The following is a 57671-nucleotide window of genomic DNA, read 5'->3' as shown; positions in this document are numbered from 1 at the left end:
CTGCCTTAGTCAGCAGTTGCTCAAAGCGGTCTGGCACTTCAGAAGACCCGACGACGCGCCAATGAATCGCGTCGTGCTCGGTTGAGAACGCGGTTGTATAGAGGTGAGGTTCCACCATCTCGTATTCATATATTTCGAAAGCGAGTTCTTCGACGTCGATAGGTTTTGCCAGATTAGCCGGATCGTAAACAATTCCTAATGCCCGGCGGGCATCCCACATCAGATTCGATCGGAAGACAACAAAGATCAGCCCTTGCTCAACCCAGCAAGCCAGCAACGAGATGTCGTCGGAGAACGCGGACCCGGCGTCGGACGCTATACGTGTCAGATGTCCTGCCAGCCCATGGGTTTCGACTGTCACCACAACATCCTTCTGTTTCACATTTTCGTACCCAGCTTGGCCGCCAGCCTGATCACGGCGGACCCTGCTGCAGGATGCGGTTATTGCGCAATGCCGGCGTCGTGGTCTCGTAGATCAGCCATTCGCCGTCGACCCTATTCAGAGTGAACTCGATGTCTTGGCCGGTGAGTGTCCTCGGCGTGTCCGTCGGCGACCCGTCGCTGCGTGTTTCGACGTAGTCGGTGGTCAGCGTGGCGGTATCACCGGTGATCGTGAGATCCCTTCTGTTGGTGTACTTCTCGCTGTACTGGGCGGCGTCTAGTTGCTTTCGCCGTTCAGCGAACGCCTCGTCCGATCCGCTCAGGAATTCGCGCTCGGGGGAGTCCGCGGTGAGCGTCGCCAGGATGTCGCGCCGCGACCCGTGAGAGTTCGCGTGCTCGTAGCGATCCACTGCGGCGTGTACCTGCGACTCTTGCGCGGACGTAGGCATCGGCATCGAAGTCTCCTCATGAGTGCCGCAAGCTGCAATCAGAAGCAGACTCATCGTGGTGGCAACAACGACGACAGCGCGCGCCCTCATCAGAGGACTCGGCTGAGATCGAATGTGCATCATCCAGTGCTTTCGTCGCGCTATGGCAATAGACCCGGTGGCGCGATCGTACGGGGGATGCTCATCACTCTTTCCCGCGGCGGGCTCACTGCGCCACCCGATCCCCAGCCCGACCTCCCTCCACAGCCGACGCGCCAACCCGACATACGCGACACCGCGCTGCACTAATCTCAACCCATGCCAGGGGGAACCAGCGACACACGCAGCGACGAGCACCTGCTCTCCGCCCATATCAACGGCGACCTCCACGCCTTCTCCACCCTCATCCACCGCCACCAAGAACGCCTCTGGGCCGTCGCCTACCGCACCCTCAACAACCCCGACGACGCCGCCGACGCACTTCAAGACGCACTCTTCAACGCACACCGAATGGCACACTCGTACCGGGCTGACGCGCGAGTTTCGACCTGGCTGCATCGCATCGTCGTCAATGCTTGTCTCGATCGGATACGACGAGATAAGTTGCGGCCCACAGTTTCTCTTCCTGACTTCGAGATTCCAGCAATGGCTGCGCGCGAAGACCGCTATGCGGCGGTCGATCTGTCGATGACCATTGGCGACGCTCTCGCGCAACTCCCGGAAGAGCAGCGAGCCGTCGTCGTCGCGCTCGACGTCGAAGGTCTCAGCATCGCCGAAACGGCGCAGCGATTAGGAGTCGCTGAGGGAACGGTGAAGAGTCGTTCGTCGCGGGCGCGTCTCCGGTTGGCGAAGTTGCTCGGTCACCTCAAGGAAGACTCATGAAAACGAGATTCGAGGGAACCAATCCGCTCCGGTCAACGTCGAATGTGGCAGTGGACGAGCCAGGCCGCGATCACGGCCACAACAGTCGGGGGAGCAGGACAGCGCAACGATGAACACGCCGTATCCCGAACCGCCCTATTCGGAGGATCTGCTCGCCGACCTCCACGCCGGCGCGCTACCCGACGATACCGCCGCCCATATGCGCGCGCGGATCGCCAACGACCCAGCAGCCCAGCGTGTACTGACTGCCCTTGACCGCACCACCGACTCGCTGCGTTACCTCTCCGAGGAATCGAAACCCATTCCGCCAGAAGTCGATTCGCGGATCGCTGCGACACTGTCGGCCATTCAGAACGACTCTTGGGCGCGCCACGACGCGCAGCAGCCGTCGACGGCCCCGGTCGATCTCTCCGAACGTCGACGACGTTCGGCGACCCGCGCCCCGCGTGCACGGTTCGCAGCCCTGCTGGTGGGCGCCGCGGCTGCGATCGCGGTCCTCGTGGTGGGAGTCGTCGCAGTCGTCGCCACCAGGACCACGGACGAACCGGACGCCGGCCTGCAGGCCCAACCATCAACCTCGGCCAACACGACGCAGCTCGATACAGCGGAGCTCGACGGCGTCGAGAGGGCCTCGGCGTTGTCCGTGCTCGGAAAGACCGCCCACGCGCCGTTCGAATCCGACGAAGCGCTGCGGCGGTGCACCGCGGCCAACGGTGTAGCGGCGTCGACTCCGGTCCTCGGTTCCGGCGAGATCACGGTGGGAGGGTCGGAGCGCGTGGTGATTCTGCTCGGCACCGGCGTTGCCGGGCGGTTCGACGCGCTCGTCGTCGAGCAGGGCTGCGATACCGACAACCCGGCGACGGTGTCGCGCACCAGACTGGGTGGGTGAGCGCCACGGCATCAGCAGCGGGAACATCTGCCCTTAGGCTTGTGTTGAACGAGCCGACAACGCGCACCGGAGAACCAGCGGTACCGCGCGTCGCCACAAGCACGGAGGACGGATGAGCCAGACAGACAACCAGCAGATCCACGACCTGATCATCATCGGGTCCGGACCGGCCGGATACACCGCTGCCGTATACGCAGCCCGCGCCGAATTGGCACCGGTCGTCTTCGAGGGAACGCAGTTCGGCGGTGCGCTCATGACCACGACCGAGGTCGAGAACTACCCCGGATTCCAGAACGGTATCCAGGGTCCCGCGCTCATGGACGAGATGCGTGAGCAGGCCATCAGGTTCGGCGCCGATCTCCGCATGGAAGACGTCGAGGCAGTTCGCCTGACCGGCACGATCAAAGAGGTCGACGCCGGCGGCGAGACGCATCGCGCCTATGCGGTCATCCTCGCGATGGGCGCCGCTGCCCGCTACCTCGAGATCACCGGCGAGCAGGAACTCCTGGGCAGGGGAGTCTCGGCGTGTGCCACGTGCGACGGCTTCTTCTTCAAGGACCAAGACATCGCGGTCATCGGTGGCGGCGATTCGGCGATGGAGGAGGCCACCTTCCTCACCAAGTTCGCCCGCAGCGTGAAGCTGATCCACCGCCGTGATGAGTTCCGGGCGTCGAAGATCATGCTCGAGCGCGCTCGCGCCAACGACAAGATCGAGTTCGTCACCAACTCCGCCGTCACAGGCGTGCTGGGCAGCAACTCGGTGACGGGTCTCGAATTGACCGACACGCGGACCGGCGACAAGCAGAACATCGACGTCACCGGCATGTTCGTCGCCATCGGCCACGACCCACGCAGTCAACTCGTCCGCGGTCAGATCGACCTCGACGACGAGGGCTACGTCAAGGTCTCCGGTCGCACCACCTACACGTCGGTGCCCGGCGTGTTCGCCGCGGGCGACCTCGTCGATCACACCTACCGGCAGGCCATCACCGCCGCAGGCAGTGGCTGTGCGGCCGCGATCGACGCCGAGCGGTGGCTCGCCGACCAGGGCGACATCGAGCCGATGCCGATCGAGGGCGACGTCGTCGCAACGGTCGCACCGACCGTCTGACCTGCTGTTTCATCCCCAACCGATACCTTGCACCACGTCCAGAGGAGGACACATCATGGGAGCAAACACCTTGGCCGTCACTGACGCCACCTTCAAAGATCAGGTACTTGAGTCCAGCGGACCGGTCCTCGTCGACTTCTGGGCGACCTGGTGCGGCCCGTGCCGCATGATCGCACCGGTCCTCGAGGAGATCGCCCGTGACTACGGCGACAAGCTGACCGTCGCCAAGGTCGACGTCGACGAGAACCCCGGCGTTGCCCGTGACTACAAGATCATGTCGATACCGACCATGATCCTGTTCCAGGACGGCAAGCCGACCAAGACGATCGTCGGCGTCAAGGGCAAGGCCGCGCTCCTGCGCGACCTCGACTCCGTCGTCGGGTCCAACGCCTAACCGACACCTCAGCAGTGACGTCGCTCACGTACCTTCGTGAGCCGACCAGGCCATCGTCGAACACCTCACCTGGCGTTCGACGGTGGCCTGTACTGCTAGTTTGGCATCACGAACTATCTGCTGCGTGTCGTCGGCGGCGAACGGTAGCCTCGGGGACGCGGCACAGAGTGGATCGGTTCAACCGCGTGGATGAGTTTTGCTCACATGCCACGACCTGAGACAATTCACTTTGGTTCAATGTCGTCCGTGTCCCCTCACGGCGACATGTCCAATTGAGGAGATGAGATGCCAACGTTCCGACTGGGAGATCGTGGGTCGGCCGTAGCCGAGATTCGATCTATCCTCTCCGGACAGGGACTGCTCAGCTCCACTCCGGGCCGTCACGCGGCACCCGAGAGCGCAGGAACACCTGCGCCGAACGGCCCTTCCAACGGGGAAGCGGCCCAGAACGGTGCGGTCATCCACAGCACCGAGGACGCCCTCTTCGACATCGATGTCGACCATGCCGTGCGCGCGTTCCAGCAGCAGCGCGGCCTGATCGTCGACGGCATTGTCGGCCAGGCGACGTATCGGTCGCTGCGCGAGGCGTCGTATCAACTCGGCGCGCGCGTGCTCCTCTACCGCCTGTCGGCTCCCATGGTCGGCGACGACGTCGCCACGCTCCAGAGCAGACTGCAAAACCTTGGCTACTACACCGGACTCGTCGACGGCGTCTTCGGGGAGAGCACCCACAACGCGGTGTGCCTCTACCAGAGCGAGTACGGACTCTCCGCCGACGGCATTTGCGGTCCGTCGACGCTGCGCGCACTCGACCGGCTCGGTACCCGTGTGACCGGCGGGTCGCCGTATGCGATCCGTCAAGAAGAGCATGTTCGACGCTCCGGCCCTCAGCTGTCCGGTAAGCGGATCGTCATCGATCCGGGAACCGCTGGGATGCACGCACTTTCGACAGGAGCCGTCGCCGAGTTGGAATCCCGCGTTCTGTGGGATCTCGCCGCTCGCCTTGAAGGCAGGATGGCCGCTGCAGGAATGGAGACCTTCCTGTCGCACGACGGTCGCGGCCACGCATCCGACGATGAGCGTGCTCGGGTGGCCAATCTCGTCGACGCCGACATGATGATTTCACTGCGCTGTGGACACCACGAGACACCCGCCGCGAATGGCGTCGCGTCGTTCTACTTCGGTAACAACCGCGGGTCGTATTCGACCATCGGGCGCAACCTCGCCGATTTCATCCAGCGTGAGATCGCCGCGCGCACACCGCTGACCGACTGCCGCGTCCACGAACGCACCTGGGACATCCTTAGGCTCACCAGGATGCCGGTTGTCCTCATCGACGTCGGCTACATCACCAACCCCGACGACGCCAAGGTGCTCGACGACCCGCACTATCGCAACGTGATCACCGAGGCCATCCTCGTCGCGGTCAAGCGCCTGTACCTGCTCGGCGAGAACGACCGTCCGACAGGCACCTACACGTTCGCAGATCTCCTTGCGGCCGAACGTATTTCCGGATTCTGACCGGTAGGTACCCAGCTCTTCCCGCGAGCTCCGTCGCGGCTAGCTTTCGCGTGCCCGCTTAAACCGGTTTCGCGCGCCACTACGACTACCCGCCGGAACGGAGAGCCGCTCTCGGCCGACAAGATCGATCGCGGCCATCACGACGAGCTTCTCCAAGGCGCTCTCGACCCCGACCTTCCATCCGAGTCCTTCGTCAAGCTCCAGTCGAAAGCGGGGGAACCGCACATGCGACGCGACGACGTCGAACGCCGAATCCTTCAGGACCTCGGCGTCGATCATGCATTGCCCGCACAGATCCTGACCCGGACCGTCGAGGATCTCACGCGCAATCTCGACGACGGCTTCATCCGACCACGTACTCAGGTCGCCGAAATCTGTTGTGCCGGAGCTCTTTCTGTCATCTGCTGATTCGTCGTCACCGAGATACGCTGCGGGAGAATCATACTCGCGCTCGAGTGCGTCACGCGACGAACCGTGTCGAGAGCCCCCGTAGCCAGACCCACCGTGTCGAACGAAACCGAACGCTTCGACTGCGCGGACACCGCGTCGAATCAGATCAGTGACCACGGCATCGACGAGTAGGTCGGCTGCTTCCTCGAAACCTGGCTCGGTGCGCACCGATGTCAGCAGCACCGCGTCGGCGCTCACCGGCGACGTCGGAAAGCTTCGCGAGCGGGGGACGCGTCCGGGCGGAGCGTAGAGGGCGGCGCCGACGACGACGCCGGTCGACGAGTCGATCGCGATCTGGCCGCAGGTGCCCCATTCGAGGAGGACCGACGAGATCCACGCCTCCTTGTCGAACTCGCTCTCGAAGTTGGTGAGGCTCGCCGGTCCCGCCGGCACCTCGGTGGACGACGCGGGGCCGCGCAAGGGGGAGGGGTCGTCGTCGGGAGGGGTAGGCGCCGCGTTGGTGAACGTCGGATCGACTTCCCAGAACACGCAGCGACGGGTGTGCGGGGGCAGTGACTCGAATGCTTCGAGATCGAGGCTGGAAATCGTGAAGTTCATTGTGAATCCTCGTCCCGACGCATCGGTCGACCGTCCACGAACGTGAAATCTGATGTCCTGCAGGGTGTTTCACTGTTCATGTGCTCGGTGTGCTGCTCGACTGTCACTGTGACGAAACTTTCGGATGCGGTGGGTCACGAATTTTCGCGGGTGTCGGCGCCTCCGGTCGTTGTTATCTCCCCGAGGCGCCGATCGCTGCTACGTCTTCGGTTGGATCAACCCCACAATACGTTCGAGGTCGTCGACCGAGCCGAACTCGACGACGATCTTGCCCTTGCGCTTGCCGAGACTGACGGTCACGCGGGTGTCGAGGCCGTCGGAGAGCCGCTCGGCGAGATCCTGCAGACCCGGCATCTGCATCTGCCGACGCTTCGGGGATGGGGTGGGGGTCGACGGTCCGTCGCCACGATTGGCGAGAGTCACCGCTTCCTCGGTGGCCCGGACCGACAGTCCTTCGGCAACTATCCGCGCGGCGAGCGCTTCTTGCTGATCGCTTCCGGTCTCCAGTGACAGCAGTGCGCGTGCGTGGCCGGCCGAGAGGACGCCCGCGGCAACTCGACGCTGCACTGGGATCGGGAGCTTCAGCAAACGGATCATGTTGGTGATCACCGGGCGCGAGCGTCCGAGGCGGCTGGCCAGTTCCTCGTGGGTGACGTCGAACTCCTCGAGAAGCTGCTGATATGCGGCCGCCTCTTCCAGAGGGTTGAGCTGTGCGCGGTGGATGTTTTCCAGCAGGGCGTCGCGCAGCATGTCGCCGTCTGGTGTCTCGCGCACGATCGAGGGGATCGCCTCGAGGCCTGCTTCCTGGCTCGCTCGCCAGCGTCGCTCGCCCATGACGATCTGATAGAGCACGCCGTCGGGTGTCGGAGTCGCGAGCTTGCGCACGACGATCGGCTGCATGAGCCCGAACTCTTTGATCGAGTGCACGAGTTCGGCCATCGCCTCTTCGTCGAAGACGCTGCGTGGCTGGTGCGGGTTCGGCTGGATGAGTGTGGGAGTCAGCTCACGATAGACCGCTCCGGCCTCGTCGACAGTGACCACGGCAGACGCGTTTCCGTTAGTGCTCGATTGCGCTGCATCGGTCGGCGCCGTCGTGGTGCTCTGCGGACTTCCGTTGGCAGGGGAGGTGGGAGCGTCACTACCGCCTGCACTGCCCCCGGAGTTTCCCTTTCCGATCACGACATCGGCAGCAGCCGAGCCGAGTCGGGGAGCGCTCGACTCGTTCTCCGAGGGGCCGGTCGGAATGAGGGCTGCCAGACCGCGGCCGAGTCCTCCGCGTCGTTGGGCGTCTCGTTGACTCACTGCTGTCCTCTCGAGAGGTCCGTGGTGGAGGGGAATTCGTCCTTGGCACGCATCGCGATTTCGCGCGCAGCGTCGAGGTAACTCATTGCTCCACGTGAACCCGGGTCGTACTCGATGATCGTCATGCCGTAGCCGGGCGCCTCAGACACCTTCACGCTGCGGGGGATCACGGTGCCGAGCACCTTGTCGCTAAAGTGGCGTCGCACCTCGTCGGCGACCTGATCCGCGAGTTTGGTTCGGCCGTCGTACATCGTCAACAGAATCGTCGAGACGTGGAGATTCGGGTTCAGGTGCGCTTGGACCAGTTCAATGTTCCGTAGGAGCTGGCCGACACCCTCGAGGGCGTAGTACTCGCACTGGATGGGAATGAGCACCTCTCGAGCCGCGACCATCGCGTTGACGGTCAGCAGACCCAACGACGGTGGGCAGTCGATGAAGATGTAGTCGAAGCCGAACTCCGCGACCGACGGATCGTTGAGCGCATTGCGGAGTCGGTTCTCCCGAGCGACCAGCGAGACCAGTTCGATCTCAGCGCCGGCCAGATCGAGGGTCGCGGGTACGCAGTAGAGGTTCTCGTGACTCGGGCTCTGCTTGACGGCCTCCTTGAGCGTGACCTCGCCGAGGAGCAGCTCGTAGACCGATGCGATATCCGGCGCGCGATGGTCGATGCCCAGAGCTGTACTCGCATTGCCCTGCGGGTCGAGGTCGACGACCAGGACGCGCAGCCCGTGCAGCGCGAGCCCCGAGGCCAGGTTCACGGCCGTGGTCGTCTTCCCGACGCCGCCCTTCTGGTTCGCCACCGTCATCACGCGCGTGTGCGGGGGGCGGGGTAACTGGCCCGCGCCTCCAGGGGTCAGTACTTGACTGGCTCGGGCTGCGGCGGCGGCGATGGGGGTGTCGTCGAATTGCTCGGGCGTCGGCGTGGCCGTCGGAATCGTTTCACGTGAAACATCCGGCTGTTGGTCGGTCACGCTGTGGCTCCTCTGCGATATTTCGTAAGCATCGTCGGCGTCCAAGATTGTTCCGCCCCTCTATCGTGCAGCACGCACGATCCCTCGCCCACACTCCGATGTCTTGTCCATTTTGCTCCCTCAAGCCGTCGCAAACCAACTGCAGACGTCAGCAACTCAAGTCGTCGCATTCTCACCTCGTTCGACGACGTTTCGGTGCACCGCGCTTGTCTCCGATCACCAGTGTCGTCGGCTGTTCGACAACAGACTTCCCGACTAGTTCGACGCGGAGCCCACCGATTCCGTTCCGTTCCGCGACCTTCCGATCCCGTTCGATCTCGTCGGGCGCCGACGATCCCTTCAGCGCAACGAGACGACCTCCGTCACGAATCAGGGGAGCGGACCATCTGCTGAGTCGGTCCAGGGGCGCGAGCGCGCGGGACGTGACTACATCCGCGGGCTCCACCTCCGCGCGGACCGCCTTCTCTTCTGCACGCCCGCGGACCACACGGACCGGAAGTCCAAGCGCTTCGACCGTCCGCTGCAGGAACTCGCTTCGCCGCAAGAGTGGTTCGATCAACGTGATCGTGAGGTCGGGGCGTGCGATCGCGAGCGGTATTCCCGGCAGGCCCGCGCCGCTACCGATATCGATGATCGACTGTCCGTCATCGATGACCTCTTGAACCACCGCACAGTTGAGGATGTGCCGATCCCAGAGACGAGGGACTTCCCGTGGACCCATGAGTCCGTGGTCGATCCCGTCGGTCGCAAGGATCCTGCAGTACTGCTGTGCGAGTTCGAGACGGTCCCCGAAGATCGCCGTTGCGGCTGGGGGAGGGGAGTCCGCGACAGCGGCGCGGTCCGCTAGGTAACTGTCGTCGGCCGTCGAGTGATCGCCATTGTCTCCGTCGGACCCGTCGTGTTTCACGTGAAACAGTGCCTTTCCTCTGGCGCGGCTCGCGTTCATGTTTCACGTGAAACACCGAACTACACGCATGTGATTCCTACCGGCGAAACAACGAAGTCCCGGCCGGAACCGGGACTTCGTAGCTTGCGATCTCCCGCCACATCGGCGGCCGATCCTGTTCAGTTCTTGATGACGACGACGCGACGCTTCGGTTCCGCGCCTTCACTCTCGCTCATGACCCCGTCGACCGCGGCGACAGCGTCGTGCACGATCTTCCGCTCGAACGGTGTCATCGGATCGAGCTGCTCCCGCTCGCCCGACTCGAGTACACGCTCCGCGACCTCGCGGCCCAGTCGTGCGAGCCGCTCGCGACGGTCCGCACGCCACCGCGCGATGTCGAGCATCAACCGGCTGCGATCACCCGTCGCCTGCTGCACGGCGAGCCGGGTGAGTTCCTGGAGCGCATCCAGCACCTCGCCCTTACGACCAACCAACTTGGTCAGATCATCCCCGCCGTCGATGCTCACGATCGCGCGGTCACCGTCGACATCCAGATCGATGTCGCCGTCGAAGTCCAGCACGTCCAGAAGCTGTTCGAGGTAGTCGCCCGCGATCTCGCCTTCTTCGACGAGACGCTCCTCTTCGTCTTCCTCATCAGCTTCGTCATCCGCGTCGGCGTCCTCGTTGTCGACGTCGTCGGCGTCCGCCGTGGCGGCATCATCGTCGTTGGCCGCGTGTGTGGCGTCGCCGTCGTTGCCATCAGTCGTCGACTCGACAGTTGCCGTGTCGGCGGCCTCCTGGCCCGCCTCGAGGGTCTCGTCGCGTTCGGTCGACTCGGCGTCTGCGTGTGTTGCAGTCTCGGCTGTCATATCAGTTGCACCTCGCTGTGTGTTCATCGGTGATGTCTGTGTTGGGGGAGGGGAGAGTCTCTAGACGGGCTCGTGCCGCACCGGCTGGGTTTCCGCGCGACGTCATCTGCGCCTCGCAACACCGCTACCCGGACCGGCGGCCGATCATCGTCGACCCTTCTTCCCGCCCCTCTTGTTGCGCTGATTGGGAGTTCCCTGCTTCTTCGGACCCGAGCCCGAGTTACCCGAGCTCTTCGACGACGCCGCGCCCGCGGGTTTCGCACCGGGCTTCGGCTTGCTTCCGACGACGTGCTGCGTCGAGGAGCTGTCGTCTGTGCCATTGGTGTTGTCACCGTCTGAGGCAGCGTCAAGCGCCGCCTCTTCAGCAGAGTCGTCCGACTTATCGAGCGAGAGGGGAGCCTGCCCCGAACCGGAGCTCTTGTTCTTCTTCGCTCGGTCGGGCCGCGCGCCGGGCTTGGGAGCATTCGCCTTGAGCTTTTCCTGCTTCGCTTGGCGCGCTTCCTCTTCTTCCTTCTCGATACGACCGAACACGATGTGCTGCTGCCCGTATGTCCAGATGTTGTTGCTCATCCAGTACAGGAGGATCGCGACGGGGAAGAAGGGACCGGTTACGAGGATGCCAAGCGGGAAGACGTACAGCGCCAGCATGTTCATCATGCGGGTCTGCGGGTTCTCGAGTGCCGCCTCGGGCTGCCGCGCGACCGATGCGCGCGAGTTCATGTGCGTGGCAATCGACGCGATGATCATCATCGGGATGACGACGATCGCGATGTTCAGACGTGTGAAGTCGATCGGCTGACCGGGCTGCACGAAGGCCTGGAACTCAGAGACAGGCTCGGTGATGTACGACGACAGCGGGACTCCGAAGAGACGGGCGTCGAGAAAGTTCTGGACCTGTTCGGGGTTGAACGCATAGTTTCCGGTGTTACGCGTCTGCTCCGCGGTCATATGCAACTGGCCCATGCCGGTGGCCATTCGGTTGAACGAACGCAGCACGTGGAACAGACCGATGAACACCGGGATCTGCAGCAACATGGGCAAACAGCCGAGCAGGGGATTGAACCCGTGCTCCTTCTGCAGCTTCTGCATCTCCTCGGTCATCTTGACCCGATCCTTGGCGTACTTCTTCCGGATCGCCTGAAGCTGCGGGTTGATCTCCTGCATCTTCTTCGTGGTGCGGATCTGCTTCACGAAGGGCTTGTAGAGGATCGCGCGCAGCGTGAAGACGAGGAAGATCACCGACAGCGCCCAGGCGATGCCATTGCCGCCCGGCGTGTTCGGTGTGATGTGGTCGAACACCCAGTGCCAGACCCACATGATCCAGGAGACCGGCCAATAGATGAAGTTCAGCACGGGACAGTTACCCCTCACTCTTCGCGGAGACACCCACGCTGATCGTGGTGTCCTCCGTGATTACACGTCCGCGCACCGCCGGCCCGCCATCAGCGGGTCCGTCGTGCGTCGATGGAAACTCTTGGTCTTGCTCGGCCTGCTCATCATCGAGAGCCTGCTGACTGTCGAGAGCCGGGTCGGGCTTCGGCATCCACGGCCACCGGAACGACTCCTCGGGCACCGGGTCGTAGCCGGGCTTGTGCCACGGGCCGCATTTGAGCAGTCGGATCACCGACAGCGCGCCGCCGTAGAAGAAGCCGTGGCGTGTGAGCGCCTCGACCGCGTAACCCGAGCAGGTCGGTTCGAAACGACAGGTCGGCAGACGCAATGGCGACACCCAGGTGCGGTACAGCTCGATCAGGAAGATCACCACTCGACGTGGCAGCAGGTGGCAGAACCGGATGAATGCCTGGGTCGACGACGCTGACATCACAACGCCCCGTCAGCAGATTCGGTCGAGATCGAGCGCGAAGCGTCGAGCACCTCGGCGGCGAGTCGTCGAACCTTGGCGTTTCGCAATGCTTTCCGAAGCTGCTCGGCCAACTCGACGCTCGACGCCTCCCCGGCGCTGGGAAGTGCACGCACGACGACCGAGATATCGGTCGTCGGAAATTCATCCATGACCTCTGCGAACGCCGCCCTGATTCGACGCGCCACGAGATGTCGGGTCACGGCATTGCCGACTGACTTGCTCACTATCAACCCGAGCCAGGGTCCGCCCGACGTCGCGACGTCGACTCGACGCCCCGTGTCGTCGGGCCAGCGCGTTGGCAGGATCGACAAGGTCAGAAGGAGATCACGCGACGATACCCGCACGCCCTTCTTGAGCGTGCGGGAGAAGTCGGATCGTGTGGAGATCCGATGGATTGACGCCATCACCGACCCAATCGCCACCGGAGTGTTCCGACGACGGGCGCTGCCGCCGCCGGGACTCGCGGTGTTGTGCAGATCAGGCCGAGAGCTTTGCGCGGCCCTTGCTGCGACGGGTGTTAACGATCGAACGACCCGCGCGGGTACGCATACGCAACCGGAAACCATGCACGCGTGCACGACGACGGTTGTTCGGCTGGAAAGTCCGCTTGCCCTTGGCCACGGCTGGTACTCCTTGTGTTCGTACGTAGGCACGCCAACTGCACGCGCACCCACGATCTCCTGAGTGGTCTTCTTATCCAGGCAGCGGTGCCGGACTCGTGCCGGTTGGATGACCCCGTTTTCGCCGAACGGACCGCACGCGGTCAACCCTTCGAATGACGGGAACGCCACCACGTAAATCCGCATACCTGGATGACCAGTCGAGACTACTGGACCCGGTGTACTCAAATCAAACGAGCGGATCCTCACCAACGCCGTGACCAGCGGTGACGAGTGCCATACCGCCCGCGCTACCTGCATGTGCGACACGCTCGACGACGTCCTTGCCGCACGACTTGTGATCTGGCCGAGCGAATTCATGCCTTGCGTTGTCGGCTCCGTGGTCGTTCTGTTAGCGTCATTCCCCAGTGACGGCGACCGATACGCCACTCACATCACCACGACGCGATCGCGGCGTCGAACCCATCCCGACTTGGTTGTACACAACTGTGGATAAGTGTGTGGACAAGTCGGCTCCCGCACCGGCATCGTGAGTCCCCGATGACTGATGCTGGTAATTTTCTCGGGGTGGGAAGGCCTGACCGTGACTTCTGATCGCGACTCGTTTGGCGAGGTCTGGCAACAGGTCGTCGCAGAGCTCAACGACGACTCCGCCGGCGGCGACCACGAACCTCTCACCCGGCAGCAAAAAGCCTGGCTCTCGCTCGTGCAGCCACTCACCCTTGCCGAGGGATTCGCGCTGCTCACCGTGCCGACGCCGCTGGTCCAGGAACAGATCGAACGCACCCTCCGAGACACGATCCGAAGCGCGCTCTCACGTCACCTCGGACAACCCGTCGACCTCGGTGTTCGCATCGCGACGCCGAATCCGATCATCGACGCTCCCGCCGAGCAGCCGACCCACTCCTCTGCACCCGGAGCCGGTTTCGGTCCGGCAGAGGTCACCGCAGCAGAGATCAGCAACGCCAAGGGATCTGGCTTCGGCGCTGATCACAGCGCGCCCGGCCAGGCTGCGGCCAGCACACAGTCAGCCATCGACCAGCTCGGCACCGACTCCTTCGGCGCCCAGCAGCCTCCACGACCGTCGACGCCTGCTGCCAATGGGACCGAGTCGCGGGGTGGACCGGCCAACTGGCCGTCCTACTTCGCCGAACGCCCCACCGCGGCGCCCACGCCGTCGGGCGCCAACCTCAACCCCAAGTACACCTTCGACACTTTCGTGATCGGAGCGTCGAATCGCTTCGCGCACGCGTCGGCCGTCGCTGTCGCCGAAGCCCCGGCGCGCGCGTACAACCCGCTGTTCATCTGGGGTGAGTCCGGTCTCGGCAAGACGCACCTGCTGCACGCAGCAGGGCACTACGCCCAGCGACTGTTCCCTGGTATGCGGGTCAAGTACGTCTCGACCGAAGAATTCACCAACGACTTCATCAACTCGCTGCGTGACGACCGTCGGGTAGCGTTCAAGCGCCGCTACCGCGACGTCGACGTGTTGCTCGTCGACGACATCCAGTTCCTGATCGGCAAGGAAGGTATCCAGGAAGAGTTCTTCCACACCTTCAACACGCTGCACAATTCGAGCAAGCAGATCGTGATTTCCTCCGATCGTCCGCCGAAACAGCTTGCGACACTTGAAGATCGGCTCCGCACACGATTCGAGTGGGGACTGATCACCGACGTTCAGCCACCCGACCTCGAGACCCGCATCGCGATTCTGCGCAAGAAGGCGCAGATGGACAGCATCGCTGTTCCCGACGACGTCCTCGAACTGATCGCGTCGAAGATCGAGCGCAACATCCGCGAGCTCGAGGGCGCGCTGATCCGCGTCACCGCGTTCGCCTCCCTGAACAACACCGACCTCGACAAATCACTCGCCGAGGTGGTTCTTCAAGCGCTGCTACCGAATTCGGGCACGCTCGAGGTCAGCGCGGCGTCGATCCTCGCGATCACCGCGGAGTACTTCGACATCTCGGTCGACGAATTGCGAGGGCCTGGCAAGACCAGGGCCATCGCGCAGGCGCGTCAGATCTCCATGTACCTGTGCCGAGAGCTCACCGACCTCTCACTGCCGAAGATCGGCGAAACCTTCGACCGTGACCACACAACCGTCATGTATGCCGAACGCAAGATCCGCAAGGAGATGGCCGAGCGCCGCAAGGTCTACGACCACGTCCAGGAACTCACCGCGCGCATCAAACAGCGCGCCGTCGGCTGACAGAACCGCCAGGATCCCCACTTGAGACCCTCCGCTCCCGCCCGGGCGTGGAGGGTCTTGTCGTTCCGGGCCAAAACGACAAGTCTCAACCACAACCCAAGGGTCTCCGGCGATGGCTTCAGGCCGATTCACACCTCTTCCCGACGACGCTCTCGATGTCTTCGCGGTCGCCGGATGGCTGTGGATCGACTGTGAGTAACGAAGGTGTTGATGTGTACAGAACGTGGACGATGCTCGAACGGATTCCAACATGTGCACAACCCGACCGACCCGCGCAGGATCCGTCCACGCGCCATCCACACCTCGTCAGTGCTCTGACATGGGATCCGGCGCGTTGTCCACAGTTTGCACAGTGCCTATGACTGTTATGGATCCCTCTCTTAAAAGAACTTCTTTTAAGAAGCTGTTGTGCACACCTCGACCGACCGTCGTCGTCGACTCGTCCGTTCCCGAGACGGGCACGCGTCGGTCGCGGCGTGGCGACTTGACCCCAACGACTCCCCGTCACGCGATCGCGCTCTAGAGTGGGAACTCCTGGCGAATACCGAGAGAAGGGCAACCACCGAGCATGAAGTTCCGTGTCGCGCGTGACGAGTTCGCCGATGCCGTCGCCTGGGTAGCGCGCAGTTTGCCGTCTCGCCCGCCCGTTCCCGTGCTCGGTTGTGTGGTTCTCCTGGCCGACGACGCCGGGTTGACCGTCTCCGGCTTCGACTACGAGGTCTCTGCACAGCAGCAGATCGGCGCCGAGGTCGCAGAACCGGGGCAGGTCCTGGTGTCCGGGCGCCTGCTGGCCGACATCACCAAGGCGCTCCCGAACAAGCCGGTCGACGTCTCGCTCGACGGCGCCCGCGTCGCCATCACCTGCGGCAGCGCGAAGTTCTCGCTGCCCACCATGCCCGTCGAGGACTACCCACAGCTTCCCGACGTCCCGGCCGTGACCGGACTGATCCCGGCGCAGGTGTTCGCCGAGGCCATCTCCCAGGTCGCCGTGGCCGCCGGCCGCGATGACACGCTCCCGATGCTCACCGGCGTGCGCGTCGAGATCGACGGCAAGACCGTCGTACTCGCCGCGACCGATCGTTTCCGCCTCGCGGTACGTGAATTGGAGTGGGAGCCAGCCGATTCCGGTGCTTCGGGTGCCGTTCTCGTCCCGGCGAAGACACTGTCGGAGAGCGCACGGACCGCGAGTTCGGACTCCGGCGACGTGAAGCTGGCGTTCGGTAGCGGTTCAGCACTCGGTGGCGAGGGAATTCTCGGCATCGTCGGAGAGACCAAGCAGACGACCACCCGCCTGCTCGACGCCGAGTTCCCGAAGTTCCGCCAGCTCCTGCCCGCGAGCCACACCGCCATCGCGACCATCGAGAGCGCACCGCTCATCGAGGCCATCAAGCGTGTGGCGCTGGTTGCCGAGCGCGGCGCGCAGGTCCGTATGGAGTTCCGCGACGGATCCGTACTGCTCACGGCGGGCGGCGACGAAGCAGGGCGTGCCGAAGAAGAGTTGCCCGTGCAGTTCTACGGCGAGCCGCTGACCATCGCCTTCAACCCGACCTACCTGCAGGACGGACTCTCGGCGATCGGTGTCGCGACCGTCGACTTCGGATTCACGACGCCGAGCCGTCCCGCGGTGCTGCGTCCGTCGACCGGTGACGAACCCATCGCCGACGAATCCGGAGCTTTCGTTGCACCCGACAGCGTCTTCACCTACCTGCTGATGCCGGTTCGCCTGCCCGGATAGCGGCTCATACGCTGAGTCCGAGTAACGAAACATCAAGGCAGCACTGATCTTTCACGAACACGCGAAGGGGAAGCCATGCAGCTCGGACTGATCGGCCTCGGCAAGATGGGTGCCAACATGCGCACCCGTATCGAGCGCGGTGGCCATAAGGTCGTCGGCTACGACCCGCGTCCAGAGGTCTCCGACGTCGCGTCGATGGCCGACATGGTGGCTGCTCTCGACGCGCCTCGCGCGGTGTGGATCATGGTGCCCTCGGGCGAACCCACCCAGCAGTGCGTCGCACAGCTCGCCGGCCTGCTCGAGCCGGGCGACGTCGTCGTCGATGGTGGTAACTCCCGCTATACCGACGATGAGCCTCACGCAAAAACATTGGGCGACAAGGGAATCGGATACCTGGACTGCGGTGTCTCCGGCGGTGTGTGGGGCTTGGAGAACGGGTACGGCCTGATGGTCGGCGGATCCGACGCCGACGTCGAGCGGCTGATGCCGATCTTCGACGCACTGCGGCCGCCGGGTGAGCGAGCCGACGGATTCGTTCACGCCGGACCCGTCGGAGCCGGGCACTACGCCAAGATGGTGCACAACGGCATCGAGTACGGCCTGATGCATGCCTACGGCGAGGGGTACGCACTGCTCAACGCCGAGCCGCTCATCGTCGACGTCGAAGGCACGATGCAAGCCTGGACCCAGGGAACGGTGATCCGGTCGTGGCTGCTCGACCTGTTGGTCCGGGCGTTGCAGGAAGATCCGGGTCTGACCGAAATCTCCGACTACACACCGGATTCCGGTGAAGGACGGTGGACCGTCGAGGAAGCGATTCGTCACGCCGTGCCGGCCAACGTGATCTCGGCCGCGTTGTTCGCGCGCTTCGCGTCGCGCGAGAAGGGCGGTTCGCCCGCGCTCAAGGCGGTGTCGGCGCTGCGTAACCAGTTCGGTGGACACTCCATGCAGAACACCGCGGGCAAGAGCGTCGGCGAGACCGGAACACCGGTTCAGAATCCGTCGAATACCGCTCCGCCCAACTGATTTCGACGTCCCGTGTTTGTTCGTGAACTAGACCTGCGCGACTACCGATCGTGGCCGTCGGCCGACCTCACCCTTCGCCCCGAACCGACGATCTTCACCGGCCGCAACGGTTTTGGCAAGACCAATCTGCTCGAAGCGCTCTTCTACATAGCGACGCTCCGCTCGCACCGGGTGAGCTCCGACGCCCCGCTGGTCCGATCCGGGGCGACGTCGGCATCGGTCGGAGCCACCGTCGAGAACGCGGGTCGTGAACTCGCGGTGAGCCTGCAGATCGCTGCCGAGGGATCAAACAAGGCCTGGCTCAACGGATCTCCGTGTCGACGCCCGCGCGAGATCCTCGGAGTGCTGCGTGCGGTGCTGTTCGCCCCCGAAGATCTACTCCTCATCCGCGGCGATCCGAGCGATCGCCGACGCTTCATCGATGAGCTCGTCGCGCAGCGCGGACCCCGTTGGGCTGCAGCACGTTCCGACTACGACCGGGTGCTGCGGCAACGGTCCGCTTTGCTCAAGACCGCGGGCGCCGCGTTGCGGCGAGGAGGATCCGACGCCGACTCGGTGATCAGCACCCTCGACGTGTGGGACGGCCAGCTTGCCGATCTCGGTGGCCAGGTCACCGCTGCGCGGATCGAGGTGTTGCGCGATCTCGAACCGCACTTCGTCGCGTCGTACTCGTCGATCGCTCCGCATTCGCGTCCTGCCGCGTTGAGCTACCGCCCGTCGGCTGGTCCGGAGCTGGTGCCGCCGCGCGACGTCGAACCGGATCCTGACACCATCGCGGCACAACTACTCGAGCGACTCGGCGAGACGCGTACCAAGGAGATCGAGCGTGGCGTCAGTCTTGTCGGACCGCACCGCGACGACGTCGACATTGTTCTCGGGTCCGAGGTGGCCAAGGGTTTCGCGTCGCACGGAGAATCGTGGTCGCTCGCGTTGGCGTTGCGCCTCGGGTCGGTCGAGCTCGTGCGCAGTGAGGGGATCGAACCGGTCATCATGCTCGACGACGTCTTCGCTGAACTCGACGCCGCGCGGCGTCGCAAACTCGTGGAGTTCACCGCCGGTGCCGAACAGTTGCTGATCACCGCTGCCGTCGCCGAGGACATCCCCGAGGGTGTGGGCGGCAGACGTATCGGAGTGGACGTCGTCGACGAGGCCGACGGCACGCGGCATTCCGAGCTGATGTCGGATGCAACTGAGAGCATGGACTCGTGAGCGACACCCCCGAAGAGCAGCCACGCACCGACCCCCCGGGTGGCGACGCGTCGAGCGGGTACGAGCGGGCGCGTCGCGCGTTGGAAGAGGCACGGGCGTCGGCGCGTGCTGCGGGCAAGTCGGTGGGGCACGGCCGGGCGTCGCCGATTCGACGTCCGCGCGGGTCGTCGAGTCGTCGTCGCTGGTCGGGCGCGGGCCCGGATTCGCGGGATCCGCAGCCCTTCTCGAGGCTCGTTGGTGGTTTGGCGCGTGACCGCGGGTGGGAGCCACAGATCGCCGAGGGCACGTTGTTCGGGCAGTGGCTGCAGATCGTCGGACCAGACATCGCCGCACATGCCAAACCAGAAGCGTTGCAGGACAAGGTACTTCACGTACAGGCCGAATCGACTGCGTGGGCGACGCAGCTGCGGTACGTGCAGCGCCAGATACTGGCGAAGATCGCCGCGGCCATCGGCGACGACATCGTGACGTCGCTGCGGATCACTGGCCCGAAGGCACCGTCGTGGCAGAAGGGTAAACGTCACGTGCCCGGTCGGGGTCCCCGCGACACCTACGGCTGAGCCACATCGGCCGGCCGAGGCGACGCCCTACACCTCTACACCGACAAACCTCGTCCGACGCCGCTCTGAGCCGATTTTTATCCCCAGACCACCGCGGATCGCGCATGTTGTGCAGAAAATCGATCTGAGCGCGCGTTAGCGGCCCCGGATGGTGCTTCCTGAGCGATTGAGGCAGTACACTGGAGACAGTTGTCCCGGCAGGGGAGATCAGCAGCCGTGACCGACGGTCATATACGAGCGGGCGAAAGCCCGGCTTCTCGTCGTGTGCCCGTGGTCGGCGCTGATCACATCACCCCTGTCCAGCGTGACACGACTGGAGTGCCAGCCGTGAACGAGGCAGCGCGCACAAACACGAGCGCAGTCGAGAGCAGAAGAGGAGCGGACGCACCCCGTGGCCGACACGAATGACAAGAAGAGCCGGAAAAAGCCAGGTGAGTACGGTGCCGAGTCGATCAGCATCCTCGAAGGACTCGAAGCGGTCCGCAAGAGACCAGGTATGTACATCGGTTCTACCGGTGAGCGGGGCCTGCACCACCTGATCTGGGAGGTCGTCGACAACTCCGTCGACGAGGCGATGGCCGGCTACGCCAGCAAGGTCGACGTGACGTTGCTCGAGGACGGCGGCGTCGAGGTCGTCGACGACGGTCGCGGTATCCCGACCAGCATGCACGCGACCGGCGTCCCCACCGTCGAAGTCGTCATGACGCAGCTACACGCGGGCGGCAAGTTCGACTCCGACGCGTACGCCGTCTCCGGTGGTCTGCACGGTGTTGGTATCTCTGTGGTCAACGCGCTGTCGACCAAGGTCGAGTTGGAGATCAACTACGGCGGCTACCACTGGGAGCAGACGTACAACTACGCCAAGCCCGGTCCGCTGGTCCAGGGCGCGGCGACGCGCAAGACGGGCACGACAGTCAGGTTCTGGGCCGACCCGGAGATCTTCGAGACCACCACGTACAGCGCCGAGACCGTTGCACGCCGTCTGCAGGAGATGGCGTTCCTCAACAAGGGCCTCACCATCACGCTGACCGACCGTCGACCGCAGACCGCTGCGGCCGATGCCGTCGTCGAGGGTGACGAAGACACCGCCGAGAAGCCGAAGACCGCCGAGGAAGAGGCGGTGGCTCCCGCAGTCACGAAGCCGCGCACGCGCACCTATCACTACCCCGACGGCCTGATCGACTACATCAAGCACCTCAACCGCACCAAGACGCCGATCCACCAGTCGGTCATCGGTTTCACGGCCAAGGGCACCGGTCACGAGGTCGAGATCGCGATGCAGTGGAACTCGGGATACTCCGAGTCGGTGCACACCTTCGCGAACACGATCAACACCCACGAGGGCGGCACGCACGAAGAAGGCTTCCGCGCGGCGCTGACCTCGACGGTCAACAAGTACGCGCTCGACAAGAAGCTCCTCAAGGAGAAGGACGGCAAGCTCAGCGGCGACGATATCCGCGAGGGTTTGGCAGCCGTCATCTCGGTGAAGGTCGCCGACCCGCAGTTCGAGGGTCAGACCAAGACCAAGCTCGGCAACACCGAGGTCAAGAGCTTTGTGCAGAAGACGTGCAACGAGCACCTCGGTCACTGGTTCGAGGCCAACCCCGCCGAGGCCAAGATCATCGTCAAGAAGGCCGTCGACTCCGCGCAGGCCCGCCTCGCTGCCCGCAAGGCGCGAGAGTTGGTGCGCCGCAAGACCGCAACCGATATCGGTGGTCTGCCCGGCAAGCTTGCCGACTGTCGCAGCAACGACCCCACCAAGTGTGAGGTCTACATCGTGGAGGGCGACTCCGCCGGTGGCTCGGCCAAATCCGGCCGCGACTCGATGTACCAGGCGATCCTGCCGATCCGCGGCAAGATCATCAACGTCGAGAAGGCCCGCATTGACCGTGTCCTCAAGAACACCGAGGTCCAGTCGATCATCACGGCATTCGGTACCGGCATTCACGACGAGTTCGACCTCGCCAAGCTGCGCTATCACAAGATCGTGCTGATGGCCGACGCCGACGTTGACGGCCAACACATTTCGACGCTGCTGCTGACGTTGCTGTTCCGCTTCATGAAGCCGCTGATCGAGAACGGTCACGTCTACCTGGCACAGCCGCCGCTCTACAAGCTCAAGTGGCAGAAGCGCGAACCCGAATTCGCATACTCCGACCGTGAACGCGACGGACTGCTCGAGGCCGGACGGGCCGCGGGCTGGAAGATCAACACCGACGACGGCATCCAGCGATACAAGGGCCTCGGCGAGATGAACGCGAAGGAACTCTGGGAAACCACAATGGATCCCGCCGTTCGCGTGCTCCGCCAGGTGACCCTCGACGACGCCGCCGCGGCTGACGAACTCTTCTCCGTGTTGATGGGCGAGGATGTGGCCGCACGCCGCAGCTTCATCGCCCGCAACGCGAAAGACGTTCGCTTCCTTGACGTCTGATCTCTCACGAATCGAAAAGGATACTGATGACTGACACCACACTCCCGCCAAACGGGGGAGCGGGCGATCGCATCGAACCGGTCGATCTCGGCCAGGAGATGCAGAACAGCTACATCGACTACGCGATGAGCGTCATCGTCGGTCGTGCCCTCCCCGAGGTGCGTGACGGACTCAAGCCCGTGCACCGCCGACTTCTCTACGCGTCCTACGACGCCGGGTTCCGTCCCGACCGCGGCTACGTGAAATCCGCGAAACCCGTTGCGGAGACGATGGGTAACTACCATCCCCACGGCGACAGCGCGATCTACGACGCCCTGGTGCGCCTCGCGCAGCCGTGGTCGATGCGCTACCCGCTCATCGACGGTCAGGGCAACTTCGGTTCGCGCGGCAACGACGGCGCGGCCGCCATGCGTTACACCGAGGCACGCCTCACGCCGCTCGCAATGGAGATGCTGCGCGACATCGACGAGGAGACAGTCGATTTCACGCCCAACTACGACGGCAAGACCAACGAGCCGACGGTGCTGCCCGCGCGTATCCCCAACCTGTTGATCAACGGGTCGGGCGGTATCGCCGTCGGTATGGCCACCAACATCCCCCCGCACAATCTCAATGAGGTTGCCGACGCGGTGTTCTGGGCATTGGAGAATCCAGAGGCCGACGAGGAGACCATGCTCGCGGCGTGCATGGAGTTCGTGAAGGGACCCGACTTCCCCACGGCCGCACTGATTGTCGGCAGCCAGGGTATCCGCGATGCCTACACGACCGGCCGCGGCAGCATCCGTATGCGCAGCGTCGTCGACATCGAGGAGAACAAGGGCACCACCACCCTCGTCGTGACCGAACTGCCGTACCAGGTCAACCCCGACAACCTGATCGCGTCGATCGCCGAACAGGTCAATGAGGGAAAACTCAAGGGCATCAGTCGAATCGAGGATCAGTCCTCCGACCGCGACGGCATGCGCATCGTCGTCACGCTGCGTCGCGACGCCGTCGCCAAGGTCGTGCTGAACAACCTCTACAAGCACAGCCAGTTGCAGACCAGTTTCGGCGCCAACATGCTGTCGATCGTCGACGGCGTGCCGCGCACCCTGCGGCTCGACCAGATGATCCGCTACTACGTCGCGCACCAGATCGACGTCATCGTGCGTCGTACGCGGTACCGGTTGCGCAAGGCCGAAGAGCGCGCGCACATTCTGCGCGGTCTCGTGAAAGCCCTTGACGCACTTGACGAAGTGATCGCATTGATCCGTGCGTCGGCCAACACCGACGCGGCGCGACAGGGCCTCATCGGTCTCCTCGACATCGACGAGATCCAGGCGGACGCGATTCTTGCGATGCAGCTGCGTCGCCTGTCGGCACTCGAGCGCCAGAAGATCGTCGACGAGTTGGCCGAGATCGAGCTGGAGATCGCCGACCTCAAGGACATCCTCGAGAAGCCTGAGCGTCAGCGCGCCATTGTGCGTGACGAGCTCAAGGTGGTCGTCGAGAAGTTCGGCGATGAGCGTCGAACGAAGATCATCGCGGCAGACGGCGACGTCGCCGACGAGGATCTTATCGCGCGCGAAGACGTCGTCGTCACCATCACCGAGACCGGATACGCCAAGCGCACGAAGACCGACCTGTACCGCAGTCAGCGTCGTGGCGGCAAGGGTGTGCAGGGTGCCGGGCTCAAGCAGGACGACATCGTCAAGCACTTCTTCGTGAGCTCCACCCACGACTGGATCCTGTTCTTCACCACCAAGGGCCGCGTTTACCGTGCCAAGGCGTACGAGCTTCCGGAGGCCAACCGCACCGCGCGCGGCCAGCACGTCGCCAACCTGTTGGCGTTCCAGCCGGAGGAGCGGATCGCCCAGGTCATCCAGCTGAAGACCTATCAGGACGCGCCGTATCTGGTGCTCGCCACCCGCAACGGCCTGGTGAAGAAGTCCAAGCTCGAAGACTTCGACTCCAACCGGTCCGGCGGAATCGCGGCGATCAACCTTCGCGGCGAAGACGAACTGGTCGGCGCGCAGCTGTGCAGCTCCGACGACGACCTGCTGCTCGTCTCCCAGAAGGGCCAGTCGATCCGGTTCCACGCCGACGACGAGACGCTGCGCCCGATGGGACGTCAGACCTCCGGCGTCCAGGGCATGCGCTTCAATGGCGACGACGAGCTGCTGTCGCTCAACGTCGTGCGTGAGGGCACCTACCTCCTGGTCGCGACGTCGGGCGGCTACGCCAAGCGCACTCCGATGGACGACTACCCGGTTCAGGGTCGCGGCGGCAAGGGCGTGCTGACCATTCAGCACGACCGCAGGCGCGGCGAACTGATCGGCGCCATCATCGTCGACGACGATTCGGAGCTGTACGCGATTACCTCGGGCGGCGGAGTCATCCGCACGGCTGCCAAGCAGGTTCGCAAGGCCGGGCGCCAGACCAAGGGTGTCCGTCTGATGAACCTCGACGAGGGAACCACCCTTATCGCCATCGCACGCAACGCCGACGAGCCCGACGTCGAGGCTGCCGAGTAGCCCAAGGGTCTCGGCGCAACAGTCCCGACCCCACGGCGGTCGCTTCAGCCAGTGGGAGCGGTTCAACCGTTAGTGTGGTGTGCAACGCCAGCCCGCGTCGTTGTGGCTGGGAGTGCACGCGTTATGGAGTGAGGGAACACGAGTGAGCACACCGAACGACCCGGACGACAAGAAGTCGACGACCGGCCGGCCCTCGGGCCCAACCGACTCCGGTAACTCCGGGGGTCCGGCGCGGTCGTCCGGTCCGGGTCCTTCGGGTGCTCAAACTTCAGGGTCAGACCAGGTGACCCACCCGATGCAGCAGAAGAATCCGAACCCGGTCGGGGCTCCCAAGCAGGGTGGCCTCGTGCCGCCGTGGCAGCGCGGTGGCGTGCCGCCGCAGGCCCCTAACGGCCAGAACGGCCCGGCGCCTCAGGGCGGCCCGCAGCAGAACGGCAAAGCCGGCCCGCCGCCGAATGGGACCAGCGGCCCGCCGCCCAGCGGAAAGGGCGGCCCGCCTCCGCGGGGCATGGTGACGTCCGAACCGGCCGGGGGACAGGCGCCGGTCACCAAGCTCGACAGTCCCGCCCGCACTGACGGTCCGTCTCGTCCAGCCCCGTCGTCGACGCCTGTGGGAGGCGGCTCGGGTGCGCGTACCGGATTCGTCGAGTCACCTACGCGGACGATCGTGCGTGACCCCTCCGAGGACGAGCAACTGCCCGACCTCGACCAGATCCACCACACCGCAGAGGTCCGCCAGGCCGCTGAGGTGGCCCCTGTGGCGGCTCCGCGCTCGGCACCGGCTCAGGTCGGTCCTGCGACCGCGTTGCGTGCCGCTGTGCAGATCCGCCGGATCGATCCGTGGGCGACGTTCAAGATCTCCGCGGTGCTCGCCGTCGTCGGTTTCTTCATCTGGATGATCGCCGTGGCCGTCCTGTACCTGGTCCTCGACGGCATGGGCGTCTGGGACCAGATCAACAGTTCGTTCGGCACGCTCGTCACCGCTGACGGGTCGTCGAGTGAAGGCGACGTGATCGGCGCAGGCACGATCTTCGGCTACGCCGTGCTGCTCGGCGCGATCAACGCGATCCTCCTGACCGCCATCGCCACCATCGGCGCGTACATCTACAACCTGTGCGCCGACCTCGTCGGCGGCGCCGAGGTCACGCTGGGGGATCTGGACTAGCTGGTCGCGCCGACGGTCCGCTGGTCGAGCCGTCCGTCCGCTGGTCGAGCTTGTCGAGACCACCTCTGACCAGCCGTTTTGGTTGTTGACGACCTCGTCGGGTAACCTCAATCCTCGGTTCACGGGCCTATAGCTCAGGCGGTTAGAGCGCTTCGCTGATAACGAAGAGGTCGGAGGTTCAAGTCCTCCTAGGCCCACTGCGAGTGGTTGTTCGTCAGCCCGTTTCGCAACCCGTCGGTCGTGTTTCGACGCCCGGCACGGGGCCTTAGCTCAGTTGGTAGAGCGCTGCCTTTGCAAGGCAGATGTCAGGAGTTCGAATCTCCTAGGCTCCACAAGCAAGTACTTCACGGCCGCTCTTGTCCGCCACTCGGACCGCGCATAGCGCGTCGGCCACATCCCCTCGTAAGGCTCCGACGTCGTGTCCCGCAGTATGCGGTCTCTCGGCGCAGTTTCTCGCGGAAGAGTCCACCCGCAGCGCAGAAACTAGGGGAAAGAATCTTTCCTCGGGTCCCGTACCTTTCCTCGAGTTGTTGCTGGGGGAAGGGCAAGAAGCACGGGGAAGAGTTCCGCGAAGGCGCTGAAACTCGGGGAAGAAGCGCCGCGACGTGCAGAAACCGGGGGAAGAGTCCGCCTACCGCGCAGTTTCTGGGGGAAGAGTCCGCCTGCTGCGCAGTTTCTGGGGGAAGAGTCCGCCGGCCGCGCAGAAACTAGCGGAATGAACCCTTCCCCTAGTTTCGTACCTTCCAGCGGACTGTCCGTCGGCCGCCGACATGGCGATAAGCCGCCCGGCCCGCTGCGTCGCGCGGAAAACCGCCGGAAGACGCCGAAGCCACCACGACACAAGCGAACAAACGTAACGCGCACCCTCGGGCCCCAGGCCGACTCACGACCTCCACCTTGCAACACGCCTCGATGCGCCGTCGCGGCGGCGCTGCGCTGCGTACTCTCTCCACATGCACATCGAGGATGTCTTCTCCGGGGTCGCAGTGGCGTTCGAGGCGATCGGTGCGCTGACGATGGTCCTCGGGTTCATCATGTCGCTGATACTGGCCGGTCGAGCGCTCCGACGCGGCGAGGGAGGCGAAACCGCCTACTCGACGCTGCGCAACACCCTCGGTGCCGCGATCCTGCTGGGCCTCGAGGTGCTTGTGGCAGCGGACTTGATCCGCACGATCACGTCCAAGCCGTCGATCGAGGACGCGCTGATCCTCGGAATTATCGTGTTGATTCGAACTGTGCTGTCGATGTCGATTCAGATCGAGATCGAGGGCGTCGTCCCGTGGAAGCGTGCACTGCTGACGAGCGGCGCTTCTCTGGCCGGCAGAGAAATAGCGCGCGACGCGGCCGCACAGACCGCGTCACGCGCTACCAACGACTGACTACAGCCGCGTCGACTACAGCCGCGCCGCCGCGTACTGCGCGGCCTGGACGTTCATGCCGTTCACGGCGTACAGCACGTGCAGACCGTTCGGCTGACCCACTGGAGCGCCGTCACACACGACGTCGCCCGGGACGCAGTAGGTGACGGTCTTGGGCTTGTACCGCGGTCCGACGTTCATCTCAGGTGCCCCGACGTCGCGGATCCAGCGGTCCGACGGGGGAGCGAAGAGCACGACGGCTTTGACGCGGGGTTCTACCTCGGCAGGCATGGCCTTGGGGGCCTGCGACGCGTACTCGGCATAGCGCGCGGGAACGGCGATTCCGCTGTTTGCTGCATAGGCCGCAACCGCGCCGCCCTGGGAGTAGCCGCCGAGAACGATTCCGGTGTTCGGGCATCGCGCCGCGGTGGCCTTGATGTGATCCTGCGCATCTGTGATGCCCGCAACCACGTTGCGGACAAACGCCACGCGGTTGTTGAAGTTGTTGCTGGCGGGGTAGTCGACGCCATAAACCGCCACCGACTTGCCCGGCAGCTGCGCCCTCAGTGCCTGCGCAAAGGACAATCCCGTGAGCCCGACGGGCGGCGCGGTTTCTGCCGTTCCACGAGCGAACACCACCTCGACGTCGGGGCACGACGCCGCAGATGCGTGTGGTGCTGCGGCGAGGACACCGCCGGCAGCGACGACGAGCGAACCCGCAAGGAGCGCTATCCGGCGTGCGGCACTGTTCAGAGGCGAGAGGCGACGGGCACGCCCGGAGCGTGGACGCGAAAAGGCGAGCTTCGGCATGGAGTTCCTTTGCGGAGTCGTGCGCCGGCAGACGTCGATCACAGCCGACTGTGGACGAGAGTACTCAGGGTATTCGTCCATTGTGGCCACTCGGATGGGCCTCAGTGCACACCTATTCACGAATCCGCGGAATCAATTTGCGCGCCGGTAGGAGACCGGCTCTCGCCAGCAGGCAGCCCGTCAGAAGACGAAGATGAACAAGTAGACGAGCAGCGCGACGATCGCCACTGCGACCCACACCCAGCCGAGGCGGATCGCCACCGTCGCGAATGGCATGCCGTACTGGGGTCGGGAGCGGATCTCATCGCGTGCGCGGTAGCCGAGGTAGATGCCGATCGGCGACGTGATACCTAGGAGCGACAACACGAATGCCCAGATCGCCGTGCGGTTCATCGTCGTCGTCTTCGACGATGCCGGTGCTGCAGTCCGAGGCGGTGCCACGGGCTCCTCCTGGTCTTCGACGCGGGAACCGATGCCTTTTCGGTTCGACGGTTCTTTCACAGCCGAGTATGCCTGCGTCGCCGACGCCTCGGCTGGGCCCACCGGTGGAGCGTCACGCGAGGGCGTGTTGGCGGGGACGTCGCGACGGGGCGGGACGAACACCCGTTCTCCGCTCCGTGCGTATTCGCTTGCGCCGGACAGACTTTCGGTCGGTGGCGGCGTCGTGCCCGTTCTTCCGACTGGATCAACGGCGCGCGGGGGAGGACCTGCCGGCGCGCCGATCGGAGCCCTCCGTCCCGGCGGTGGGACCGGCGCCCCTGGGCGTTGCGGCGGCACGGGTCCCTGTCCCGGCGGCCTTCCCGACGACTGTCCGGTTCCCGGGCCGGGCTGCGCGCCGGGTGCTGGCGGGCGTTGCGGCGGGGCGCCGACCTGCCATCCCGGTCGCGGACCGGTGTTTGGTGGAAGCGGCCTGTTGCCCTGTGAGGGTGCCGGGCCGTTCCCCGTGGCGGGACGCGGGGGCGGCGGCCTGTTCCCGGTAAACGTGGGGTTGGCGCCGGCCGGGCCGGGACCGACTCCGTGCTGGTCGCGCGGGTTGCTGCGCAGAGCAGGGCCCCCGTCACGAGGGCCGGTGCCGACGTCCCGAGGGCCGGTGCCGACGTCCCGAGGGCCGGGCCCGACGTTCCGCGACGCGGGTCCGGCATTCCGCGGCACTTGGCCGCTGTCGCGCGGTGCAGGGCCGTTCTCGCGCGGGGCCGACCCGCTGTCGCGCTGGATCGGCCCGTTGTCGCGGCCCGAAGGGGCGCCGCCGCGTGCGTCCGGACGCACCGACCAGCCCGACGACGGTCCGTTAGCGCGCTCCCACGGCGCGGAGGCCGGGGCCACGGTGTCGCGCGCGGGTCGTGATTCCGAGTCTGTTGTCGGCTGCGACGGCCTGTCGGCAGACGGTGCGTCGTCCTTCGACAGGGGAAACCACCCCGATGCTCGGTTCACGCCCGACTCGCTGTCGGCGTCGTCGGATCGGGTGTCGTCGGAGTTCACGGGTCCAAATTACCTGCACCGGTGTCCCGAGACCGCATGGACCGTCGACTACGTGACCTTCCCGACGGGCTATCCGGCGTCGGGGCCGGCGGTGATCGTCGTCGGCAATTCATCGATCCGAGGAACCGTTGCCGAGATCGGCGGCGGCTCCTGCCGACTCCGACGGAGTACGACGACGACGGCTGCCGCGACGGCCGATACCAGCGCGAGTCCCCCTGCGATGGCGAGCACCTGCTTCTTCTGCATGTGCACAGCGTGCCAGTTCGCTGCGGGCAGATGCCACTTCTGACACCTACCGGCGCTGAGGTGGTTGTATGGAGGGCGTGAGTATTGAAACGCAGACCGCGACCATCCACACCAACCGCGGTGACATCGTTGTCGACCTGTTCGGAAATCACGCACCCAAGACCGTTGCCAACTTCACCGGCCTCGCCGATGGCAGCAAGGAGTACAGCGAGCCCAACGCTTCCGGAGGCAACTCCGGACCGTTCTTCGACGGCTCGGTGTTCCACCGTGTCATCGAGGGCTTCATGATCCAGGGCGGCGATCCGACGGGCACCGGCCGCGGTGGCCCCGGATACCGCTTCGAGGACGAGTTCCACCCGGAGCTCTCCTTCGACCGTCCGTACCTCCTCGCGATGGCAAACGCCGGACCGGGAACCAACGGATCACAGTTCTTCATCACCGTCGGCCCCACCCCGCACCTCAACCGTCGCCACACCATCTTCGGTGAGGTGACCGATCCCGCATCGCAGCAGGTTGTCGACGCTATTGCGACGACCTCCACCGACCGCGCCGACCGCCCGCTCGACCCGGTCGTCATCGAGAAGATCGAGATCAACTGAACACACCGCAGCAACCGACGCGCGCGTCGCAGGTCTGCTACCGGCACCCCGATCGCCCGACCCTGCTCTCCTGCAGCAGGTGCGGGCGTTCGGCGTGTCCGGAGTGCCTCACCCCGGCCGCCGTCGGGCAACACTGCGTCGAGTGTCGCGGCGACGACGGGTCGCGGCGCGCGGCGTCGGGAGTCTCAACAGCACAGATGTCGACGCCGACGGCCACGCGCAACACCCCGATCGCGACGTATGCGCTGATCGCCGTCAACGTGGTGATCTTCGCGCTCTGCGTGATCCAGGCAAAGTCGTTCGACGCCGGGCTCGCGCCTCTCTTCCAGCACGGCGACCTCGTCAGAGCCGACGTCGCCAACGGCGAGTACTGGCGACTGCTCACCGCAGGTTTTCTCCACTTCACCGTGATGCACATCGCGCTGAACATGATTTCGCTCTACATCCTCGGCCGTGACCTCGAGACAGCACTCGGACACAGTCGCTACCTGATGGTCTACTTCATCGCGCTTTTCGGCGGCAGCGCCGCGGTGATGCTTTTCGAGGCGGGCAACGTCCGCAGTGCCGGCGCCTCCGGCGCGATCTACGGACTCATGGGCGCAATGCTCGTGATCGTCCTCAAGGCCCGAATTTCCCCGACCGGAGTCATCACGATCATCGTGATCAACCTGGTCTTCTCGGTTACGATGCCCGGGATCTCACTGGCCGCCCACATGGGTGGTCTTGTCTTCGGTGCCGCCGCGACAGCCGCTGTCATCTACCTTCCCGCTCGGCTTCTGCCGGACGAGTCGCGTACCCAGCACAACGCTTCGCGAGTGGGGTGGATCGCGCTGATCGTGCTGCTCATCGTTGCGATCGCGCTCGGCATCATCGCCGGAAGTTCGAGGTCGGGTCTGCTCTGAGCAGGCTTCCACGACACCCGCAATCGATAGCTCAGTTAGTTGTCCACAGGAGTTACCCACAGTGGGGATGAATTACACACATGTAATTCGGCCTCACGCGACGTAGTTCGACGGTGTTCGAGATGGGTCAGCCGTCGACGTCGAATCCGGCCTGACGCAACTGCACCGCGACGTCGGAGGGCGCTGCGCCGAGATCCCAGCGGCCGAAGACGTAGAGCTTGGTGTCGAGTCGTAGACCATCCGATTGATCTGTCGGGGCGGCGTCGTCGGGGATCACGTCGATCTCGAGCTGCCCACTACGACGTCCGATGCGGCGGATGTTGAGCACCTTGATCTGATCGATCTGCGGGGGCGTGCAGTCACGCGTGCCCGACAGTGTCCTGATGTGGAGGATTGGGCCGGGACTGACGGCGAGGCGCGGTCGAATCGCCCACGCGTACGCGCCGAAAACCAGCAGCAGCACGCCTGCGACGACCATCAGGACCATGCCGGCGGGATCCGACGCCGCGATCACGCCAAGGACTACAAGAAGTAGGCCGCCGACCAGCAGTGCGGCGGCAGCAGGTCGCGGCGTCGACCATTCGCCTGTGGACAAGTCGGAACGGTTATCCACAGCAGTTACTCACAGTGGGGATGAATTACACACATGTGATTAACGGCTGTGGATGATTGTCCGAGCCTGTTGTCGCAGGTCAGCGCCATCTCATGGTCATCAGAAGGCCGACGACCATCAGGGCGAAGCCGATCAGGAAGTTCCACGATCCGAGGTTGGCCATCCAGTGGAGAACCTGGCCCTCGCCGCCGTAGGTGGTCGAGCTCGCAGCGAGGTAGTAGACGATCAGCCATGCGAGGCCGAGGAGCATCAGACCGAGCATGACGCCCACGTAGATGCTGCTGGAGGGACCGGTCTTGACCTTGACCGGCGTGCGCGACGCCGGGTTGATCGTGTAATCGGTCTTCTTCCGGACTTTAGACTTCGGCATGACTTCCTCTGTTGGGTGCAGATCACTCGCCTTACACGGTATCTCACCTGGTCGCCGCGTCCGACCCCGCTCGCTGGTCAACGTCCCCCGCTGGTGATTTCGACTCGGCTGCTCGCTTCGCTCGCGGCCGGCTCAATCAGCGGGAAGGGCCCATCCGCTGGTCGACGGCCCCCGCTGGTCGAGCCACCCCCGCTGGTCGAGCTTGTCGAGACCACCCCGCGGCGCCCCGAGTAACCTGAGCCTGTGAATACGCCCGCCGTCGACGGATCCGCGCAGCCCCTGGGCCGCGTGCTCGTCATCGACAACTACGACAGCTTCGTCTACAACCTGGTCCAATACCTCGGTCAATTAGGCGGCTCCGCCGCGGGTCAATTGGGCGGCTCCGCCGCGGGTCAATTGGGCGGCTCCGCCGCGGGTCAATTGGGCGGCTCCGCCGGCCTCGACGTCACCGTCTGGCGCAACGACGATCCGGTCCTCTCCGACGCCGACGGCGAGTTCACCACGGAATCACTGCGTCGAGCTGTCGAAGGATTCGACGCCGTGCTGCTCAGCCCCGGCCCCGGCACCCCACAGCGCGCGGGCGCGACCATCCCGCTCGTGCGGCTCGCGGCGTCGGACGAAATCCCGCTGCTCGGGGTCTGCCTCGGACACCAGGCGATCGGCGCAGCATTCGGCGCGACGGTCGACCGCGCCCCGGAACTCCTGCACGGCAAGACGTCGCAGGTCATCCACGACGACGACGGCGTACTGGCCGGACTACCGGATCCATTCACCGCGACGCGCTATCACTCGCTCACCGTGCTCCCCGAGACAATCCCCGACGAACTCGTCGTGACCGGGCGCACCGACACCGGCATCGTCATGGCCATGCGCCACCGCGAACTACCCATCCACGGGGTCCAGTTCCACCCGGAGAGCGTGCTGACCCAGGGCGGACATCGAATGCTGGCCAACTGGCTGGCCGTCGCGGGCATCAAGGTCGACGCCGGTCTGGTCGACGCGCTCGAACAGGAGATGGCCGCCGCGCTGGGCTGACGGCCACCATCCGACCTACACAGCAGACCGCTCCGAAAGGCCGTTCTAGTTCGGCAACAGGCTGAGCTGCCCGACGGTCACCGTGACGGCGTCGTTGCGGCTCAGTTGCGAGCCCGCGGCAGGCTGCTGGTCGATGATCTTGCCGATGTCCGGACTGCCCAGCGGCACGCCCTTCGTCGACTGTGTGAGCGTCGAATCCGACCATCCGCGCGACTGCAGCGTCGAGCGTGCCTGCTCGGGTGTCTGACCGCGCAGGTCGGGCATCGTGAACTGGTTGCCGCGCGAGACCGTCACCTGAACCGTGCTGCCCTCGTCCACCGATGTTCCGGCGGACGGGGACGAGCTGATGATCTCGCCGACAGGCCGATCAGAGTCACCCTGCACGACGACCATTTTCAGATTCGACTGCTCGAGCAGCGTGCGGGCCTGGTCCTCACGCATACCGACGACGTCGCGAACGGTCACCTGGCGAGGCCCGGATCCGACGTGCAGCACGACGGGGCTGTTGACCGCGGCGTTGGTTCCGGACGCGGGCGTCGTGCTCACGACCTTGCCGTCGAGTGCGGCCGTCGAATCGACCTCGTCGGTCCGGATGTTGGTGAATCCGAGCACCTTCAGCGCGTCGGTCGCCTCCTCCGGTGTCTTGCCCTGCATCGACGGCATTTGATGCCGTGGGGGTCCGGACGACACGTACAGCGTCACCTCGGAGCCGTCGGGTGCCAGTACGTTCGCGCCCGGCGCCGACCTGGTGGCCGTCCCGGCCTTGACGTCGAGGCTCGGTTCCTGGAGCTGTTTGACCTTGAATCCCGCACGCAGCAGGTTGCTCTCGGCGTCTTGCGACGACAGTCCGCTCACCGATGGCACCGCGATCTGCCGCGCACTCTCCGACGCCCACGGGGCCCACCACAGCAATAGTCCTGCCAGCAGCAGCACCACGAGCGCGACCGATCCGAGGACCAGTCCGCGAGACCGGCGGCGAATAGGGGTGTTGTCACTGGAGCGTCGAGGAGCGTTGCCGCCCGAACCGCCGGAGCCGTCGCCGCCACTACCCCCGGTGCCGCCACCGTCCGAGCCGCGAGCGGCGCGCCGAGGACCGGTGTCGAGAAACTCGGTGCGGTCCTCGTCGGTCAGCAGCAGCGGAGCCGACGGCCGACCGCCCGCGAGCACGCGGATCAGGTCGGCGCGCAGTTCGGCGGCCGACTGATACCGGTTCTCCTTGTTCTTGCTCATCGCCTTGAGCACCACGGAGTCGAGCTCGCGCGGGATCTCCGGTCGGATCGACGACGGCCACGGCGGGTCCTCGTGGACGTGTTGATGGGCGACGGCGACGGGCGAATCACCCGTGAACGGCGGCTCGCCGGTCATCAACTCGAACAGAACGCAGCCCATCGAGTAGATGTCACTGCGCGGATCGACCTTGATACCGCGCGCCTGCTCCGGCGACAGGTACTGGGCGGTGCCCATCACGGTCGACGTCTGCGTCATCGTCGACGTCGAGTCGCTGATGGCTCTGGCGATGCCGAAGTCCATCACCTTGACCGCGCCGGCCTTGTCGATCATGACGTTGGCGGGCTTCATGTCGCGGTGCACGATCCCGTTGCGGTGGCTGAAGTCCATGGCCGCGGCGACGTCGGCCATCCACGTCATGGCCTGTCGCGGAGACACCGGACCGTTGGCGCGCAACACATCCCGCAGTGTCTCGCCGTCGACGTACTCCATCACGATGAACGGCAGCGGCCCGTCGGGTGTCTCGGATTCGCCGGTGTCGAAGACCTGGACGATCGTCGGGTGATTGAGTTTCGCGGCGTTCTGCGCCTCGCGTCGGAAGCGGAGGTAGAACGACGGATCGCGTGCGAGATCGGCGCGCAGCACCTTGATCGCGACGTCCCTGTTGAGCAGGAGGTCGCGAGCGAAGTGCACCTCCGACATCCCTCCGAAACCGAGCGTCTCGCCCAGTTCGTAGCGGTCGGAGAGATGGTGCGGGGTCGCTGTCATCGGCTCGGCAGACAGAAGGGCGGACAGAACTGTCCGGTCACGGTGGGTGCACCGGAGTCGCCATCGGTTGTGGTCGGCTCCTCGGTCTCCTGTTGGGTCGTCTCTTCTTCGGTCGTCGGTCGCTCGGTGGTGGTCGGACGACGCGTCGTGGTCTGCTCGCGCGTCGTCGTCTCAGGTTCTTGCTGTTCAGCAGTGGTCGGGACAGCGGTCGTGGTCTGCGTGACCGTCGTCGACGGCGTCGGCGTCTCCGACGATCCCGAATCCAGATTCGCCAGCCAGAAGCCGATCAGTCCGATAGCGCCGAGCAACAGCACTCCCGCGATACCCGCGAGCACCTTCTGGCCGGTGGTCCACCCGTTGTTGTTGTTCGACGGAGGTGTCGAGCTGGTCTGCGGGTACGCGGTCTGGCCGTACGAGGTCTGCGGATATGAGGTCTGGCCGTACGCCGTCGGAGCCCGACCGGTTCCCTGCGTCGCGCTGCGTGCGGTTCCCGTGGGCGGCACACCGCTCGTCATCGCGCGGGTCGCGCCGGTTCCGCGTGCGAGCGCGGCACCACCCGCAGCCCCCGCCGCAGCGGCTCCAGCAGCACCGACGGCTCCGGCGCCGCCAGGGGTAGGAGGTCGACGTCCCGCACGCACCGCGGCCACGGCGTCGGCGAACTCGCCACCGTTGGCGTAGCGCTGCTTGGGATCCTTCGACAACGTGATGTCGATCAGCTCGCGCACCGACGCAGGCACGTTCGCAGGCAGCGGCGGCGGGGTCTCGCGGATGTGCTTCATCGCGACGGTGATCGCGCCATCACCAAGGAATGGTCGACGGCCCGTCAGCGCCTCGTATCCGACGACGCCGAGCGAATAGACGTCCGACGCCGCCGTCGCCTCGTCACCGGTCGCCTGTTCGGGCGAGATGTACTGGGCCGTGCCCATCACCATGCCGGTCTGGGTGACCGGCGCGGCGTCGACCGCCTTCGCGATGCCGAAGTCGGTGATCTTCACCTGCCCCGCGGGTGTGATGAGGATGTTGCCGGGCTTGACGTCGCGGTGCACGAGGCCCGCGGTGTGCGCGGCCTGCAGCGCGCGGCCGGTCTGCTCGAGCATGTCGAGTGTGTTGGTCAGCGACAGCCGCCCGAGTCGTGAGATGACGGAGTTCAGCGGCTCGCCGTCGACGAGTTCCATCACCAGATAGGCCAGCGGGCCGCCACCTGCGCGGTCGGGCGTCTCGCCGTAGTCGAAGACGTTCGCGATGCCGGGGTTGTTCAGCTTGGCCGTCGTCTGCGCCTCGGTGCGGAAGCGAGCGGTGAACTCGGGGTCGTCGGAGTACTCGGCCTTGAGCACCTTGACCGCGACACGACGGTTCAGTCGCGTGTCGACGGCCTCCCAGACCTGGCCCATTCCGCCGGTCGCGATGAGCCGGATCAGGCGATAACGGTCGGCGATGATCGTGCCGTTCTGCAGGCTCATCGTCCACCTCCCACCAGTGAGTTGATCACAGCTCGTCCAATCGGTGCAGCGACGGTTCCGCCGACCGAGTTCACACCGTAGTCGCCGTTCTCCACGATCACGGCGACAGCGATCTGCGGATTCGACGACGGTCCGAACGCGATGTACCAGGAGTACGGGGTCTCCGAGTCGCCACCTGCGCTCGTGTCGGAGTGCTCGGCCGTGCCGGTCTTCGACGCGATCGACACCGGACCGCCCGCTCCCGCGGTTGCCCGTTCCGACTCGACCATCATGCTGGTCAGCGTGGCCGCCTGGTCGGAGGTGATCGGTTCGTTAATCGTTGTCGGCTGAGTTGTGCTCAGCGTGCGCAGATCTGCCGATTGCAGTTTATCCACCAGATAGGGCTGCATCCGCACCCCACCGTTGGCGACGGTCGCTGCGATCATCGCGTTCTCCAGCGGGGTCAGGCGCACGTCACGCTGTCCGATCGCCGACTGCGCCAGCGCGGCACGGTCGGGGATCTCGCCGACGGTCGATTGCGCGACCGGCATCGGAATCTCCGGTCCGGCTTCGTCGAGGCCGAAGCGTCGAGCGGTGTCTTTGAAGTTCGACGTCGCGTTCGGCATCTTGTTCGTCACGAGGTCGGCGAAGGCGGTATTGCACGAGTACTTCAACGCCGTGACCATCGAGACAGTGCCGCCGGACGATTCCGGGCATGTCTCGCCGCCGTAGTTGGGTAGCGAGATCGTGGTGTCGGGCAGCGGGAACTGCGACGCCGCGGTGAGCCGCACGTCGGGCGACACCCCTGCCCGCAGCGCCGCCGCGGAGGTGACCACCTTGAACGTCGAGCCCGGCGGGTAGAGCTGGTTGATCGCGCGGTTGAGCATCGGCTCCGAACCGTTCGGGTCGTTCCACGACGACCAGGCCGTCTCGCGCACCGACTGGTCGTGGCTGGCGAGCTTGTTCGGGTCGTAGCTGGGCGTCGACACCATCGCGAGAATCTTGCCGGTGTTCGGCGCGATAGCGACGACCGCACCGCGACAACCGCCGCTGCAGCCGTTGCGCATCTGGTTGTAGGCCACTCGCTGCAGACGGGGATTGATCGTCGTCACGACGTTGCCGCCACGCGGATCCCGCCCGGAGAACATGTCGGTGAAGCGCTGCCCGAAGAGCCGGTCGTCGCTTCCGGAGAGAAACGAGTTCTCGTAGCGCTCGACCTCGGTGCTGCCGTACTGGTACGAGAAGTAGCCGGTCACCGGCGCGAACGCCTCAGCACCCTCGGGTGGGTAGCTGCGCAGGAACTTCAGCCTGCTGTCCGTGGGCACCGACACCGCCACGACCTCGCCGCCTGCGGTGATCGCACCGCGCTGGCGCGAGTACTCGTCGAGCAGCACGCGGTTGTTGCGCGGGTCGGACTTCAGGGCGTCGGCCTTGAAGACCTGAACGTAGGTGGCGTTGGCGAGCAACACGATGATCATCACGATGACCACCATCGACACCCGGCGGATCGGAGCGTTCATGGTTGCCGCACCGCCTGTGTCGGCAGCGACTCGATGGGCTTCGGCGTGGGCCGACGCTTCGTCGGGTCGGGTTCGCGCGCGGCATTGGACACGCGGATCAGTAGCGCGAGCAGGATGTAATTCGCCAGCAACGACGACCCGCCGTACGACACGAACGGCGTCGTGAGACCGGTCAGCGGGATGAGCTTGGTGACGCCACCGACGACGACGAAGATCTGCACGGCCATCGTGAAAGAAAGGCCGGTTGCCAGCAGTTTGCCGAAGCTGTCGCGGACTGCGACACCCGTGCGCAGACCGCGCATCACGAAGATCAGGTAGAGCATCATCACGGCGGTGAGCCCGACAAGGCCGAGCTCCTCACCGATGGTCGCGATGATGAAGTCGGTATTGGCGAACGGAACGATATTGGGGCGGCCGGAGCCGAGTCCGGTGCCGAACAGCCCGCCGGTCGCGAGCCCGAAGAGGCTCTGTCCCACTTGATAACCGGTGGTGTCGAAGGTGGCGAAGGGGTCTTGCCACACCTGAACGCGCACCTGCAGATGCGGGAACAACTGGTACGCGAGTACCGCTCCCGCAACGAAAAGCGTGACGCCGATCGCCACCCAGCCCGCTCTGCCGGTGGCGACGTAGAGCATCGCGAGGATCGTCGAGAAGATCAGCAGCGGCCCGCCGAGGTCGTTCTCGAGGGCGAAGATGCCGATGGTCACCAGCCATGCGATCAGCAGTGGTCCGAGGTCGCGTGCGCGCGGCAGGTCCATGCCCAGGAAGTGCTTGCCCGCCGTCGTGAACAGGTCACGCTTGGAGACCAGCAACGCCGCGGTGAAGATGATGATCAGGATCTTGGAGAACTCGCCGGGCTGAATGTTGAAGAGAGGGGTGCGAATCCAGTTCTTCGACCCGTTGATCTCCGACATCGACGACGGCAGGATCGCCGGGATCGCCAGGAAGATCACGCCGCCGAGGCCGAGTGTGTACGCGTAGCGCGAGAGCGTCCGGTGATCGCGGATGAATATCAGGATCATTGCGAACGCGATGATGCCGAGCAGCGCCCATAACAGCTGCTGATCGGCGTTGTTGGTCTGCTCGGTCGGGCTGATCTCTTCGCCGCGCGGACCCGACCCGAGGTCGAGTCGGTGGATCAGCACGAGCCCGATTCCGTTGAGCGCGGCCACAATTGGCAGCAGCACCGGATCGGCATGCGGTGCGTACCGCCGCACGACGAGGTGTGCGATCGCGAACAGCACCGTGTATGCGGCGACGTACTTGAGAAGATCCCACGTCAACGATTGACCCTGCGCGGCCTGCACGATGATCAAGGCGATCGTCACCACACCGATCGCGAAGATCAACAGGATCATCTCGACGGTGCGCCCGGTCTGGCGGGCCGGTTCACGCGGCGGCGCGTGCTGCGCTTGCGGATTCGACGGCTGCGACATCTACGGTTCCCGACACGGTCCGTCGTCGAACTGAGGCTGCGCAGGCGTCGAGGCGGAGGGGGCGGGCGTCGACGACGGCGCCGGACTCGACGGCTCGGCGACCGGCGGCAGTGTGAAGCGCGCGGGGAGTGCGGTGTTCGGTGCCGGGCTCGCGGGAGGCGGGGTGCCGGGTGTCGGGGCTCCCGGTGTCGCGCCCGGTGCTGGTGTGGGCTCGGTGGTGCTCGGCGCGGGCTGGCACAGGGGCAGGAAGGTGAGTCGACGCACCCGGTTGCGGGCGTCGTCGAGGTCGACTTTGCTGACCCCAAACGTGCGCACGGTGTTCACGCTTGCCGAGTCGAGGTCGGAGAGGCTCAGCTGGCGACACTCGTCCTTGCTGTCGACCGACTGGAAACTGACGGTCGGGGCGTCGGTCGCGACGTTGGTGACGCAGACCTTCTCCGACGCCTTGCTCGACGAGAAGAAGAGGATCTTGTCGGGCGAGCCCTGGAAGATGGTGACCTTGCCGTTGTCCTCACCGACGTAATACGTGCTGCGCAACAGTCCGCGCGTGAGGAAGAAACCAGCGATCAGCGCGGCGATGACCAGCGCCACAATGCCTGCGAATATCCAACGACCCCAACGACTTCGACGCTGCGCGGGTTCGTTGTCGTCATCGGTGAGGATCGTCGGGCGCTGGGGTGCAGCTGCCGGTGGACGCAGTGCTGCTGCCCTGCCGGCCGCAGTCTTGGGATCGGGCGTGTAGTTCTGCTCGGAGTCGTCGCCCGCCGCACCGCCGACGATGGGTCGCGACTCGCCGTACTGCGTGTCGACGACGTCGGCGAGCACGACGCTGACGTTGTCGGGGCCGCCGCCGCGCAGTGCGAGCTCGATGAGGCGGTCGGCGCACTCCTTCTCGTCGTCGATGGAGCCGAGCGTCTCGGAGATGGTCTCTTCGCTCACGACATCGGAGAGACCGTCGCTGCACAGCAGATACCGATCGCCCGCGCGTGCCTCGCGGATCGTGAGAGTCGGCTCGACCTCGGTTCCGGTCAACGCGCGCATGATGAGCGAGCGCTGCGGATGGGTGTGCGCCTGCTCTGCGGTGATGCGACCTTCGTCGACCAGCGTCTGGACGAACGTGTCGTCGCGCGTGATCTGGGTCAGCTCGCCGTCGCGGAAGAGATAGCCGCGCGAGTCGCCGATGTGCGCAAGCCCGATCCTGCTGCCCGCGAACAGGATCGCGGTCAGCGTCGTGCCCATGCCGTCGAGGTCGGGGGAGCGTTCGACCTGTGCGGCGATGGCCGCGTTGCCGCGGTGGGTCGCGCGGTCGAGTGCGGCGAGCAGATCGCCGCCCGGCTCGTCGTCGTCGAGTGTGCGCAGTGCCTGGATGACCAACTGGCTGGCCACTTCGCCTGCCGCGTGTCCGCCCATGCCGTCGGCGAGTGCGAGCAGTCGGGGGCCGGCGTAGAACGAGTCCTCGTTGTTCGCGCGGACCAACCCACGATCGCTCCGCGCGATGTAGCGCAACACCAGTGTCACGGGCGCAACTCGATCACGGTCTTACCGATACGGATCGGCGTGCTCAGCGGAACGCGCACGGCCGTGGTCACCTTCGAACGGTCGAGGTAGGTGCCGTTCGTCGAACCGAGGTCTTCGACATACCAGTCGTCGCCGCGACGCGAGAGCCGTGCGTGGCGTTCCGATGCGTAGTCGTCGGTGAGCACCAGCGTCGAGTCGTCGGCTCGGCCTATCAACACCGGCTGCTGACCCAGCGTGATGCGCGTATTCGCGAGTGCGCCGTGCGTGACGACCAGGTAGCGCGCCGACCCCTTGGCTGTCGCAGCTTTTCGACGTCGCCGGTCGGCCCCGGTGTAGCGGGAGAGAGGCGAACCCGACGCCGTGGCGATGTCGGCGCGCAGGGTGCGGATGACCGCGTAGACGAACAACCAGAGGAGGACCAGAAACCCGATACGGGTCAACTGCAGAACCAAGCCCTGCATCTAGTCCTCACCTCCCCAAGCATCCGTCACTACAAAGTACGTCCGTGTGCCGACGCTTCGCGTGCGACAACGGATCCCGACTGCATCTTATGGGCCAGAGTCCCGATCACCGTCATTCGAAAGTGACAGTTGTGTATCGACGCCCGGCGTCATCAGACGATGCCACGGGCGCCGATTCGGCTAACTGGCAGGTGCAGCCGGTCTTACTGGAACCGGACGGTGATGTCCGAATGGCCGATCCGGATGCGGTCGCCGTCGGCGAGCTCCCAGCTGTTGACCTGGACGTCGTTGACGGTCGTGCCATTGGTGGAGTTGAGGTCGGTGAGCATGGCGGTGCTGCCGTCCCAGCGGATCTCGACGTGGCGACGCGAGACGCCGGTGTCGGGGAGGCGGAACTGCGCGTCCTGGCCGCGACCGATGACGTTGGAGCCCTCACGCAACTGGAATGTGCGGTTGCTGCCGTCTTCGAGGAGCAGCGTGATCGCGGCGGGTGCGTAGCCGCCGGGATGTCCGTAGCCCTGGTCGTATCCGTAGCCGGGCTGCTGCGCGTAGCCCTGCTCGTATCCCTGCTGGCCGTAGCCCTGGTCGTAACCCTGCTGCGGGTAGCCCTGGGCATAGTCGTAGTCCTGCTGGCCGTAGCCGGGCTGCTGTGCGTAGCCCTGGTCGTAGCCGGGCTGCTGTCCGTAACCCTGCTGCTCGTAGCCCTGCTCGTATCCGTAGCCGGGCTGCTGGCCCTGCGCCGGGTAGTAGCCGCCCTGCTGGCCGTAGCCGGGAGCCTGCTCGTAGCCCTGTCCGTAGCCGCCCTGCTGGTAGTCGTAGCCCTGCTGGGCGTACTCCTGGCCGTGTTCCTGCTGGCCCTGGCCGTAGCCCCGGGCGTCGTCGTAAGCGGGTTCTGCGCCTCGCCGCTGGTCGTAACCGGGATTCTGCGTCATGGCTGGGACTCCTACTTGTTGTGGTGCGTGTGGTTGTGGGGGCGGACCGGAAGTCGGCGGCTGGGCTTGCGGCCCCGGGGGCCGACCACGTGCGGCCCGCGGTGGTTCTGAAGCATCGTTACCCGCGCGTGGAGCGGACCCGACCGGACGCGGGCTCGCATCCGGATCGACCCGACCACGGGCACGGAAGATACCGGTGTGCAACGACGGCGATTGGTCGAACTCTACGACGACCTTTCCATACGTCTGCCATCCGTTGTCGGCGATGAAGTTTTCCAGGTGCTTGGAGAACGTCTTGCGGTTCAACTCGTACTCAGTGGCGATGTGCTGGTGGTCAGTCGGGCTGAACAACAACGAGTAGCTGTTCGCCGCCAGCACCGTGCCGTCGCCGAGGCTCTCCAGCGACTCCTCGGCCTCGCGCTGCAGGCCGTTCTCGATCTCCTGCGGAGCAACCTGACCACCAAAAACGCGCGCAAAGCCGTCGTCGACGGCCCCCTCGAGCTTGCGCTCGAATCGTTGCAGGATTCCCATCGTCGACCTCCCTTCGCAGCCCTGGTGGCGTGTCGTCGTGCAAGTGACCTTGATTGATGATACCGATACTTACGGCTAACACCGTCTCAGATCAACCGCCGCAGCTTCAACTATGGCCGCCCGCTGGTCGAGCTTGTCGAGACCACTCGCTGCTCGAGCCCGCCCTCGCCGGTCGGGCCTTTGCCCCGCTGGTCGAGCTTGTCGAGACCACCGAGCCGCTAATCGAGCCCGCCCCCGCTGGTCAAGCGCCACCCCCGCTGGTCGAGCCTGTCGAGACCACCCGCCCGCCCGAGTTTTACATCGGCGCCGCATTGTTGCTATCGTTCTCCAGTCGTCGAGCTACCCAGTTCGACGACATGCCCGCCGATTTCGGCGGCCACGGGCGAGTGGCGGAATGGCAGACGCGCTGGCTTCAGGTGCCAGTGTCCTTCGGGACGTGGGGGTTCAAGTCCCCCTTCGCCCACCGTGAGCAGTTCTACAGAGATTCACATCAGAGGTCACAGTCTCTCCCAGACTGTGACCTCTGCTTTTTGTCCGGCGCGTTGAGCCTACTTCGACGAGGTCTGGGTCTTTGGGGCCTCGTGATGCTCTGTCCCCATCGTGGTTTCGTTCTCCACATCAACAATCTCGGATTCGGATTCGCAGTCAGGGCCAGGCGTGGTGCGAGAATCGCTGATGCTGACAAAGAACAAGACCACCAGAAGTAGGCCGACCGACGTGGCAACAACTTGCAGGGCCCACAGAGGGTCGTCTGCATACTGGGTCACCCACAGGCAGAAGACAAGGAAGGCGACAAGGCCGGTCGAGATCTCTCCTGACGCCTCGACCCGAGTCGACCATTTAGCGAAATCAGGATGCCGAGACTTCGCCAAAATCTTCGATACACCTTTGGTCACTGTGAGCACGCCAGTCATCGCGAGTAGCCAGGGTGCTAAGTCGGCCCATATGGTCATCGCCCACCTCGTCGCTGCCGTTAGATTTGTCAGTTGTTGTACTCGGGTGGTCTGACAAGAACGGTCCGACGACCTACACCCGCCCGCGCGTACGTCGACCGGGCCTGGTTTGGGGCAGAGGGTGCCGATGTCACGCAGGTGGGGCACTCGAATTGGCACCTACAGTCGTCAGGTCGCATGCCCAGACGTCGGTGTTGTGTGACGCAGCGGACCGACCACCTCGTCTCCGCTGAACAGGCGGTCGAGGACGCTCAGGTGGGCGGTTCAATTCCTGGAGGTAACCGGCGTCGCGTATGACCGCTGTCGTATTAAAGACCAGCCGGTGATACGCCCACGTGCCATGCGCTGGCCCACCGAGCGGTTTGTGCTCGACGATCGCGAGTGCGCGACCGATCTCCCGATCGGTGATGACCCAGTCGACGCCACGACCAGATTCCTTCACGTACGGCGTCTCGCCGGAGGGCAGGTCACCTTTCGTCAGTGTCGGTGCAGTGGCACGCACAATCGCCCACCGCAGACCTTGGTTCCGTGACGATCCGAGCGCCCTCAACACCTTTCACGACACCTCAAATCCGATCGGTGGATCGAGGCTTAAGCTCAGTATCAGTGAGCGATTAAAGACAACCTGGGTCCTAGGCGCGGTTGGGACCCATGGCAGTTGTGTCATGAAACGATGCGGGGTGGTGATGGTTCCGAAAGCGTGGATCGTCGACCTCGACGGCACATTGGCTCTGAACGCAGGTCGAAACCCGTACCAGTGGGATCGGGTGGGCGAGGATCTGCCGAATCCACCGGTGATCATGGCGGTCCAGGCTTTGGCGGACCACCCGGAGGTATCTGCCATCATCGCTGTCTCAGGTCGAGATGAATCGAGTCGCCTACAGACCGAGATGTGGCTACACGCCCAGGACGTACCCTTTGACGCGCTTCACATGCGTCAGTCCGGAGACGGCAGGGCCGACGAGGTCGTGAAGGAAGGGATCTATCGGACCCAGATTGAGGGTCGGTTCGACGTTGTCGGCGTCATCGATGACCGCGACAAGGTGGTCGATATGTGGCGTCGAATTGGTCTGACGTGCTTTCAGGTGGCGGAAGGCAACTTCTGACTCTGATCGGTAGGTCTCTGTCCCATCTGGGATTTGTCCGTGGCGCACTGCGATCGTCCTGTTGTGAATCGGAAACGGACGACCCATTGACGACAATTGTCCTGTTCCGCGACCGGCCGTATGGTCGATGACGTGAGCAAGCGCGAGGACGGGAAGAATCGCTATCTCGGCGCCTACGACAAGCCGGTGCTGAAGGACTGGATCTTCTGGCTTCATGTCGGGGTGACGGTGCTGTGCTGCGTTGCGCTGGCCTTCCCCACGCCTGAAACCGCCAAGACGAGCACCACACCGCTCTGGATTGACATCGTTATCGGCGGTCCTCTCGTCGGATTCATCTTCGTCTACCCGATCGCACTGGTCCGCAGGCTTGTTCGAAGCGTCATCGAAAAGCGTGCAAGAGAAGCGGAAAAACGACGGTCTGTAGCCCAGAGCTCGTATCTGCCGCCGCTTTACCCCGCGGCAACGTGGCCGCCACCCATGACGAACCAGTCACCACGCGCATTCTGGGATCAGCCGGTACCCCTTCCACAACCGATACCGAACGCAAGCGAATACCAACAGCCACCGGCTTGGCCAACAGAACCAGCGCCGGCAACGCCGCCGACGGTCGTGCCCACCGCATCAACTGAGAGGCAAGTCCCCGTCGCGGCTCCGGTCCAGACCCCCGGCGAAGGGGCGCCACCGCAGCAGCCTGTTGAGATCACTGACATCACGCGGAACACGAGCGATGACGTCGTCCTGGACAACGCGCGAACACGCCTGCCCTACCCAATCGCGCGAACTGTGCGTGCCTACCAGATAAATGGCGATCCGTTTCAGTCCTATGAGCTCTTGCTCGAGTTGGGTGAGACCGTCTCGGTATGCGTGGGTGCGCTGTCTGCGGCGTGGTTGCGTGCGCACCAGCCGAGCAATCCGGCGATGGTGGTTTTCCTCGATCGGATGCATGGAGGCATCAGCCAGGGAGCTTGGCACGAACTAATCAGCGCGGCCTCGAATGCGATGCGGGACAACGAGAATGCGATCCCAAACTTCGTGACCGGTGTCTCCCGATCAAAGAAGACACGGGACCTGGTGGAGATCCTGCGGGAGATCGTGACCGAGCGAAATCGCTGGGCACACGGGGCACGGCCGACTACCAAAGGTGAAGCGCTGGCCCGCGCGGCAACGCTGAAGCCAGCAATCGACGAAATGGTGCGCAAGATCAGCTTCCTGGGCCAACATCGCTGGCTCCTCATTCGCAATGCGGCGTATGTTCCGCGACAAACGCACTTCGTGGTCGACTACGGGGCAGCAATGGGCGATCACCCAGACTTTGAGGTCCATCGATTGACGTCGACAACCCCTGTCGCGACAGAGAATTTCTACGTCCATTTCGGCAACGAGTTCATGGATCTCAGCCCGTTCATCGTGTACCGGTACTGCTCCCACTGCCATAGCCCAGAGGTGTTCTTCGCCGACAGGATCAGAGACTCCGGTGCAGTGCTGAAGAGCTTCGCGCGTGGTCACGAAGAGTTCGATCAGGCACTATTCGACGAATTCGAAGCGCTGAAGGGCGCGTAGGACGAGCGGCTGGCCGCCGCGATTCCATTCTCGTCGCGGATCTCGAGGACGCGGATCTGATGCAGCAAGCCGAACTGCTTCTCGAGTAGCGTCTGCCACTGACTAGCAGACGCGCAGATGTCGTGGTCTGCGGTGTACATCCGAGGACCGGAGAATCGCGAAGGAGGCCTGCGGCAGATAGCTACGCCAGGGCGTGAAGGATCAATCCTCAATGGCGATCGCAGCACCCCGAGGCCGCCGGGTCAGGTCAAGGTAAGCAGCCGATTCGGCCGACCTACTCCGCCCGCGTCACCAACGACAGCAGGACGCCGGTCATGGTGTCGACGGACAGTACGTGCTCGCCCTCGCGCCCGACGTACTCGAGCGAGAGCCCGTTAATCAGCGCGAGAACGAGCACGGCGGCGTCGAGCGGAGGCACCCGCAGTCGCAGGTGTCGAGCCGCCACGACCTCTTCGATGTTCCCCGCGAGCGATTCGGCGAGCTGCGCCCGCGCGGCGGTGTAGTCCTTGAGGAGCTGCGGGTCCCGATCAACCTCCGACCGGAACTCCGCGAACACCACATTGGTCCGGTACGTGTCCCGGATCTGCTTGAGGATCATCAGCGCCAGGAAGCGCATGTCCGTCTCGGGGTCGGCGCTCTCCGACGTCGGCACCAGCGCCGGCGCGGTGAAGGCCGTAGCCCGCTCGGTGAACACCGACGACGTCAGGTCCATGAACAACGCGCCCTTGCTGGCGAAGTTCGAGTACACCGCACCCTTGGAGTAGCCGGCACGTCCCGCGATCATCTCCAACGACGCGTTGGCGTATCCCCGTTCGAGGAAGACCTCGCGCGCAGCCGCCCTGATGTCGGCCTGGACGTTCGCGCGGCTCGGCCTGCGCTTGGGTTGGGGCTCGACGTCGGCTCCGGCGCCTGTGGAAGTGGAGCTTGACGATTCCGCGCTCATCGGGACATTATCAATCACGGCTGCCAGTACCAGCGGTATCGAGAAGTGGAGATTCACTCGAGTACGTCGGGGGCGTCGATGCGCCACCCAACCGGCACGTCGACGTCACGAGACCTCTTCTCGGTACCGCGTCTGAGGACCCTCGTCGTCGGAGTGGTAGCGGCTGCGTCGCTGCACGATGAATCCTGCCGAGACGATGATCATCGCAGAGATTGCGGAGAAGATGATCGCCTGCCGTTGATCGTTGTCGAAGACCATCAGGATCAGTACGGCCAGAATGAACAGCATCACCACACCGGTCAGGTACGGGAAGAGCCACATCCGCACCGGCGGCCGGTGACCCTCCGCGCGCAGCACGCGTCCCAGCCGCCACTGGCTCGCGGCGATCGTCAGATAGACAAACAGCGCGATCGCACCGCTCGTGGCGAGCAACCACGCAAAGATCTTGTCCGGCAACACATAATTGCCGACCACTGCCAGGAATCCGACGACCATCGACATCAACACCGCTACCCACGGCACTCCCTTCGGCGTCAGGCTGCGCACCACCTGCGGGGCGTCGTGCCTGGTTCCCAGCGAGAACATCATGCGCGACGCCGTGTACAGCGCCGAGTTCAAACACGACGCAACGGCCGTCAGGATGACGATGTCCATGATGATCTTCGACCCCGGAATCCCGATGGCCTCCAACACCGACTGGTACGAACCGTTCTCGAGCTTGTTGTAGGGCATCAGCGCGACGACGACGAAGATCGACCCGATGTAGAACAGCGAGATCCGCCAGATCACCGAGTTGACCGCCTTGGTGATGCCGCGTTCGGGGTTCGGAGATTCTGCGGCGGCGATCGTCACGATCTCGGTGCCCATGAACGAGAACATCGTGATGAGCATGCCCGCGATCACCGCGCCGAACCCGTTGGGCATGAACCCATCCGGCTGCCACAGATGACTGACACCGCTGACTTCTGAGCTCGGAATCCACCCGAAGATCGCCGCGACGCCAACGAGAATGAACGCCACGATCGCGACGACCTTGATCAGCGCGAACCAGAACTCGAACTCTCCGTAGTTGCCGACGCTCGCGAGGTTCGTGATGGTCAGCAGCAGTGTCACGGCAAGCGCCCAGATCCACTGTTGACCACCGACCAGGTCGGTGAGGATCGCGGCTGCGGCCGTCGCTTCGACGGGTATGACGAGCACCCAGAACCACCAGTAGAGCCAGCCGACGGAGAAACCCGCCCAGCGGCCGAGCGCGCGGTCGGCGTACACCGAGAACGAACCGGTGTCGGGATTTGCCGTCGCCATCTCACCGAGCATCCGCATCACCAGCACCACCAGGGTGCCCGCCAACGCATAGGAGATCAGGACGGCAGGACCGGCCTTCTCGATGGCGTTCGCAGATCCGACGAACAGACCTGCGCCGATGACGCCGGCGATCGAGATCATGGTGATGTGCCGGGGCTTCAGATTCGACCCCAGCGAGGTGGGCGCTTCCTCGGTGGAGCTGTGTGACTCGGTGGTTGCCATCGCTATATGACGTCCCTTCGAAACGGTATTGACCCGATGTGGTGCGGGTGCTGCTTGTGGCGGTACGGCCCGATGTGTGCGGGCATGTCAGTTACCGACGCTTAACCCTACGGAAGGCCCCGCGACTCCACAGAAGAATGCGCCAACGTCGCGAATGTCCGAATCACCGTAGTGCACCCCATGTTTCGAATGCGGCGAGTGCGGCGTCGCCGGTATTCCACAGTGCGTCGATATCGACGACGGCGGCGTCGTGAGTCCGACGATCCTGCAGCGCCAACCCGTTGCCGAACGTCAGCACGTTGTAGCCGACGTCGGCCGCGCGCAGCATCGGCCCAGTCGCCTTTCCGGCTCCGACCAGCCGGTCGAGTCCCTCACCGAAGAAGTAGAAGCGGAACGTCGGTCCTAGGTCGACGTGATACGCACGGTCTGTCTCACGGACGATCGAATCACCATGTGCGGCAATGGCATCGACGAGACGGAAGTAGTCCGACGCGTCGTCGGCCGTTGTGCGCGCATCTGCGGTGGCATACGCAAGGTCCACGGTGATGTGAGCGTTGTATCCGCTGAGCGCGACGCGTTCACCGGAGATGCCGCAGGTGCGCGCCAATCCGAAGTACCGCTGCCAATGTGGCGGCACCGTGCCACCCGAGAACTCGGCGTGCGTCGCGTCGAGGAAGCGGTTGAGCAGTCGCAGGCTGATCACGGGCGCCCAAGGCGGGTTGCGGAACGTCGACGGCTGCCGCTGGAGCGGCATCACCGCGTCGCGCTCGACCGCCGCCAATCCGAGGGCGAACAACCCTCGCCGGTCACGGTGCGCGGTGAGGATGTCGGTGATCTGCCACAGCCGACCGACCTGACGTTCCAGGACCGGAAGCGCCGTCGTCCCGGGTGACGCGTCCGCGGTGTCCGACAGTTCGACGATCCGCCGCACCTCGCTCGCCGACAGTGGGCTACCGCACGCCCGTGAAACATCAGCACCAACCGTCGGCGTAGCCACCGCTGCGCCCGTTCCGGTCACCGCGCCACCGGCGACCGCGAGCGCAACGATCATCCTCACCAGCGTGAACCTGGGTGCGCTCATCATCCGATGCTACGGTCGGCGTCGCTCGACGGCAGCGCTTGCGATGAATATGCAAGCCAACGGTGGTTCTGTGCTCAGAGCACAACAGTCCGACGAAAGTCTGGTGCGCGGGGCCGTTCTCGGTCACGCGGACTGCTATTAGTGTTCTGGCTCACATCCACCTAGTAGAGGACCTATTCATCGTGAGCGCACCGTCGTATTTTCCCTGGGAGCTGGCCCATCGTGCAGCCGCACCATGCGTCCGCGACGACCACACCGAACTCGACTACGCGAGCTTTGCCGCCAGAGTCGACGCCGCAGCCGAGCAGTTCGACGCACTCGGAGTCCGACGCGGCGACGTCGTCGCGACGTTCCTGCCCAACCGGGTCGAACTTCTCATCGCGATCGCCGCCGCCTGGCGCCTCGGCGCCATCGCGACACCGGTCAACCCGGCGTTCACCGCGAGTGAGGCGCAGTATCAGCTCGACGACTCGGGTTCCCGCCTCGTGCTCGTCGACGACGACGCCCTGTCCGACACGTCGGAGCGCAGCATTCTCCACGTCGACGACCTCGCCACCTCCGGCTCGTCGTGGACACCTCCGGAGTCTCCGGCGATGTCCGACGACGCCCTGCTCATCTACACCTCGGGATCGACCGGCCGCCCCAAGGGTGTGCGTCTGGCCCACGACAACCTGTACTACATGGCGTCGACGATGAAAGACCTGATGTCGTTGACCTCGGCCGACCACGCGCTGCTGGTGCTGCCCCTCTTCCATGTCAACGCGATCTGCGTCAGCTTCCTCGCGCCGATTCTGGCCGGCGGCCAACTCAGCATCACCGGGAAGTTCTCGCCGTCGCGCTTCTTCACCGACCTGCACTCGCTGGCGCCGACCTACTTCTCGGCAGTGCCGACGATCTACGCGCTACTCGTTTCCCACCCCGACGTCAGCGCAGAAGCCTTCGCCTCGTTGCGATTTGCGATCTGTGGCGCCGCCCCGATCTCGAAGGAACTGCTCGAGCACGTCGAGTCGACGTTCGGCGTCCCGATCCTGCAGGGCTACGGACTCACCGAGGGCACCTGCGCCTCGGCGTGCAATCCCCTTGATGGACAACGGAAGACCGGAACCGTCGGACCTGCGCTGCCCGGCCAGACCATCCGCATCGTCAGCCCCGACGGCAACGACGTACCCACCGGCGAACCCGGCGAGGTACTCATCTCCGGCCCCAACGTCATGCGCGGCTATCTCAACCGCCCGGACGCCACCGCCAGCACTGTCGTCGACGGCTGGCTGCACACCGGCGACGTCGGAACCCTCGACGCCGACGGATACCTCACCCTGGTCGACCGCATCAAGGACATGATCATCCGGGGCGGAGAGAACCTGTACCCCAAGGAGATCGAGAACGCACTCGCTACGCATCCAGCGGTTCTCGAGTGCGCGGTGGTCGGAGCACCCGACCCCATCTACGGCGAGGTACCGGTCGCCTTCGTGGTCGCCTACCCGGACCAGCCGGTCCGCGAAGCCGAACTGACCGACCACGTCGCCTCGATCCTCACAAAGGCCAAGCGCCCCAACGAGATCAACGTCGTCGATCAGCTTCCCCGCAACCCGGTGGGCAAGATCGACAAACCAGGACTACGACGTCAAGTCCGCGAACCCCAGCCAACGTAAACCCAGCCAACGTAAACCCAATCCGCACAACACGTTCCGAGCGCCCGACCGCGTCCTCGGTCGATAGCGCCTGCCCGAGAACCTTCAGATAAGGAGAACACCATGGGTCTCGTACAACCCGACTTCCCACCGGTTGACCCGGAAACCTTCCTCGACAAACCATTCTTCGACCGGATGCGCGTGCTCAGCACGCACTGGGCCGAGTACGGCTTCGGTACACCCAAGATGCTCCAGGTGATCTACCTGGTGAAGATCCTGGTGCTCTACTTGGCCATCGGTCTGAGCATCGCGACCTTCACCTCCGGCCTGAACGTGCTGCACGTGTCGCAGTGGTGGAACGAGCCGATCATCTACCAGAAGGCCATCCTCTGGACCCTGCTGATCGAGGTGCTCGGACTCGGCGGCTCCTGGGGACCGCTCGCCGGCCACTTCAAGCCGATGACCGGCGGGTTGCTGTTCTGGCTGCGCCCACAGACGATCCGGCTCCCACCGTGGCCCGGCAAGGTGCCGCTGACCAAGGGCGATTCGCGCACCGTGTTCGACGTCGCGATCTACGCACTGCTCCTGGTCGCCACCGTTGTCGCACTGGTGCTTCCGGGTGTGCAGTCGAGCTGGCTCAACGACGTGGCGCCCACCTCCCACGGCCTGGTCAATCCGGTTCTGATCTACCCCGTGATCGCACTGCTGGTCATCATCGGCCTGCGCGACAAGGTCATCTTCATCGCGGCGCGCGGTGAGCAGTACCTCCCGGCCCTGATCTTCTTCGGCTTCCTGCCCTTCGTCGACATGATCCTCGCGCTCAAGCTGCTGATCGTCACGGTGTGGGTCGGCGCGGGTGTCTCCAAACTGGGACACCACTTCTCGATGGTCATCCCGCCGATGATGTCGAATACGCCGTGGCTGACGATCAAGGCCCTCAAGCGCGCGAACTACCGCGACTTCCCCAACGACCTCCGACCGTCGAAGGTTGCAGGCGGTATCGGCCACGTGCTCGGCACCATCGTCGAGGTGGCCACGCCACTGGTCCTGCTGTTCTCCACGAACAAGTGGCTCACACTCGCCGCGGTGGTGTTGATGGTGGGCTTCCACCTGTTCATCTTCTCGACGTTCCCCCTCGCGGTCCCGCTCGAATGGAACCTCCTGTTCGCCTATGCAGCGATCTTCCTGTTCTGGGGTTACCCGGCATGGGACGGCTTCGCACTCACCGATACGACGATGCCGTGGGCAATGGTTCTCATCGCCATCGCGCTCTGCTTCTTCCCGGTGCTCGGTAACCTGCGTCCGGATCTCGTGTCGTTCCTCCCGTCGATGCGGCAGTACGCAGGCAACTGGGCGTCGGCCACCTGGGCATTCGCACCCGGTGCGGAGGAGAAGCTGGAACAGCACATCGTCCGCTCGTCACCCAACACCCGCACCCAGCTGATGGCGTCGTACCCGCCCGAGGTCGCCGATGTGGTGATGCATCAGATGCTCGCCTGGAGGTCGATGCACAGCCAGGGCCGTGCGCTGTACTCGCTGATGAGCCGCCACCTCGGCGACGACATCAACACATACACCCTGCGTGAAGGCGAGTTCGCGTGTAACTCGTTGGTGGCGTTCAACTTCGGTGACGGCCACCTGCACAACGCGAAGATGATCGCCGCCCTGCAGCGACGCTGCAACTTCGCTCCGGGGGAGTTCCTCGTCGTGTGGATCGAGTCGCAGCCCATCCACAAGGGCACCCAGGAGTACCAGGTGATCGACGCCGCGCTCGGTGTCATCGAGCGGGGTACGTATCGGGTCACCGATGCCATCGCCGAGCAGCCGTGGCTGCCCAACGGGCCGATCCCGATCAACGTCGAATGGACGCTCGACGTTGACGCGGCCCGCGCGTTGACTGATCCTGAGGTGATGACCGAACCCAAGATGCGCGGCGCAGGCGCGCAGGAGCAGGTGTAGCCAGTGACCTCAGCGGTCATAGTCGGCGGCGGGCCCAACGGGCTCGCCGCCGCCCTGCACCTTGCTCGCAACGACGTCGACGTCACCGTGCTCGAAGCCGCCGACACCGTCGGAGGTGGCGCGCGGTCGGGAGAGCTGACGCTGCCCGGCGTCATCCACGACCACTGCTCGGCATTTCATCCGCTCGCCGTCGGTTCACCGTTCTGGCGAGACGTCGGACTCGAGCAGTACGGACTCGTGTGGCGGTGGCCCGAGATCGATTGCGCCCACCCGCTGGACTCCGGAGACGCAGGCCTGCTCTACCAGTCGATCGACGAGACGGCCGCGGCGCTCGGCGAGGATGGTCGACGCTGGCGCCTGCTCTTCGGTGATGTGGCAAGCGGATTCGACGACCTGTCCGCCGACCTGCTCCGCCCGATCATCAACATCCCTCGACATCCCCTGCGGCTGGCAGCATTCGGGCCGCGTGCGCTACTGCCCGCGTCCGCCATCGCACGCGTGTTCCGCACACCGCGGGCACGCGGGCTGTTCGGTGGTATCGCTGCGCACGCGTTCAACCGCCTCGACCGTCCGATGACCGCGTCTCTCGGCATGATGATCGCCGCGAGCGGGCATCGCTACGGATGGCCTGTGGCAGAAGGGGGTTCGGGAGCGATCATCGACGCCGCGGTATCGGCGTTGCGCTCGTACGGCGTCAAGATCGAGACCGGTGTCCGGGTCAGCGCCCGCACCGACATCCCCGACGCCGATCTCGTGCTCCTCGACCTCTCACCCGAGCAGGCTCTCGCCATCTACGGCGACGAGATGCCGTCGCGGATCGCGCGGTCGTATCGGCGGTACCGCGTCGGATCGTCGGCGTTCAAGGTCGACTATGCGATCGACGGCGACATTCCGTGGACCAACCCGGACTGCGGTCGTGCCGGAACCGTGCACCTCGGCGGCACTTTCGACGAGGTGGCCTCCACCGAAGCCAGTCGCGCCGGCGGTGTCATGGTGCCGAATCCCTTTGTGCTGCTGGGTCAGCAGTACGTTGCCGACCCCACCCGGAGCGCCGGCAATGTCAATCCCGTGTACGCCTACGCCCACGTGCCCAAGGGTTACGAAGGCGACGCCACCGACCTCGTCACGCAGCAGATCGAGCGTTTCGCACCGGGCTTCCGCGATCGGATCCTCGCCACGCGCAGCACAGGAACCCGCCAATTGCACGACTACAACGCCAATTTCGCCTCGGGCGACATCATCGGCGGAGCCAACGACGGGCTACAGATGCTGATGCGACCGCGCACAGCTGTCGACCCGTACTGGCTCGGCGTCGACGGCGTGTACCTGTGCTCACAGTCGACGCCGCCCGGCGCCGGTGTGCACGGGCTGTGCGGTGTCAACGCCGCCACGTCGGCACTGAAGAGGCTGGGTCGCAAGCGGTGAGTACCTCGATACCGGGCCTGCCCCTGCATGATTCGCAATTGCCGCCGTCCGCCACACCCGAGGTGCGGGCGGCAGTTGCGCAGGTGGGTAAGCGGTTGCGCGAGAACGAGTCCGAGATCGTTCGCTATCTCACGTCGTTGATGACGCGCGATATCGACCAGCTCGACGTCGATCCCGCCCTGGTCGAGATGCTCGAAGCCAGTGTGCACGGCAACGTCTCGACGATCCTGCATGTGCTGAGCAACGATATCCCCGTCGAGCATCTCCAACCGACGACAGCCGCGGTCGAGTACGCGCTGCGCCTTGCTCAGCGTGACGTACCGTCGAACTCATTGGTACGTGCGTACCACATGGGGCAGAACGAGATGCTGCGCATCATCTTCGGCTACGTCGACGAGCTCGATCTCTCCAAGCACGAGAGCCTCGTGGTGATGCGTCGAATCTCCGACGTCGTCTCGCAGTACATCGAGTGGATCACCCTCTACGTGTTCCAGGCCTACGAGGACGAACGTCGACGCTGGATCGGCGCCGAGGGCAACGTCCTGTCTTCGCGTATCCACGAGATCCTTCGCACGCCCGACGTCGACACCGACTCGTTCGAGCGCGAGTCCGGGTATTCCCTCGACCAGCATCACGTCGCGGTCATCATGTGGTCGGCCGACGAGGGCTCGAGAGATCTCGCCGTGCTCGACCGGGCCGCGCGGATGATGGCCACGAGGCTGTTCGCCGAGGGACCACCGCTCATCACCGCGATCGACCGCAGCACCGCCTGGATCTGGCTGCCGCTGGGGCGCAGCGACCGCGTCGTCGAGACGTCCGACGTCGCGCAGCGGGTGACCCTCCCGGCCGGTGTGCGCGTCGCGTTGGGACTCAACGCCTCCGGCATCGCCGGATTTCGACGCTCCCACGAGCAAGCACTCGCGGCATGGGGCCTCGCGACGATGCCCGGAAGCCTGGTCGCCGACGTCGTCGGTTTCGGCGACCGAGGAGTGGCCGTGGTGTCGCGGTTGGCCCGCGACCTCGAGTTCACCCGCGCATGGGTTCACGAGGTCCTGGGGTCACTGGCCGAGGACTCACCGAACGCTGCCGCACTCCGCGAGACCCTGTCGGTCTACTACGCCACCGGCGAGAGCCACCTACACACCGCCGAGAAGCTCAACCTGCACCGCAACACCGTCAAGTACCGCGTCGACAAGGCCATGCGCGACACCCGCACCACCGACCGCCTCGACCTGGCCCTGGCCCTGACCGTGTGCGAGTTCCTCGGCACCGAGGTACTAGCCCAGGACTGACCGTCGACCGGGCGCTCTATCTCGTCGACCGTGCGCTAAATCCCGTCGACTGGGCGCTGCAGACTGCCGGCTGGGCGCTGCAGACTGCCGAGTGGGCGCAAGATCCCGTCGACTGTGCGTCGAGCGTCAGCCGACGAGGTGGTGGTCGCGGCGCTGCTGGGTCCACGGATCGTCGACGCGCCGCCCCGCGACCCCGGCGCGGTCGCCGGACTTGAACGCGACCAGAATGCCGAGACACACGCCGACGACGCCCGCGACGAGCGCGGCGATGACGACCTGCTCGATTCGTGGGTAGTACACGGCGACGGTGATCGACGCCGCCACGACAGTCAGTAGGCAGACGGCAAACCCGACGACCCGGGGGATGGCCGTGGTGGATCCGCGATGCGGGTCGGGCAACAGCACGGCCGCGCCGACGATGAGCAGGGTCGAGATCGCGACATCGCTCGGGCGGTGCCAACCCGCGGCAACCAGACCGAAGTCGATGATCGCCGCCCAGGTCCCGCCAAGCGCGGCAACCCACGGACGCAGCAGCGGGGGAGCGGCCAGCGTCACCGCGACGACCAGCGCCGCGATCGCGGCAGCGTGCCCACTGGGCGCAGAGTTGTTGGTCTCCTCGATCCAGTCGTGGAAATGCGGGCGGTACGTGCCGTCACGGAGGGCACGGATGAGGACAATGGTGACCGGCGGAAACAGCAGAAGCGTGGCGGTCGTCGCGATCCGTGATCCGACGCCCCGGTGGCCGCGCTCAGACGGCAACACCGCGCCGACAACCACGAGCGAAACGACGATCGCCGCACCGATGACCCAGGTCAACGGATTCGAGACGACGCTCATCGACAGCCAGTAGGGCACCTGCGTCGCTGCCGGTAGTTCACGTCCGTATTCCAGTAGCCGCTGATCGATGACCTGTCCCGCCGATGTCCGCACCGCGAACACAAAGATGCCACCTGCTGCGGCGAAAGCCAGC

50 protein-coding genes, 3 tRNA genes and 1 pseudogene (2 of these 54 running past the window's edge) are annotated in these 57671 nt (G+C 64.9%); 27 read left to right on the top strand and 27 right to left on the bottom strand.

What is annotated here, in order from left to right:
• Positions 1-382: the beginning of a PA domain-containing protein gene (locus ACRVY7_RS17935; protein ID WP_431818050.1), read on the bottom strand. The gene continues 578 nt to the left of window position 1, outside the view; the window shows 382 of its 960 coding nt (coding positions 1-382); the start codon lies at positions 380-382; the stop codon falls past the left edge of the window.
• A 31-nt stretch (positions 383-413) separates the two neighbouring features.
• Positions 414-836 carry a hypothetical protein gene (locus ACRVY7_RS17930; protein WP_431818049.1) on the bottom strand — a complete coding sequence of 141 codons (423 nt, stop codon included), beginning with the start codon at positions 834-836 and terminating at the stop codon, positions 414-416.
• Positions 837-1127: 291 nt separating this feature from the next.
• On the opposite strand from ACRVY7_RS17930, the gene sigM reads away from it, so the two are divergent.
• The 5 genes from sigM (at position 1128) to ACRVY7_RS17905 (ending at position 5606) form a co-directional block, all read left to right on the top strand.
• Complete coding sequence (gene sigM, locus ACRVY7_RS17925; RefSeq protein ID WP_431818048.1) at positions 1128-1691, top strand: RNA polymerase sigma factor SigM; 564 nt, start codon at positions 1128-1130, stop codon at positions 1689-1691.
• Positions 1692-1800: 109 nt separating this feature from the next.
• A complete protein-coding gene (locus tag ACRVY7_RS17920; protein ID WP_431818047.1) occupies positions 1801-2580 on the top strand; it encodes an anti-sigma factor family protein in 780 nt (259 codons plus the stop codon).
• A 112-nt stretch (positions 2581-2692) separates the two neighbouring features.
• Positions 2693-3691 (top strand): thioredoxin-disulfide reductase, encoded by a 999-nt coding sequence (gene trxB, locus ACRVY7_RS17915; RefSeq protein WP_049699195.1) that lies wholly within the window; start codon positions 2693-2695, stop codon positions 3689-3691.
• 55 nt (positions 3692-3746) lie between these two features.
• Complete coding sequence (gene trxA / locus ACRVY7_RS17910; protein WP_431818046.1) at positions 3747-4085, top strand: thioredoxin; 339 nt, start codon at positions 3747-3749, stop codon at positions 4083-4085.
• A gap of 285 nt (positions 4086-4370) precedes the next feature.
• Positions 4371-5606, top strand: coding sequence for an N-acetylmuramoyl-L-alanine amidase (locus tag ACRVY7_RS17905; protein ID WP_431818045.1), 1236 nt, complete (start codon positions 4371-4373; stop codon positions 5604-5606).
• A 39-nt stretch (positions 5607-5645) separates the two neighbouring features.
• Here the strand turns inward: ACRVY7_RS17905 and ACRVY7_RS17900 are convergent, their stop codons facing one another.
• From ACRVY7_RS17900 to rpmH, 9 genes are all read right to left on the bottom strand, one after another.
• Positions 5646-6614 (bottom strand): hypothetical protein, encoded by a 969-nt coding sequence (locus ACRVY7_RS17900; RefSeq protein WP_431818044.1) that lies wholly within the window; start codon positions 6612-6614, stop codon positions 5646-5648.
• Between the two features lie 198 nt (positions 6615-6812).
• Positions 6813-7916 carry a ParB/RepB/Spo0J family partition protein gene (locus tag ACRVY7_RS17895; RefSeq protein WP_431818043.1) on the bottom strand — a complete coding sequence of 368 codons (1104 nt, stop codon included), beginning with the start codon at positions 7914-7916 and terminating at the stop codon, positions 6813-6815.
• A complete protein-coding gene (locus ACRVY7_RS17890) occupies positions 7913-8887 on the bottom strand; it encodes a ParA family protein (protein ID WP_049699191.1) in 975 nt (324 codons plus the stop codon). Before ACRVY7_RS17890 ends, ACRVY7_RS17895 begins: the two co-directional genes overlap by 4 nt.
• Positions 8888-9059: 172 nt before the next feature.
• Positions 9060-9794 carry a 16S rRNA (guanine(527)-N(7))-methyltransferase RsmG gene (rsmG, locus tag ACRVY7_RS17885; protein ID WP_431818042.1) on the bottom strand — a complete coding sequence of 245 codons (735 nt, stop codon included), beginning with the start codon at positions 9792-9794 and terminating at the stop codon, positions 9060-9062.
• A 158-nt stretch (positions 9795-9952) separates the two neighbouring features.
• Positions 9953-10642: a Jag family protein gene (locus ACRVY7_RS17880; RefSeq protein ID WP_431818041.1), complete on the bottom strand. Its 690-nt coding sequence runs from the start codon at positions 10640-10642 to the stop codon at positions 9953-9955.
• 144 nt (positions 10643-10786) lie between these two features.
• Complete coding sequence (gene yidC / locus ACRVY7_RS17875; RefSeq protein ID WP_431818040.1) at positions 10787-11995, bottom strand: membrane protein insertase YidC; 1209 nt, start codon at positions 11993-11995, stop codon at positions 10787-10789.
• Positions 11996-12002: 7 nt separating this feature from the next.
• The gene (gene yidD, locus ACRVY7_RS17870; protein WP_431818039.1) at positions 12003-12464 is read right to left on the bottom strand and encodes a membrane protein insertion efficiency factor YidD; all 462 of its coding nucleotides are present in this window, start codon (positions 12462-12464) and stop codon (positions 12003-12005) included.
• Positions 12464-12910 carry a ribonuclease P protein component gene (gene rnpA / locus ACRVY7_RS17865; RefSeq protein ID WP_431818038.1) on the bottom strand — a complete coding sequence of 149 codons (447 nt, stop codon included), beginning with the start codon at positions 12908-12910 and terminating at the stop codon, positions 12464-12466. Before rnpA ends, yidD begins: the two co-directional genes overlap by 1 nt.
• Positions 12911-12983: 73 nt before the next feature.
• Positions 12984-13127 carry a 50S ribosomal protein L34 gene (gene rpmH / locus ACRVY7_RS17860; protein ID WP_005205903.1) on the bottom strand — a complete coding sequence of 48 codons (144 nt, stop codon included), beginning with the start codon at positions 13125-13127 and terminating at the stop codon, positions 12984-12986.
• 582 nt (positions 13128-13709) lie between these two features.
• On the opposite strand from rpmH, the gene dnaA reads away from it, so the two are divergent.
• The 11 genes and pseudogenes from dnaA (at position 13710) to ACRVY7_RS17805 (ending at position 27359) form a co-directional block, all read left to right on the top strand.
• Positions 13710-15338, top strand: a complete 1629-nt coding sequence (gene dnaA / locus ACRVY7_RS17855) for a chromosomal replication initiator protein DnaA (protein ID WP_431818037.1) — start codon at positions 13710-13712, stop codon at positions 15336-15338.
• A gap of 568 nt (positions 15339-15906) precedes the next feature.
• On the top strand, positions 15907-17073 hold the full coding sequence (gene dnaN, locus ACRVY7_RS17850) for a DNA polymerase III subunit beta (RefSeq protein ID WP_431818036.1): 1167 nt from the start codon (positions 15907-15909) through the stop codon (positions 17071-17073).
• A gap of 63 nt (positions 17074-17136) precedes the next feature.
• A pseudogene (gene gnd / locus ACRVY7_RS17845) lies at positions 17137-18099 on the top strand (phosphogluconate dehydrogenase (NAD(+)-dependent, decarboxylating)); the annotation flags it as partial.
• Between the two features lie 12 nt (positions 18100-18111).
• Entirely contained in the window at positions 18112-19308 is a 1197-nt protein-coding gene (gene recF, locus ACRVY7_RS17840; protein WP_431818035.1) for a DNA replication/repair protein RecF, read from the top strand.
• Positions 19305-19868: a DUF721 family protein gene (locus ACRVY7_RS17835; RefSeq protein WP_431818034.1), complete on the top strand. Its 564-nt coding sequence runs from the start codon at positions 19305-19307 to the stop codon at positions 19866-19868. Before recF ends, ACRVY7_RS17835 begins: the two co-directional genes overlap by 4 nt.
• Before the next feature lie 391 nt (positions 19869-20259).
• Positions 20260-22302: a DNA topoisomerase (ATP-hydrolyzing) subunit B gene (gyrB, locus tag ACRVY7_RS17830; RefSeq protein ID WP_064867995.1), complete on the top strand. Its 2043-nt coding sequence runs from the start codon at positions 20260-20262 to the stop codon at positions 22300-22302.
• Positions 22303-22328: 26 nt separating this feature from the next.
• Complete coding sequence (gyrA, locus tag ACRVY7_RS17825; protein ID WP_064867992.1) at positions 22329-24815, top strand: DNA gyrase subunit A; 2487 nt, start codon at positions 22329-22331, stop codon at positions 24813-24815.
• A 142-nt stretch (positions 24816-24957) separates the two neighbouring features.
• A complete protein-coding gene (locus tag ACRVY7_RS17820) occupies positions 24958-25980 on the top strand; it encodes a DUF3566 domain-containing protein (RefSeq protein WP_431818033.1) in 1023 nt (340 codons plus the stop codon).
• A gap of 123 nt (positions 25981-26103) precedes the next feature.
• Positions 26104-26177, top strand: a tRNA-Ile gene (locus ACRVY7_RS17815).
• Positions 26178-26239: 62 nt separating this feature from the next.
• Positions 26240-26312 (top strand) — tRNA-Ala (locus tag ACRVY7_RS17810).
• Between the two features lie 621 nt (positions 26313-26933).
• Complete coding sequence (locus ACRVY7_RS17805) at positions 26934-27359, top strand: DUF1622 domain-containing protein (RefSeq protein WP_270486618.1); 426 nt, start codon at positions 26934-26936, stop codon at positions 27357-27359.
• A gap of 15 nt (positions 27360-27374) precedes the next feature.
• Here the strand turns inward: ACRVY7_RS17805 and ACRVY7_RS17800 are convergent, their stop codons facing one another.
• On the bottom strand, positions 27375-28148 hold the full coding sequence (locus ACRVY7_RS17800) for a cutinase family protein (RefSeq protein ID WP_431818032.1): 774 nt from the start codon (positions 28146-28148) through the stop codon (positions 27375-27377).
• A 180-nt stretch (positions 28149-28328) separates the two neighbouring features.
• The gene (locus tag ACRVY7_RS17795; RefSeq protein WP_431818031.1) at positions 28329-28691 is read right to left on the bottom strand and encodes a DUF4190 domain-containing protein; all 363 of its coding nucleotides are present in this window, start codon (positions 28689-28691) and stop codon (positions 28329-28331) included.
• A 526-nt stretch (positions 28692-29217) separates the two neighbouring features.
• On the opposite strand from ACRVY7_RS17795, the gene ACRVY7_RS17790 reads away from it, so the two are divergent.
• From ACRVY7_RS17790 to ACRVY7_RS17780, 3 genes are all read left to right on the top strand, one after another.
• Positions 29218-29916: a hypothetical protein gene (locus tag ACRVY7_RS17790; protein ID WP_431818030.1), complete on the top strand. Its 699-nt coding sequence runs from the start codon at positions 29218-29220 to the stop codon at positions 29914-29916.
• Between the two features lie 25 nt (positions 29917-29941).
• Positions 29942-30472 carry a peptidylprolyl isomerase gene (locus ACRVY7_RS17785; protein ID WP_082937800.1) on the top strand — a complete coding sequence of 177 codons (531 nt, stop codon included), beginning with the start codon at positions 29942-29944 and terminating at the stop codon, positions 30470-30472.
• 197 nt (positions 30473-30669) lie between these two features.
• Complete coding sequence (locus ACRVY7_RS17780) at positions 30670-31374, top strand: rhomboid family intramembrane serine protease (RefSeq protein WP_431818029.1); 705 nt, start codon at positions 30670-30672, stop codon at positions 31372-31374.
• A 127-nt stretch (positions 31375-31501) separates the two neighbouring features.
• Here ACRVY7_RS17780 and ACRVY7_RS17775 read toward each other — a convergent pair whose 3' ends face one another.
• Positions 31502-31987, bottom strand: a complete 486-nt coding sequence (locus ACRVY7_RS17775) for a PH domain-containing protein (protein ID WP_431818028.1) — start codon at positions 31985-31987, stop codon at positions 31502-31504.
• 79 nt (positions 31988-32066) lie between these two features.
• Complete coding sequence (crgA, locus tag ACRVY7_RS17770) at positions 32067-32357, bottom strand: cell division protein CrgA (protein ID WP_005205869.1); 291 nt, start codon at positions 32355-32357, stop codon at positions 32067-32069.
• Between the two features lie 279 nt (positions 32358-32636).
• Between crgA and ACRVY7_RS17765 the strand changes: the two genes are divergently transcribed.
• Positions 32637-33392 (top strand): aminodeoxychorismate/anthranilate synthase component II, encoded by a 756-nt coding sequence (locus tag ACRVY7_RS17765; protein WP_431818246.1) that lies wholly within the window; start codon positions 32637-32639, stop codon positions 33390-33392.
• Between the two features lie 45 nt (positions 33393-33437).
• Here the strand turns inward: ACRVY7_RS17765 and pknB are convergent, their stop codons facing one another.
• From pknB to ACRVY7_RS17730, 7 genes are all read right to left on the bottom strand, one after another.
• Positions 33438-35387, bottom strand: a complete 1950-nt coding sequence (pknB, locus tag ACRVY7_RS17760) for a Stk1 family PASTA domain-containing Ser/Thr kinase (protein WP_431818027.1) — start codon at positions 35385-35387, stop codon at positions 33438-33440.
• The gene (locus ACRVY7_RS17755) at positions 35384-36847 is read right to left on the bottom strand and encodes a protein kinase domain-containing protein (protein ID WP_431818026.1); all 1464 of its coding nucleotides are present in this window, start codon (positions 36845-36847) and stop codon (positions 35384-35386) included. Before ACRVY7_RS17755 ends, pknB begins: the two co-directional genes overlap by 4 nt.
• Positions 36844-38346 carry a peptidoglycan D,D-transpeptidase FtsI family protein gene (locus ACRVY7_RS17750; protein WP_049699173.1) on the bottom strand — a complete coding sequence of 501 codons (1503 nt, stop codon included), beginning with the start codon at positions 38344-38346 and terminating at the stop codon, positions 36844-36846. The genes ACRVY7_RS17755 and ACRVY7_RS17750 overlap by 4 nt, the downstream gene beginning before the upstream one ends.
• Positions 38343-39782, bottom strand: a complete 1440-nt coding sequence (locus ACRVY7_RS17745) for an FtsW/RodA/SpoVE family cell cycle protein (RefSeq protein ID WP_049699172.1) — start codon at positions 39780-39782, stop codon at positions 38343-38345. The genes ACRVY7_RS17750 and ACRVY7_RS17745 overlap by 4 nt, the downstream gene beginning before the upstream one ends.
• Positions 39783-41300, bottom strand: a complete 1518-nt coding sequence (locus ACRVY7_RS17740; RefSeq protein WP_431818025.1) for a PP2C family protein-serine/threonine phosphatase — start codon at positions 41298-41300, stop codon at positions 39783-39785.
• Entirely contained in the window at positions 41297-41761 is a 465-nt protein-coding gene (locus ACRVY7_RS17735) for an FHA domain-containing protein FhaB/FipA (protein ID WP_049699170.1), read from the bottom strand. Before ACRVY7_RS17735 ends, ACRVY7_RS17740 begins: the two co-directional genes overlap by 4 nt.
• 203 nt (positions 41762-41964) lie before the next feature.
• Positions 41965-43224: an FHA domain-containing protein gene (locus ACRVY7_RS17730; RefSeq protein ID WP_431818024.1), complete on the bottom strand. Its 1260-nt coding sequence runs from the start codon at positions 43222-43224 to the stop codon at positions 41965-41967.
• Between the two features lie 380 nt (positions 43225-43604).
• Here ACRVY7_RS17730 and ACRVY7_RS17725 point away from each other — a divergent pair.
• Positions 43605-43687, top strand: a tRNA-Leu gene (locus tag ACRVY7_RS17725).
• An 85-nt stretch (positions 43688-43772) separates the two neighbouring features.
• Here the strand turns inward: ACRVY7_RS17725 and ACRVY7_RS17720 are convergent.
• Positions 43773-44177, bottom strand: a complete 405-nt coding sequence (locus tag ACRVY7_RS17720) for a hypothetical protein (RefSeq protein WP_431818023.1) — start codon at positions 44175-44177, stop codon at positions 43773-43775.
• A 491-nt stretch (positions 44178-44668) separates the two neighbouring features.
• Between ACRVY7_RS17720 and ACRVY7_RS17715 the strand changes: the two genes are divergently transcribed.
• Positions 44669-45283, top strand: coding sequence for a phosphatase domain-containing protein (locus tag ACRVY7_RS17715; protein WP_431818022.1), 615 nt, complete (start codon positions 44669-44671; stop codon positions 45281-45283).
• Positions 45284-45415: 132 nt separating this feature from the next.
• Positions 45416-46843, top strand: coding sequence for a hypothetical protein (locus ACRVY7_RS17710; protein WP_431818021.1), 1428 nt, complete (start codon positions 45416-45418; stop codon positions 46841-46843).
• A gap of 274 nt (positions 46844-47117) precedes the next feature.
• Here ACRVY7_RS17710 and ACRVY7_RS17705 read toward each other — a convergent pair whose 3' ends face one another.
• From ACRVY7_RS17705 to ACRVY7_RS17695, 3 genes are all read right to left on the bottom strand, one after another.
• Positions 47118-47786, bottom strand: a complete 669-nt coding sequence (locus ACRVY7_RS17705; RefSeq protein WP_431818020.1) for a TetR/AcrR family transcriptional regulator — start codon at positions 47784-47786, stop codon at positions 47118-47120.
• A 105-nt stretch (positions 47787-47891) separates the two neighbouring features.
• Positions 47892-49313: an amino acid permease gene (locus ACRVY7_RS17700; protein WP_049699158.1), complete on the bottom strand. Its 1422-nt coding sequence runs from the start codon at positions 49311-49313 to the stop codon at positions 47892-47894.
• Positions 49314-49476: 163 nt separating this feature from the next.
• The gene (locus ACRVY7_RS17695) at positions 49477-50394 is read right to left on the bottom strand and encodes a DUF5995 family protein (RefSeq protein ID WP_431818019.1); all 918 of its coding nucleotides are present in this window, start codon (positions 50392-50394) and stop codon (positions 49477-49479) included.
• Between the two features lie 182 nt (positions 50395-50576).
• On the opposite strand from ACRVY7_RS17695, the gene ACRVY7_RS17690 reads away from it, so the two are divergent.
• The 4 genes from ACRVY7_RS17690 (at position 50577) to ACRVY7_RS17675 (ending at position 56701) form a co-directional block, all read left to right on the top strand.
• Entirely contained in the window at positions 50577-52046 is a 1470-nt protein-coding gene (locus ACRVY7_RS17690) for a class I adenylate-forming enzyme family protein (RefSeq protein ID WP_431818018.1), read from the top strand.
• Between the two features lie 102 nt (positions 52047-52148).
• On the top strand, positions 52149-53984 hold the full coding sequence (locus ACRVY7_RS17685) for a DUF3556 domain-containing protein (protein WP_431818017.1): 1836 nt from the start codon (positions 52149-52151) through the stop codon (positions 53982-53984).
• A gap of 3 nt (positions 53985-53987) precedes the next feature.
• Positions 53988-55409, top strand: a complete 1422-nt coding sequence (locus tag ACRVY7_RS17680) for a phytoene desaturase family protein (protein ID WP_431818016.1) — start codon at positions 53988-53990, stop codon at positions 55407-55409.
• Entirely contained in the window at positions 55406-56701 is a 1296-nt protein-coding gene (locus ACRVY7_RS17675; RefSeq protein ID WP_431818015.1) for a PucR family transcriptional regulator, read from the top strand. The genes ACRVY7_RS17680 and ACRVY7_RS17675 overlap by 4 nt, the downstream gene beginning before the upstream one ends.
• Before the next feature lie 126 nt (positions 56702-56827).
• Here ACRVY7_RS17675 and ACRVY7_RS17670 read toward each other — a convergent pair whose 3' ends face one another.
• On the bottom strand, positions 56828-57671 hold the 3' portion of the coding sequence (locus tag ACRVY7_RS17670; RefSeq protein WP_431818014.1) for a phosphatase PAP2 family protein. The gene runs 80 nt beyond the window's last position; 844 of the gene's 924 nt are visible here — the last part of the coding sequence; the start codon falls outside the window, past its right edge; its stop codon occupies positions 56828-56830.

It is taken from the genome of Gordonia jacobaea, assembly GCF_965344965.1.
Taxonomy (GTDB): Bacteria; Actinomycetota; Actinomycetes; order Mycobacteriales; family Mycobacteriaceae; genus Gordonia; species Gordonia jacobaea.
Note: the sequence above shows the minus strand (reverse complement) of the source record. Positions and strands in the feature narration are given on the sequence as shown.

Coding starts and splice junctions, on each gene's coding strand:
- rnpA (WP_431818038.1), bottom strand. CDS start 12,910: ATGGCGTCAATCCATCGGATCTCCACACGATCCGACTTCTCCCGCACG.
- yidD (WP_431818039.1), bottom strand. CDS start 12,464: ATGTCAGCGTCGTCGACCCAGGCATTCATCCGGTTCTGCCACCTGCTG.
- ACRVY7_RS17930 (WP_431818049.1), bottom strand. CDS start 836: ATGCCGATGCCTACGTCCGCGCAAGAGTCGCAGGTACACGCCGCAGTG.
- ACRVY7_RS17780 (WP_431818029.1), top strand. CDS start 30,670: ATGTCGACGCCGACGGCCACGCGCAACACCCCGATCGCGACGTATGCG.
- gyrA (WP_064867992.1), top strand. CDS start 22,329: ATGACTGACACCACACTCCCGCCAAACGGGGGAGCGGGCGATCGCATC.
- trxB (WP_049699195.1), top strand. CDS start 2,693: ATGAGCCAGACAGACAACCAGCAGATCCACGACCTGATCATCATCGGG.
- ACRVY7_RS17905 (WP_431818045.1), top strand. CDS start 4,371: ATGCCAACGTTCCGACTGGGAGATCGTGGGTCGGCCGTAGCCGAGATT.
- ACRVY7_RS17730 (WP_431818024.1), bottom strand. CDS start 43,224: ATGGGAATCCTGCAACGATTCGAGCGCAAGCTCGAGGGGGCCGTCGAC.
- ACRVY7_RS17745 (WP_049699172.1), bottom strand. CDS start 39,782: ATGTCGCAGCCGTCGAATCCGCAAGCGCAGCACGCGCCGCCGCGTGAA.
- ACRVY7_RS17695 (WP_431818019.1), bottom strand. CDS start 50,394: ATGAGCGCACCCAGGTTCACGCTGGTGAGGATGATCGTTGCGCTCGCG.
- ACRVY7_RS17735 (WP_049699170.1), bottom strand. CDS start 41,761: ATGCAGGGCTTGGTTCTGCAGTTGACCCGTATCGGGTTTCTGGTCCTC.
- ACRVY7_RS17920 (WP_431818047.1), top strand. CDS start 1,801: ATGAACACGCCGTATCCCGAACCGCCCTATTCGGAGGATCTGCTCGCC.
- ACRVY7_RS17800 (WP_431818032.1), bottom strand. CDS start 28,148: ATGCCGAAGCTCGCCTTTTCGCGTCCACGCTCCGGGCGTGCCCGTCGC.
- ACRVY7_RS17805 (WP_270486618.1), top strand. CDS start 26,934: ATGCACATCGAGGATGTCTTCTCCGGGGTCGCAGTGGCGTTCGAGGCG.
- dnaN (WP_431818036.1), top strand. CDS start 15,907: ATGAAGTTCCGTGTCGCGCGTGACGAGTTCGCCGATGCCGTCGCCTGG.
- crgA (WP_005205869.1), bottom strand. CDS start 32,357: ATGCCGAAGTCTAAAGTCCGGAAGAAGACCGATTACACGATCAACCCG.
- ACRVY7_RS17880 (WP_431818041.1), bottom strand. CDS start 10,642: ATGACAGCCGAGACTGCAACACACGCAGACGCCGAGTCGACCGAACGC.
- ACRVY7_RS17705 (WP_431818020.1), bottom strand. CDS start 47,786: ATGAGCGCGGAATCGTCAAGCTCCACTTCCACAGGCGCCGGAGCCGAC.
- pknB (WP_431818027.1), bottom strand. CDS start 35,387: ATGACAGCGACCCCGCACCATCTCTCCGACCGCTACGAACTGGGCGAG.
- ACRVY7_RS17900 (WP_431818044.1), bottom strand. CDS start 6,614: ATGAACTTCACGATTTCCAGCCTCGATCTCGAAGCATTCGAGTCACTG.
- ACRVY7_RS17785 (WP_082937800.1), top strand. CDS start 29,942: ATGGAGGGCGTGAGTATTGAAACGCAGACCGCGACCATCCACACCAAC.
- ACRVY7_RS17750 (WP_049699173.1), bottom strand. CDS start 38,346: ATGAACGCTCCGATCCGCCGGGTGTCGATGGTGGTCATCGTGATGATC.
- ACRVY7_RS17720 (WP_431818023.1), bottom strand. CDS start 44,177: ATGACCATATGGGCCGACTTAGCACCCTGGCTACTCGCGATGACTGGC.
- ACRVY7_RS17700 (WP_049699158.1), bottom strand. CDS start 49,313: ATGGCAACCACCGAGTCACACAGCTCCACCGAGGAAGCGCCCACCTCG.
- trxA (WP_431818046.1), top strand. CDS start 3,747: ATGGGAGCAAACACCTTGGCCGTCACTGACGCCACCTTCAAAGATCAG.
- sigM (WP_431818048.1), top strand. CDS start 1,128: ATGCCAGGGGGAACCAGCGACACACGCAGCGACGAGCACCTGCTCTCC.
- ACRVY7_RS17755 (WP_431818026.1), bottom strand. CDS start 36,847: ATGAGCCTGCAGAACGGCACGATCATCGCCGACCGTTATCGCCTGATC.
- ACRVY7_RS17685 (WP_431818017.1), top strand. CDS start 52,149: ATGGGTCTCGTACAACCCGACTTCCCACCGGTTGACCCGGAAACCTTC.